Consider the following 45727-nt stretch of genomic DNA (forward strand, 5'->3'; position numbering starts at 1 on the left):
CTACGCGGCGACAGTCGGCGCAATGGTAGCGTTGTCGATCCCGACCTTCTGGTTTGGGTTGATCGCGATTTACATCTTCTCGCTCCGGCTCAAATGGCTGCCGGCCGGTAACATGTACACGATCGGCAATGGCTCGCTCGGCGACTACGCGATCCATCTCATCATGCCGAGCATCGTTCTTGCGCTGGTCAATGTCGCCGTGTGGAGCCGCTACATGCGCACCGCGACGCTCGACGTCATCAACCAGGATTTCGTCCGAACGGCCCGGGCCAAGGGGCTGAGTTCCCGACGCGTGTTGATCCGCCATATCCTCGGAAACGCCCTGCTGCCGATGATCACGCTGCTGGGACTGCAACTGCCGACAATACTGGGTGGCGCCCTGGTGACGGAAACTGTCTTTACCTGGCCCGGCATGGGGCGGCTGTTCCTCGATAGTCTCGGTTACAGCGACTACCCCGTGGTGATGGGCCTGTTGATGATGTCCGCGGTCCTCGTCCTGGTCGGCAATCTGGCCGCGGACCTCACCGTCGCGTTCGTCGATCCGCGCATTCGATTGAGCTGAGGAACGAAGCGATGACCCAGTCGGATTTCCTTGTCCCCACCCACGCCAGGCAACGCTGGTGGCATAGCCGCAGCGTGCGCCGATTTGCCCGTCATCGACTGGCCATGTTCGGCCTGGTGATGATCATCGTTCTGGTGCTGGCCTGCGTCTTCGGACCCTTGCTGCTGCCCTTTGACGATCTCTACATCGACCTGCGTGGCCGGTTCTCGCCGCCGTTCACGGGCTATCATTTCTTCGGCACCGATCCGCTTGGCCGCGACATCGCGGCGCGCCTCTTCATGGCCGGCCGCATTTCGCTCCTGGTCGGCTTCGCCGCGATGATCATCAGCACGGTCTTCGGAACCGTGCTCGGGATCGCCGCCGGCTTCTTCGGCGGCCGCATCGGCACGGTACTGATGCGTTTCGTCGACGCGATGCTGTCCTTTCCCAACATCTTCCTGCTGCTGGCGATGGCGGCCTTCATCAAGCCGAGCCCGATCATGATCACCCTGATCATCGCGGCAACGAGCTGGATGGAAATCGCGCGCATCGTGGAGGCGGAAGTGCGTTCGTTGCGCGAACGCGACTTCGTCGTCGCCGCCCGCATGCTCGGGCTCAGCAACAGCCACATCATGTTTCGCGAGCTGTTGCCCAATGCGATCGGTCCGATCATCGTCGCGGCCACGCTTACCGTTGCCCGCGCCATCCTTCTGGAAGCCTATGTCAGCTTTCTCGGCTACGGCATCCAGCCTCCGCTGCCGAGTTGGGGCAACATGCTGAACGGCGCCCAGCAATATCTCGACAGCGCGCCGTGGCTGGCAATCGTTCCTGGTGCCGCAATCACACTGGCGGTCACCAGTTTCAACTTCATCGGCGACGGATTGCGCGATGCGCTCGACGCACGAAGCGACATGCTGTGAGGCCGCCCGGAATGGCAAGGTTTTCGCCGTTTGAAGTCTCGCTCTGGTATGCGACCGCGCCGCCGGCGCCAGAGACCAGCCCTCTGCAAGGACGCAGGCGGGCGGACGTCTGCATCGTCGGCGGCGGCTACACCGGGTTGACCACCGCACTCGATCTCGCCCGTGACGGCATAGACGTCGTTCTGCTCGAAGCCCAGGAGATCGGGTTCGGCGGCTCGGGCCGCAATGCCGGCCACTGTACGCCAACCTTCACCCATTACAGCCTGCCCGAACTGCGTGCCATGCTGGGCGAGCCGTGGGCCGAACGGCTGATCGCCCGGCAGACAGGGGCAAACAAACAAGTCGCTGGGATGATCGAGCGCTATGGCATCGATTGCGAATGGCAACAGAACGGCTACGTCATGGGCGCGCTTACGCCAGGCGCTGTCGCCAACCTCGAGGCAAAGGCGCAGCAATACAATGCCGTCGGCGCCAAGACGCGGGTGCTCGACAGGCAGGCGAGCGAGGAGATGACCGGCAGCCCGCGATATTATGGCGGCTGGTTTCATTCCGAGGCCGGTCACCTCAATCCATTGGGATATGCAAGAGGCCTAGCACGTGCCGTCATGGAGGAAGGTGGCACAATCCACACTGGGTCGCCGGTCCGCGATGTCGTGCGACAGGATGGTGCCTGGGCAGTGCACGCAGGCGAAGGAACCGTCGTCGCCGACAAGGTCATCTTTGCGACCGGCGCCTACACCGTCGACGGATGGCCCGGCCTCGACCGGACCTACAGGATCCAGAGGGTGTTTGTCGCCGCCACCCAACCGCTGACCGCCAGCGAACGCCAAACCATCCTGCCGCGCGACACGACGATGCATGACGGCCGCGGCGACATCTTTGTCTACAAGTACAACGCCGAGGGACGGATCGTCGCCTCGATGTTCCCGATGGGCCGGCGCGGCCGGGACCTGGCCTTTACGCATCGCCTCATGTCCGACCGCCTGCGCTGGCTCCATCCGCAGCTCAGCAGCGACTTGAGATGGGAGTATTTCTGGTTCGGCGAGTTGGACATGCAGAAGCGCACCATCCCGAGATTCTATCAACTCGCGCCGGGCGTCGTCGCGTTGACGGGGCTATCCGGTCGCGGCGTGCCTACCGGAAGCATGCTCGGCGGCATACTCGGCGAATGGGCGAAGGGCGTTCCTGAAAAAGACCTTTCGCTGAAACTCGAACCGCTCCGGCGGGCACCCTTCTTCATGTCGTTCGCTCCGGCCGCGATGTTACGATACTATCGCGTCTCGGACTGGCTGCGGGCAAAGGCTAGCGGGTCTCAACTCCCACCCCACGCCTAGCCAGGATCGAATGGAAGATTTCGCGACGCCTTCGGACCTGAGTCTGGCACTGGCAGACAAGGGTATGCGCTCCTCGATCCGTCAAAAATTTGCGCTCTTGAATTCAAAAGGGAATTTCGGCGATTCAAAATCCGCTCGATTTCAGCGACTATCGGCATCGATCGGTCGGCTTTCGATAGCGCCGCGACGAATCGCGACCCGCTTGGCGCCGGAGAAAGACCGTCAACCAAGACCGAGCGGTCCGTTTGATTGCGACCGACATCCGCTCACCGCCGTGGCGTGCCTCACTTGCCGTACGACGCAAGGAACACGTGCACGCCGGCTGCGGCGTGTCGTCGAAGCTCCGCTGGCTTTGGAATCGCCTCGTCACCCAACAGCATGGCGCTGCTCAATGGCTCGCCCATAATCAACCAATTGAACTGGGAAGCAGCGGCAGCTGGATCATCGATCGCAATTAGGCCGCGCTCGGCCAAGCGCTCGAACAGCACTGCCATCGCCGCTATTGCGCGCCTGGGTCCGCCCTCAAAGAGCGCCCTCGCCAGTTCAGGGAAACGGCCGACCTCGCCGATCACCAGGCGACGCAGTTGCATGACGCGCGGCGTGAGCACAAGGCGGCCGGCAACGCAGCGCGCGCTCGGCTTCCCCTTGCATGCCGCCAATCCGCGTGTTAAATACTGAACCACATGGTTCAGTATTTCCGGCCCCGCCTCGATGCCTCGTTCGCCGCGCTCTCGGACGCCAACCGACGCGGCGTTCTGGAGCAACTCGGGCGTGCAGACGCTTCGATCACGGACCTTGCCGAGAAGTTCCACATGACCCTCACGGGCATGAAGAAGCATGTCAGCGTCTTGGAGCAGGCGGGGCTCGTCACCACGGAGAAGGTCGGGCGCGTGCGGACCTGCAAGCTCGGCCTGCGCGGACTGGAGGAAGAGGCGGCATGGATCGAGAGGTACCGCCAGCTCTGGGACGCACGCTTCGACGAGTTGGACAAGGTTGTCGAGGAATTGAAACGGAAGGAGAAAGTCGATGGACGAAAGAAGAGATAGTGAGCCCACCCCCATGAAGAACCGCACGACGGTGGAACGCAAGTCCGAGCGTGAGCTCGTCGTTACGCGAACCTTCAACGGCCCGGCGCGCATCGTGTTCGAGGCGTGGACCAAGCCCGAGCTGTTCAAGCAGTGGTGGGCGCCGAAGTCGATGGGCATGTTCCTGCGTTCCTGCGAGATGGATGTTCGTGTCGGGGGCAGGTACCGTTTGGTGTTCGGCCACGATGGCTCAAACCCTGACGAGTTCTTCGGTAGGTATATCGAAGTGACACCGCACTCGCGCCTCGTCTGGACCAATGACGAAGGTGGTGACGGTGGACCCGTCACCACGGTGACCTTCGAGGAAAAAGGTGGCAAGACGCTGCTGGTCATGCACGAACTCTATCCCTCGAAGGAAGCTCTCGACGCTGCCGGCACCGGGGCGGCGGATGCGATGGGCGAGACGTTCGAGCAACTGGACGAGCTTCTCGTCACGCTGGGCGCGAGCGTGGGGCGGTCATGAAGTCGTCGATCTCGCGGTCGGCCGCCTGGCTCTTCACTACGCGGAAGAGAACCCCGACGAGGTCGTCGCCGCCCTCTGCGGACCTACGAGACCATCATCAACCCCATTGGCAACACGACCAACCGAGGTTGGTCTCGTCGTGCGCGTCCGACTCGATCGTCGGCGCTATCCCATCGGCAAGAATATCTCAAAGAAGGAACTGCGAGAACTGAAGGTCGAGTGCGAAGAGTTTCACGGCGAGTGGGACTACGTCATCAGATCGCGCATGGAACGCCGGATTTGATCATGGCGCAAATTCCCTTGTTAGTACCGTTGGCGTTGGTCGTGCGCGTGATTGGAAAATTGACATTGCGCTATCGCGATGCTCGACGCCCCGTAGAGGCAACGTGTTCCCGCTTACGACGTCCTCGTCCTGAATGCGTCCATAGAGTTGATCATGACATCATCGAGTGACCTTGAGCCGATCGGCTCTTACAAACGTCGTGAGGCTGAGACCGTACGCCCCGATTCTCCGGCTGATACGGCTGACTATCCGTGTCATTCGCATGCTATCGATCACAAGACTACGCAACGCTATCCAAATCTATCCGACGCTATCCCCGTCATTCCCACTCGATTGTTTCAACCCATGATAACCCATTGATCTCGCGAAGCAATTTGTTTGCGCTCTGCGCAGCTGCCGTCAGGCATAACCGTCAAAAATTTGGTTTTTGATTGACGAATTTCGGCTGCCCGAGGGAATCCATCTATCGCCTACTATCGGCGTTTTCGGCAGACCGACGGACTCCTCCCCAGTACGGTACACTCGCAGAAAGTACCGTCCGCGCGGTATATTCAGGGACTTGTCCCGACGCCTGCGCGAGCTTTTCTGCCCGGTTTGATCGCCCGACGATCACCGCCGCGGCCCGAATGCGCTTGACAAGATAGCGCTGGCCAGCTCAATTTCGATGCATTCACCAGGGGAGTCCCGGCAAGGGGCTGAGATACTGCTGGCTTTCGCGGCGCAGTGACCCGTTGAACCTGATCCAGTTCATACTGGCGTAGGGACGGTGCAAGCGCTTTGCGGGAGTTCGTGCCCGAGGTCCTGTTTCGAGCAGGTCGACCAAAGCGTCTTTTCATCCTTCCGGCACAGAACTGGGTCTCCAATGCATGAGCAAAGGAGCCTCAAGATGAATGCCCTCACCCCCGCGGTGTCGACGGGACCGCTGCCCGCCTCTCGGAAAATCCACAAGTCCGGCGTCCTCCATCCGCAGATCAGGGTGCCGATGCGCGAAATCTCCGTCCATCCGACGGCGGGCGAACCGCCTGTCGCCGTCTACGATCCGTCCGGCCCCTATACCGACCCGACTGTCGAAACCGACATCGAAAAAGGCCTCGCCCGACTTCGCCACGAATGGATTTTGGCGCGTGGCGATGTCGAAGCCTATGACGGCCGCCATGTCCGGCCGGAAGACAATGGATTCGCCGCTGGCGAGCGCCTGACGCCGGAATTTCCCGTTCGCAACCGGCCGCTCAGGGCCAGATCAGGCAAGGTGGTGACCCAGCTTGCCTATGCGCGCGCCGGCATCATCACGCCCGAAATGGAGTTCGTCGCCATCCGTGAGAACCTCGGCCGCGAGATCGTCCGCGGCAAGCTGCAACGCGACGGCGAAGCCTTCGGCGCGGCGCTTCCCGATTTCGTGACGCCGGAATTCGTGCGTGACGAAGTGGCGCGCGGGCGGGCAATCATTCCCGCCAACATCAATCATCCCGAAAGTGAGCCGATGATCATCGGCCGCAATTTCCTGGTCAAGATCAATGCCAATATCGGCAACTCCGCTGTCACCTCCTCGATGGCCGAAGAGGTCGAAAAGATGGTCTGGGCGGTCCGCTGGGGCGCCGATACAGTGATGGACCTGTCGACCGGCCGCAACATCCACAACATCCGCGACTGGATCGTGCGCAATTCACCGGTGCCGATCGGCACGGTGCCGCTTTACCAGGCACTCGAAAAGGTCGGCGGCATCGCCGAGGACCTGACCTGGGAGGTCTACCGCGACACGCTGATCGAACAGGCCGAACAGGGCGTCGACTATTTCACCATCCATGCCGGCGTGCGGCTGCACTACATCCCGCTGACCGTTGACCGGGTCACAGGCATCGTCTCGCGCGGTGGCTCGATCATGGCCAAATGGTGCCTGCACCATCACCGGGAAAGCTTCCTTTACGAGCATTTCGCGGAGATCTGCGACATCTGCCGCGCCTATGACGTGTCCTTCTCGCTCGGCGACGGTCTTCGTCCCGGCTCGATCGCCGACGCCAATGACGCAGCACAATTCGCCGAGCTGGAAACGCTCGGCGAGCTGACGAAGATCGCCTGGGCGAAGGATTGCCAGGTGATGATCGAGGGCCCTGGCCACGTGCCGATGCACAAGATCAAGGCGAACATGGACAAGCAGCTCGCTGTCTGTGGCGAGGCGCCGTTCTACACGCTGGGGCCGCTGACGACCGACATCGCGCCGGGCTATGACCACATCACCTCAGGCATCGGCGCCGCCATGATCGGTTGGTTCGGCACCGCCATGCTCTGCTACGTCACGCCCAAGGAGCATCTCGGCCTTCCCGATCGCAACGATGTCAAGACCGGCGTGATCACCTACAAGATCGCCGCCCACGCCGCCGACCTGGCGAAGGGTCATCCGGCGGCGAAAATCAGGGATGATGCCCTTTCCCGCGCGCGCTTCGAGTTCCGCTGGGAGGACCAGTTCAACCTGTCGCTCGACCCCGAAACCGCGCGGTCCTTTCACGACCAGACCTTGCCCAAGGAGGCGCACAAGCTGGCGCATTTCTGCTCGATGTGCGGACCGAAATTCTGTTCCATGCGCATCTCCCACGACATTCGCGCCGAGGCACAGAAGGAGGGCATGGCTGCGATGGCGGCGAAATACCGCGAGGGTGGCGATCTCTACATGCCAGCTGGCGAGACCGGCGTGCCACTCATGCCAGAGGCGCCGGAACCGTCATGAGGGTGCTGGTCAAAGGGGCCGGCGTCGCCGGCCTCACCGCCGCCTTCGAACTCGCCGCCCGCGGCGCGACGGTCACGGTCGCCGAGATCCGGCATGGCCTTGGTGGCAATGCGTCGTGGTTCGCCGGCGGCATGCTGGCGCCATGGTGCGAGCGTGAAAGCGCTGAGCAGCCGGTGCTGGACCTTGGCCGCGACGCCGCCAACTGGTGGAATGCGGTACTGCCGGGTCAGGTGACGCGGGCCGGAACACTGGTCGTGGCCGCGCCGCGCGATACTGGCGAACTCGACCGGTTCGCCAGCCGCACGTCGGGGCATCGCCGTGTTGGTAAAGACGAGATTGCGATCTTGGAGCCCGACTTAGCCGGCCGCTTCCGGCGCGGATTGCTCTTCCCCGATGAGGCTCATCTCGACCCGCGCCAGGCGATGGCAGCACTTCATGACAAGCTTGCAGCCATGGGTGTCGAAGTCCACTTCGGCACCGACGCCCGGCATGTTTCCGGTTTCGATCGTCAGATCGACTGCACGGGAATGGCCGCCGTCGATAACAGGCTGCGCGGCGTTCGCGGCGAAATGCTGGTCCTGCACACGCCCGACATCTCGCTGTCGCGCCCGGTCCGGTTGCTTCATCCGCGCTTTCCGCTCTACGTGGTGCCGCGTGCCGACGCCCAGTTCATGATCGGCGCGACGATGATTGAAAGCCAATCCGGGGAGCCGGTCACGGTCCGTTCGATGATGGAGCTTCTGGGTGCTGCCTACGCCCTCCATCCGGCCTTTGGCGAGGCCGAGATCGTTGAAACCGGTGTCGGCGTCCGTCCTGCCTTTCCCGACAATCTGCCGCGTGTCGAGGCACGTGGAGGCACCGTCGCGATCAACGGGCTTTATCGCCATGGCTTTCTTCTTGCGCCCGCCATGGCGCGCCAGGCGGCCGACCTGGTTTTCCATCAAGACGGAACGAAGGAGCTTGGTTATGAAACTGATCGTCAACGGCGAAGCGCATGAGGTTGCCGCCACCACGCTGGCCGAACTGCTTGCCGCTCTCGATTATGAGGGCGATTGGCTCGCAACGGCCGTCAACAGCGACCTCGTGCACAAAGCCAACCGGGCGGAATTCCAGTTGAGCGACGGCGACCGTATTGAAATCCTCTCGCCCATGCAGGGAGGCTAACATGTTCGATCTTCTCGGGATGACGCTTCAGTCCCGCCTGCTTCTCGGCACCGCTCAATATCCTTCGCCGGCCATCCTTGCCGATGCAGTCAAGGCGTCGGGCACGTCGGTGGTGACCGTCTCGTTGCGCCGTGAGATGGCAGGCGGCAGGGCTGGCGAAAAATTCTGCTCGTTGATCCGCTCGCTCGGCGTAGGAATCCTGCCCAACACTGCCGGCTGCCACTCCGTCAAGGAGGCGGTCACGACCGCGAACATGGCGCGCGAAGTCTTCGGTACGACCTGGATCAAGCTCGAAGTGATCGGCAACCACGACACGCTGCAGCCGGACGTGTTCGGCCTGGCCGAAGCCGCCCGCATCCTGTGCGAGGACGGTTTTGCGGTATTCCCCTATACCACCGACGACCTTGTCGTTGCCGAGCGGCTGCTAGAAGCGGGCTGCAAGGTCTTGATGCCGTGGTGCGCGCCGATCGGTTCCGCCCTCGGGCCGGTCAACATCATGGCGCTGCGCTCTATGCGCGGACATTTCCCAGGTATCCCGCTGATTGTGGATGCGGGACTCGGACGACCGTCGCACGCGGCAACCGTCATGGAGCTCGGCTTTGATGCCGTGCTGCTGAACACCGCAGTCGCCAAGGCGGCCGATCCGGTCGGTATGGCGCGCGCGTTCGGCAAGGCGGTCGATGCCGGTCGTGAAGCTTTCAGCTCGGGAATGCTCGAACCGCGCGACGTCGCCGTGCCATCGACGCCGACGATCGGCAGGGCAGTTTTTTCATGAAGCTCGATCCCTTCTACCTGATCGTCGACAGCGCTGCCTGGATCGAACGGCTGTTGCCGCTCGGCGTCAAGCTGGTGCAGCTGCGCATCAAGAGCATGGATGAAGCCGGGTTGCGCGCGGAGATCCGCAAGGCCAAGGCTTTATGCGCCCAGCACCAATGCCGGTTCATCGTCAACGACCACTGGCGCCTGGCAATCGAGGAAGGCTGCGACTTCGTCCATCTCGGCCAGGAGGATTTGCTATCCGCCGACCTCGCGCGGATACGGGCAGCCGGCGTGAAGGTCGGGGTCAGCACGCATGATCATGTCGAACTGGAAACGGCCATGGCCGCCATGCCCAACTACGTCGCGCTCGGCCCCATTTATCCCACCATCCTGAAGAAGATGAAATGGGCGCCGCAAGGGCTCGAACGGATCAGCGAGTGGAAGCGCCGGGTCGCGCCGATCCCATTGGTCGCCATTGGCGGCCTCAACCCTAAGCGGCTCGACGGTGTTTTCGAGGCTGGCGCAGACAGCGCGGCAGTGGTCACCGACATCACATTGAACGCCGATCCCGAAGCGCGCACGCGAGAATGGATCGAAAAGACAAAGCGATGGCGCTGAGGCGAGAACCGCATGTGCTCGTCGTCGGTGGATCGGACTCCAGCGGCGGCGCCGGAATAGCACGCGATATCGAGACGATCGCTTCCATTGGCGTGCGCACCTGTCTTGCTGTCACCGCGCTGACGGTGCAAACGCACGAAGCCGTCATGGAAATCAGTCATTCGTCACCGAACTTGGTGGCCGATCAGATGCGCGCCTCGCTGCAGGCCAACGAAGTGGCGGCCATCAAGATCGGTATGCTCGCGACGGCCGAGATCGTCGTTGCCGTTGTCGCTGTGCTGCGCGAAAATCCGCAAGTGCCGGCAGTACTCGACCCGGTGCTGGCCTCCACCTCAGGCCGGGCGCTCCTGGAAGCCGATGCCGTCGCCGTCATGAAGCGTGATCTGATGCCGCTTTGCCGCCTCGTGACACCCAATCTCCTCGAACTGGCGCTCCTTGTTGGCGCGGAACCGGCGGCGGATGAGAGCGGCGCGGTGAGACAGGGACGGGAATTGCTGGTAGCTGGCGCGCGGGCCCTGCTGATCAAGGGTGGCCACGCTGCGGGACCCCGTTCGATAGATATTCTGTTGAGGCGCGATCAGGAACCAATCCGCTTCGACTCGCCACGCCTTCCCGCATCGATGCGCGGGACGGGCTGCATGCTGGCCAGCGCGATTGCGGCGCACCTAGCGAAGGCGAGCCCACTCGAAGACAGCGTGCGCGAAGGCAAGCTGTTTGTGTTCGAGAAGCTCCAGAAGAATGCAGCCGAATGACCGTGGCCTTATGGTCAAGTCGATCGGCCGAGGGTAACCGTTCGCCCGCCTAAGCCGATGTCCGTCTTTCGACACCTAAGTCGTTGAATGCTGTCATGGGCGCGAAGCAGGCCGCCGATTCGCACGCCATAGCACGCTGTAGCCCTCTGCGAGACTGAACGGGATTTACTTCCGAGGCAACGACATGTCAGATCGGCCAAGCGGTCAGGAAGGAGTGCAGGAAATTGGTCGCAGGCAAAAGGCGCGCACTGAAAAATGGGGATCGATAGGGCTGCCGTTTCTACACTGCGGCCGCAGTTCCCTCTACTCTCACTCCATTGTATCCTGGAAAACTAAACTATTGATTCCAAAAAGGAATTATTTTTCAAATTTTTGGATACCGTCAAAAATACCGTCACATAACTGATTGAATCCAAATCTGCGACAGAATAGGTCGCAGTATCCGAAACCCCGCCGATCGCCGCACGGTTAAGTTCTGCAACAACGCTATACGTCCTGCTCGCAACAGTCGAGGACTTCGCCGGACGACCGGCCGAAGCGCGGCTGCTGGTGGAGAGTTTGCGAAGGAAGTCTCCCGACTTCACTCTCGCCGATGTACGCGCTCCGCTATCGCGAGACGGAGAACCTCGAGCGAACGCTCTCGGCGCTGAAGGTTGCAAGGCTGCCCGGATAGGGTCGGGGCGCCTCGGAGAGCCTTGCGTCCGAAACCAACCATTCAGCCACTATCAGCCCGTGAGGCGCGCACGAAACAACGTGCAGCCGTCCGTCAGGCGCGACCTGGAGATATCCCGGAATCCAGCCTCGGTCATCCACGCGCGATACTGACCTTCAGTGTACGATTCGCCGTGGCGATAGAGGTTCAAGAAGGTGAGATTCAGAAAGACACCCTCAGGCGGGCCGAGGCGGTCGTCATCGACGACACCCCACCCCGCAATTGCGATCTCGCCTCCGGGTGTGAGGCAACGCGCCGCGTTCAGGATCGAACTGCGCGCCTGGTCCGGCGGAAGGACCTGGACGACAATCGCCAGATCGTGCCGACCGATCGATGGTGCGACAGTTATGTCCCCCTCTTCGACAACCACGTCGTCGGCACCGTACTCTGACAGGATATCTGGCGCGACCGCTGCGACTGTTGGGAGTTCCATCAGCGTCGCCGCAATCTGCGGCCGCCGCTCGCGAAGTCCGACGAGAATGGTCCCGGGGCCCCCGCCGATGTCGATCACCGAACCGATCGCCGAGAGGTCCATCTCCCGGGCCAGATGTCGGCCGAAAATCACCCCGCCCGGTGCGAGCATGCGGCTGAAGGCCGCCGCGGCCTCGGGCCCCGCTTCGGAAAAGTCGTGCAGCGCAGCCGGCCGGTTCTGTCGCAGCGACTCTGCGGTCAGCAGGTCGGCTCCCCAGAGCTCGCGCAGGAGCGCATGATCGCCGCCGCGATAGGTCGGCTTGGACGCGTCGAGGAAGGCCGACGCTTCGGCTCCGTTGCGAAATTGACCATCCTTGACTTCGAGGAGACCGATGCTGGCGAGCGCGTAGAGGAGCCGCGACAGACGATCGGGCTCGACTTTGAGCGCGGCCCCAAGGCTGTCAGCAGTCACCGCGTTGCCACCGAGCCGGGTGAAGATGCCAAGGTCCAGCCCGGCGCGAAGCGCCAAGGCGGGGGGCACCGCTGCGATCAGGTTGTCGATCCGATCAGAATCCACCATCACATCCCCTTCCGCGATCCAGGACCGACTTTGAAGCAGCCAGGTGATGGGCACGAACGGAGGTGCTGTCAATTATCTGAATATTGCCGTCGCGCGCTGCGGCAATAGTGTCCATAAGCCTGTCCCACACCCCAGCCTTTCGCCATCGCACGAAGCGGTTGCAACAGGTGGTGCGGGGGCCATATCGCTCCGGCAGGTCGCGCCATGCTGCGCCAGACCGCAGCACCCAGAAGATGCCATTCAGTATTCGGCGGTCGAGGCTCGTTTCGCCGAATTTTGCAGGTCTTTCCCCCTACTCCCACTCGATTGTTTAAACAGCATATAACTCATTGACATTACTGTAAAATATTTTTCATCACCTTGCAAAGTCCGACACCAGAACCGTCAAAAAATTACGCTTTTGATTTTAAAGGGAAAATCGCCACAAAAAGATATTTGAGGTTTCGCCAACTATCGGGGCCAATCGGCCGATTTTTTTGCACCTTGCGGCGTTCGACGCCGCGCCCAAGCCGTCTCGAAAAGTACCGTCACCGCCCCAGCTAAGGCATTAGCGAGAGGCCATAGCGATCGACAAGCAACCGGTGTTGCACACACCCTGCTGCCGGCGGTGTGTTGCGAGCGCTGGCATCCACTCGATTCCTGGCGAAATTCCGGCTAGCTTGGGCGATAGATGGCTCAGTTCTGGTCGGTGAATCATAATCAGACCGCCCGTCAAGGGATTGATGGGCAGCACCTTTGGTCCCTCAAGACCGAGAGCAATGGCGCGCGAAATGAGTTCCGCAACAACATGCGCCGTGCGACGCCCGGCGACCCTGTCGTTTCGTATGCCGATCAAGCAGTTGACTATATGGGCAGGATAGCGGAATTCGCCTTCGCCGTTCCGAAACCAATGGAGTTAGGAGAGACCGGAGCTTATTGGAATCAAGAGGGATGACTTCTGCCGATCTTTTGGACACCGCTTTCCCCTTCGATCCATCCCATCACAACAACAGGGAGTCTCGGCCCACTCCCGCCGAGGCGATATTCGGTAATCCATCTAGTTTCGGACTCAGGCAATCAGAAAGCCTACCTGACAGGCATTCCACAGAAGTAATACAAATTGAAAACCGCGGCCTCATGTTTCAAAACCAGGATTGTTTCGAAGCCGGCGGGTCGCTCACGGTCCTCAAAGCGAGAATTCTAAGAGACGTTCAACAATGACCCAGCACGCAGAAAACGCTCGAATTCTCATGTACAGCCACGACACGTTCGGGCTCGGCCACTTGCAGCGCTGCCGGACCATCGCGCATTCGCTGGTCGAGGATTTCCGCGGACTTCAGGTGCTTATCATTTCGGGTGCGACTATCGCTGGCGCCTTCGACTACCGCGCCCGTGTCGACTTCGTGAAAATCCCCAGCGTCATCAAGCTGCGCAACGGCGAATACACCTCGCTGGAAAAGGACATCGATCTGCATGAGACGTTACGGATGCGCCAGTCGATCATCCGCCATACAGCTGAGACCTTCCGGCCGGATATCTTCATCGTCGACAAGGAACCGCTCGGCCTGCGCGGTGAGATTGAGGACACGCTGTCCTACCTCAAGACGCGGGGCACCACGTTGGTGCTTGGCCTGCGCGAGGTGATGGATGCGCCGCATCTGCTCGAAGCAGAGTGGGCACGCAGGGATGTGATGCGCAAGATAGCCCTGTTCTACGACAAGGTCTGGGCCTATGGCCCGCCGGATTTCTACGATCCGTTGACCGGCTTGGACGTGCCGCCGGCTGTCAGGGCAAAGATGAGGTTCGTCGGTTTCTTGCAACGGAGCCTGCAGCGGAACGAGTTGCCCGGCCACCGGCCCGAGGGCGACTATATCCTCGTTACCACCGGTGGTGGCGGTGACGGCGCCGAACTGATCCACGACGTCATCGATGCCTATCAGCAGGATCCGCAATTGCAGCATAGGGCCCTGATCGTGCTTGGGCCTTACATGCCGGCGCGCAAGCGCAACAAGCTGCTCAAGAAGGGGTCCAAGATCCCCTACATCAAGATCATCGAGTTCGACAACCGCATGGAAGACCTGATTGCCGGCGCCAAGGCGGTAGTGGCCATGGGCGGTTACAACACCTATTGCGAGATACTATCTTTCGACAAGCCGGCGCTGATCGTGCCGCGCATCGAGCCCCGCCAGGAACAACTGATCCGCGCTCGGCGGGCAGCCGAACTCGGCCTCATCGAGATGCTTTTACCGGAGGAAGCCAAGGATTCCCAGCGGTTTGCCGATGCACTGGTGGCGCTGCCGGACCGGCCCCACCCATCACAGAGCAATCCGCATCTGACGCTGGAAGGGCTGCCTCATATTTCCGAAATCGTCGCGGAACTACTCGACCGGCGGGCCGGCCATCACCTTTCGGTCATTGAAGGAATGACCTGAGTTGCAACATCGCAAGATCGTCGTGGTTCTGAAGGGCTATCCTCGGCTGTCGGAAACCTTCATCGCGCAGGAACTGCTCGGTCTGGAGCGTGCAGGTTTCGACCTGATACTCGTCGCGCTCAGGCGGCCGACCGACGCAAAACGCCACCCCGTGCATGACGAGATCAAAGCTCCCGTCCATTATCTGCCGGAATATCTGCATGAAGAGCCGCTGCGCGTGGTTCGCTCGCTGTTTGCTTATCTGCTGCGGCCGGGCTTCTGGCGCGCGCTCGGATCGCTGGCTGCCGATATGCCCCGCGACTTTTCGCGCAATCGAGCGCGCCGCTTCGGGCAAGCGCTCGTGCTGGCGGCCGAATGGCCGGAAGGCGCGGGCTGGCTGCATGCACATTTCGCGCACACACCGGCATCGGTGACGCGCTATGCCAGCCAGCTTCGTGGCCTGCCCTGGACCTGCTCGGCCCATGCCAAGGACATCTGGACTTCGGCGGACTGGGATCTGGCCGGCAAGCTTTCCTCGGCGCGCTGGACGGTCACTTGCACGAAAACCGGCTTCGACCGCCTGAAAAAACTCGCTAACGGCAACTCGTCTGTGCATCTGAGCTATCATGGGCTCGACCTTGATCGCTTCGGCAGTTTCGGCGAGGCGCGAAAGCAGCATGACGGCTCGACGCCGGACGAACCGGTTGTCGTTCTGAGTGTCGGGCGCGCCGTTGAAAAGAAAGGTTACGATACCTTGCTGGAGGCTCTTGCCCTGTTGCCCGGTGATTTGGCGTGGCGTTTCGAGCATATCGGCGGCGGCGAGGAACTGGAACGGTTCAAGGCGCTGGCGCAAAAGCTCGGACTGGATGGTCGAGTCTCTTGGAAAGGCGCGCTTGCGCAGGAGGAGGTGCTTGAGCACTACCGCCGCGCCGACATCTTCGCCCTGGCCTGCAGGATCACCGCAAATGGCGACCGGGACGGTCTGCCGAATGTTCTGGTGGAGGCGGCTAGCCAGCGGCTTGCCTGCGTGTCGACCGATATTTCCGGCGTGCCGGAGCTTTTATCGCCGGATGAAACCGGGCTGCTGGTTCCGACGGAAAACCCAATTGCCCTGGCACAGGCGCTGGAGCGCCTGATCCGTGATCCCGTACTGCGCGCCCGCCTCGGCGACGCCGCAGAGCGGCGCGTGCGCGACGATTTCGATCATATGGCAAGCATTGGACAGCTCAAGGAACTGTTCGAGCGGGAGTGGCGGGCCGCCGAATGAAGCGGCTGCGCGCTTTCTTCTATGTCCAGCACCTGCTCGGCATCGGCCATCTCGCGCGCGCCAGCCGCATTGCGGCGGCTCTGGTCGATGACGGGTTTGACGTTACCGTCGTGACCGGCGGAGCGCCGATCGCCGGGTTTCCGGGACTGGGTGTACAATCTGTAACCCTGCCACCTGTCACCTCCGGTGATGAAGGATTTTCGGGACTTGTCGACCTGCAAGGCAACCCGATCGACGATGATTTCAAGAAATGGCGTTCAGAGATGCTGCTGCAGGCATTCCGGGATTGCAGGCCTGATATCGTCATTGTCGAGGCGTTTCCATTTGGACGCCGGCAGATGCGTTTCGAACTCTTGCCGCTGATCGAGGCCATCGACGCGACGTCGCCCAGACCGCTGCTGGCGACGTCCGTCCGTGATATCCTCCAGGAGCGCGTCAAGCTGGGCCGAAACGAGGAAACGGTCGATCTCATCAACAGGCATTTCGATCTTGTTATGGTCCACGGCGATCCGGCTTTCGCAACCATCGACAAGACATTTCCACTGGCTGGGGCGATCAGGGCCGAGGTCACCTACACGGGGCTCGTTGCCGCGCCGCCATCGCCCGCGGCCTCCGAGCGCTTCGACGTTCTGGTGTCGGTTGGCGGCGGGGCTGCCGGAAAGAGCCTTGTCAGATCCACCATCGCAGCGGCGCGGAATGCCAACAACGCTTGGAAATGGTGTTTGATCACCGGCCCAAACCTGCCGAAAGACGAGTTTGACGCGATCGCACGCGATGCCACGCCGGGCCTGTCCATCTTCCGGTTCCGCGAGGATTTCGCCAGCCTGCTGACCGGCGCCCGCCTGTCAATCTCGCAGGCGGGTTACAACACGGTCTGCGATGTCCTGCGCGCGGGTTGTCGCTCCCTGCTCGTCCCATTTGCAGCCGGCGGGGAAACCGAACAGACGGTTCGCGCCCTGATGCTCGAAGAACTCGGTCTTGCAACGGTGCTGATGGAAAAGGACCTGACGCCTGAAGGTTTGGCGCAAGCGATCGAACAAGCGCTTGGGGAACCGACGCCATCCGCGCATCGTCTCGATCTGGAAGGCGCGCGTCGCTCCGCGCAAATCCTGCGCGAGCGGCATCGAACATGGTCCCTAAAAATGGGGCCCGGTTTCGGAAAAGTTCATGATTAAACAGACGATAGATCCTAGAGCGGTTCATCGTTTCACGCAGAACCGCTCTGTCTCTTTGTTTTGACGCAATTCCGGACGGAAAGCCGTTTCCACACTTTCCTGCAAATGCTCTAACGCGCGTCGCGTCTGGTGAGATTCGTGCGACGCGCTTCAAGTCCTGTTTTTATGCGTGTCGTTGTCCCAAAACCGCTACGCGCTTTTGGGCGAAATGCATTAAACAGTTCCAATCAGCATGAAGCGCGTATAATTTTTTGTCGGCAGTTCGCCGGAGAACCGCACCTCCCGTAGCGCCGCCATTTCCTCGAAGGCTGCAAGCGAAGCCACGCAGTTGATGTGCGTCGGCTCGCTGAAATAATCGTTCGATTGCAGCAGTACATTCGTGCCCGGCGGAAGCAGAGCAAGCCAGGCGCGCAGATCGGCTATGTGTTCGCAGCTCGTATTGACCATCAGATCGGGCCGCCCGGCCGCATAGTCGAGTGCGTACATATCTGCCGTCAGCGCCCGGAACCGGTCGCCGGCTTCCCGGTTGAGGGTCCGGGCGACCGGCGCGACTTCGGGATCGATGTCGATGCTATCGACCGCCGCGATGTCGAAGCGGGCGTCGTTGAAAAGCATTGCCGGCAATACGCCGTACCATCCACCCAGAACCCATATGCGCCCGAAGCGGCCGCCGCCGCTTTCGAACAGCCTGTCGAGCGCCCACATCTTGCAGGCGACCTGCTTGTGGTTGAAGGCGTTGGCGATATCGGCCTTCGGATGCTTGGCGACGACGCGCGCCAGCCCTGCCACGAGAGGGCAGTTGACATAAGCAGCAATTCCCCGCGTGAGGTCCAAGGCTTGCTCGTACCAGTCCATGGCATTGCGTGGTTGCGTGACATCCATCATAATTCGTCTTGTATGTTGGGATTTTGGGCGACACAACGCAATCTTGCCTCCCGCAAGACTGTTTGATTCCGCGGACGTGATCATGCTGCAAGCCGCTTGGCTATTGCCCGGTGCCGGAGAGAGCCTGTTGCATCTGTCCGGATCATCGGCGTCCATCCGCCAGCACCAGCCGCGCAGCTGCGGCCTCGTGCTGCTCGGCTGTTCGCCAAAGCCCTACGAAAGCCGCGGACCGTTTGGCCAGCTGCTTTCTTCGCCGATCAACAATGCCCATGTCGTTGCCATCGACCATGCGCCGGAACTGGATCGCGCCGCCTCGCAGGTTCCTTGCATCGTTGAGCGCAGGACAATGTCCGTGCACAGCAGCTTCGAGCTTGTCGTTGGCGATGAAGAAATTGCCGATACGCCATTCGCCAGCAGGTGCTTTTACATCCTGCATCCTTCCAACTGAAGGGTCCACAGTCGCATATGGAAGCCAGCCTAGCCCGCTATATCTGGACGCACACCAAGAAGCAGCAGCTCTGGATATTGATGATCGTCGTGCTTTCGATGATCCCGTATTTCATGTCCTTCGACCTGCCGAAGCTGATCGTCAACGGACCGATCCAAGGTCGCGGCTTCGAGCAACCGGGCGCGACCCAGCCATTCATGAGGCTACACTATAACCTGCCGTTCATTGGAGAGGTCCAGTTCTTCTCCGGTTTTCAGCTCGACCGCAAGGAGACCCTGTTTGCCCTGAGCCTTGTGTTCCTCTTGCTAGTCGTCATCAACGGCCTGTTCAAATTCTACATCAACACCTACAAGGGCCGCCTCGGCGAACGCATGCTGCGGCGTATCCGCTTCGATCTGGTCGACCGTGTGCTGCGTTTTCCGCCGGTTTACTTCAAGCGGGTGAAATCCGCCGAAGTGGCGACCATGGTGAAGGACGAGGTGGAGCCGCTGGGCGGCTTCATCGGCGACGCCTTCCTGCAGCCGGTACTGCTCGGCGGCCAAGCGCTGACGGCCATGCTGTTCATCATGATCCAGAACGTCTGGCTCGGAATGATAGCGGTCGTGATCGTGGCGATCCAGATCGTGCTCATCCCGCGAATGCGGCGGCGGCTGATCGTGCTCGGGCGCCAACGGCAGTTGACGGCGCGCGCGCTTTCGGGCCGGGTTGGCGAAATCGTCGACGGCATCGGCGCGGTTCACGTCCACGATACATCAAACTACGAGCGCGCCGACATAGCTGCCCGGCTCGGGCTCATCTTCAAGATCCGCTTCGATCTTTACCAATGGAAATTCATGGTGAAGTTCCTCAACAATTTTCTCGCGCAGCTCACGCCCTTTCTGTTCTACATGATCGGCGGGTATCTGGTCCTCCAGGGGCGGCTGGACGTCGGCCAGCTCGTGGCCGTGATCGGCGCCTACAAGGACCTGCCCGGACCGATGAAGGAACTGATCGACTGGGATCAGGATCGGCAGGATGTCCAGGTCAAATATCAACAGGTCGTTGAACAGTTCACCGTCGAAGGTCTCATCGCGCCGAAAATCGGGGCATTGACGATCGACGATCCCGATCCGATGACCAAGCCGCTGTCGGCGATCAATCTGTCCATAGCAGACGATGGCGGTGCAATGCTCCTCAACCGTATCTCCCTCCAGGTCAAGCCGGGTGAGACGGTGGCACTGGTCAGTACCGCAACAGGTGGAGCGGAGGCGCTTGCAGAAGCCTTCGCGCGGCTGAACTGGCCGGACAGCGGAAGGGTCGCTTCGGGCACCGACGACCTGCTTGAACTCCCCGAAGCAGTAACCGGCCGGCGCATGTCCTATGCCTCGTCGGATGTTTTCCTGTTCCAGGCAAGCCTCCGCGACAACCTGCTCTACGGGTTGAAGCATGCGCCGCTGACATCGGTGCCTTATGACGGTGCTGCGGCAGATCAGCACCGCTGGAACATTCACGAGGCGCGCCGGTCGGGCAATCCGGATCTTGATATCCACAGCGACTGGATCAACTATGCTTCCGCTGGCGCTACCGGCCCGCACGACCTCTTTGAAGCCGTGCGCCGGGTGCTCGACGCGGTTGTTCTGTCGCGTGACATTCTGGATCTCGGCTTGCGCTCTTCGGCCGACCTCACGCGTCACACGGAGCTTGCCAGGCGGATCGTCGAACTGCGTGCGGCGCTGCGGACCCGGCTGGAACAAGAGGGGCTGAGCGGACTGGTGGTTCCTTTCGAACCGGGCGCCTACAACAAGGAAGCAACGATCGGCCAAAACCTGCTCTTCGGCGCTGCCGCCGGCCCCGAACTGGCCGACAGGGCCCTGGCGGCCAATCCCTATTTTGCTTCCGTGCTGAGGCAAGCCGGCCTCGACCGCACGCTCTACGAAATGGGCTTGGAGATCGCCAAACAGGCGATCGAGCTGTTTGCCGACCTGCCGCCCGATCACCAGTTCTTCCAGCAGCTCGCCTTCATGAGCGCGGAGGAGATACCCGCCTACGAAACCTTGCTGCAACGGCTCAAGAACCGTCCCTACGAGGCGGTTTCGGAGAACGATCGCGCCATGATCGTCACCTTGAGCTTTGCCTACATCGAGCCCCGGCACCGCTTCGGCCTGCTGAGCGACGAGCTGATGAGCAAGATCGTCGCTGCACGCAACCGGTTCTATGAAGACCTGCCGCCCGAGCTGCACAATGCGGTCGAACGGTATGATCCTGCCAAATACATTGCCGCGGCCACCGTCATGGATAATGTCCTGTTCGGGCGTGTGGGCAACAATCATCCCGACGCGCCCGACCGCATACGCTCCATCGTCTATGACATTCTTGACGAACTGGGGCTTTATGGCGAACTTCTGGATGTCGGCCTGGACTTCAACGTCGGCTCCGGCGGCAGGCGGCTGACCGGTGGACAGCGACAGAAGCTCGATGTTGCCCGGGCCTTGCTCAAGCGTCCCGATTTTCTCATTCTCAACCGGCCGCTGTCGGCGCTCGACCAGCGCATGCAAGATAAGGTGCTGCGAAATGTGCTCGAGGAAGCCAGGCGCGACGGCCATTCGCCGGCAATTGTGTGGGTCGTGACGAATCCGGCCATGGCGATGATGTTCGATCGCGTTATCGTCTTCGACTCGGGTCAATTGGCGGAAGACGGAACACACGAGACACTTTTGGCAGGGAACGGTATCTTCAAGGAACTGTTGTCATAGAGCAACGGACATTCAGATGGGATCATTCTGCCGGTGCACGACATCGGGCTCGCCACCTTTCGCGTGGTTTGTCTCGCCATCCCGGAAAGAGAATTGATTCCATCTGGGCGTCCGTTGCTCTAGTCTGGCAAACGCGAATTTTGGAAGGTTTGCGACAATGCTGCTCAAGGATGAAGTTGGAATGCTGCAACGCGTTCCCTTGTTCTCTGCCATCGAGCCGACAAAGCTCAAGCTGCTTGCGTTCACATCCGATCGTGTGAGCTACAGCGCCGGCCAGATCCTTTTCCGGCAGGGCGATGAGGGAGACGCCGCCTATGTCATCCTTTCAGGCAGGGCGGATATTCTGGTCGATTCCGACAGCGGACCGATAAAGGTTGCCGAACTAATGCCAAATTCGATCGTTGGCGAGATCGCCATATTGTGCAACAGCTCCCGCACTGCCACCGTCAGAGCGGCAAGTCCGCTGGAAGCCCTGAGAATCAGCAAGGATCATTTCCTAAGGCTTATGAGGGAGTTCCCGGAAATGACCATCGAGATATTGCGGGTTCTTGCCGATCGCCTAAGCCATACGACCGCGGATCTGATCGACGCACGAAGCGCCAAATAACGAATGACGTGCGCTCGATCCTCGCCGTAGTGACGGCACTGTCCTCTCGCTGAGAAGGTCACCCGGAGAAAGCCTGTCTCGCCTAGCAGCAGTTGTTTGGATATGATGGGCGAAGGGGTAGCATGGACGACGACGTTTTCCTGGTCAGGTTTTGGGGTGTCCGCGGCAGCATTTCGGTATCAGGCCCAGAATTCTCTCGCTATGGCGGCAACTCAATCTGCATTGAGATGCGATGCGGTAAGCATACGCTTCTGTTCGACGCAGGCTCTGGCCTACGGCCTGCCGGCGGCGCGCTTCAGGCGTTGGGCTTGACCGATTTCGACCTGCTTTTCACCCATTGCCATTACGATCACATCATCGGGCTGCCGTCTTTTGCGCCGATCTATGACCGGGGCGCCAAGGTTACGCTTTGGTCCGGGCATCTTGCAGGACACATGACGACCCGGCAGATGGTTGATGAGTTCATGCGGCCGCCGTGGTTTCCGGTGAAACTGGAGGTCTGCAAGGCAAGCCTCGACTATCGCGACTTCGTATCGGGAGACGTGCTTCGCCCGCGCGAAGGGGTGGTGGTCCGAACCGGCAGTCTTATGCATCCGGGCGGCTGCATAGGCTACCGGGTCGAATGGGGCGGCCGCGTCGTGGCGGTGATCACAGACACTGAGCACGAGCCGGACAAACTCGATCAGGCGGTGCTCGGCCTGATCGAAGATGCCGACCTCGTCATTTACGATTGCACCTACACCGAGGAGGAAATGGAACGCCGCCGCGGTTACGGGCACTCGACATGGCAACAGGGCGTCAAGCTCTGTGAGGCGGCCGGTGCGCGGAGGCTTGCGCTATTTCACCACGATCCGACACGCACCGACAAGGAACTGGACAAGATCCAGAAACTGGCCAAGGACAGGTTCACCGGCGCTTTTGCCGCGCGGGATGGCCAGACGCTCAAACTTCCAGTCTCACTGCGCAAAAAGCGCTGAGCTATTTTCCTCTACCGGCACTGCGCCCGATCAATGTCCTGATCGGAAGCCATGCGCAGGCTTCAGTCTGTGCGGTGACGGTGAACAGCCGTTCGAGGAAAAGCCAGGCCGATTCATCATGTACGAGATGGTGGGTGAGCAGTCCGACCGATTCGCCGCCGTCGATTGCATGCCGCAGTTGCGCGATGATAGCCTCAACCAATAGGCCGTGATCGCGGCAGCCGCGCGTGCTATGCCAATCCATGATGTCGACATTGCTGTTGATGACCGCCAGTGGAGCCCGCCTCGGCGGCCCATAGACCGACAATGCCGCAAATCCTATCGATCCAAGTTCGGATACCAAGCCGGCGTCGATCCTGTTCCAGGGTGGCACCAGCATTGGAACGGCACGTGCGCCGTGCAGGCCGGTTACGTGCGACAGCCCGCGAGCCAGATCATCGAGCACCGCCTCGCGTGGCCGATGCGCGCCGAGCTCCTGCTTTTTCTGGCCCTCGGGCGCATGATTTCGGTGCGCCCAGCCATGGATGGCGACCGTGGCATGCGGCGCCTCGTCAAGCCGGACGACAAGCTTCTCATCAGTCAGGGCCGGAATGACGGCCAGAGTCACCGGAACCGCGAATTTACCGGTGAGGTCGAGCAGCCGATCAAGCGCAGGCGTCGGATCCACGGCGTCATCGTCGCGCAGCCAGAACTCTGCCTTACGGTCCGCCCGTTGCCGGCTCGCCAGTTCCTCCACCAAGTGTTGCCAGATCTGATCGGATGTCATGAAACCGGGATCTTCGCAAGAAGTTCGGCCAGACGCGCCGCCGCAGCACCGAGAGAACGTTCTTCGAGGATGAAACGTCTGGCTTCCGCGGCCATGATGGTTCTTTCGTCGTTACGGGCCAGAAGCCTTTCAATGGCAGAAGCGAATGCCGCCACATCGCCCGGCGGGGTGAGAAACCCGGCCTGGCCATCCCGGACGACCTCCGGCACGCCGGCGATGTCCTGAGCCACGACCGGAAGGCCGGCGGCCTGTGCTTCAAGATAGGCAACGCCATAGGCCTCGCCGAAACCCGGCCAGACGTAAATTCCCCCACTGTAGAGGACATCCGGCACGGCGGCTGGCTCAATCGCGCCAAGCCATTCGATACGCTCGGCGGGCAAGCCGGCGAATTGCGCTTTGATCTCCTCGCGGGCAGGTCCGTCCCCGACGACCGACATGGTCCAGGGCAGGTGACCGATCGAACCGAGCGCCTGCGCCAGCATGCGATAGCTTTCGACTTTGTCGCCCGGGCGCATCATGGCGACGGTAACGAGGCGCGTCGGACAACCCCGTGCCGGCGTTTCCCGGAATAGCGATGTGTCGATGAAGGGCGAAAGCATGCCGAAAGCGGCGTCGGGTACCGCATCTGCCAGTCCCTGACGATCCCTTTGCGTGAAGCAGATGTTCAGCGCCGCCTGTTCGACGGCTCGCGCCACCAACGCTTGCGTATCGGCCCACAAACCGGTGTTGCGCCGCCTCGAATAGGAGGCTTCCGCTGTCACATAGGGGACACCAAAGGCCAACGCCAGTTCGGGCCCGATCAGGTCGGGCGCCTTGTAATAGGGATGATAGGTGAACCACAGATCGGGCTTGCCGTCACGATCCCAAAGCCTTGCCAGCCGCGCGGCTTCCTCCCGGGCCTCGATCTTGAGCGCATCGAAACTTTTCGAATCCGGTTCGCGTAGATAGAAGCGCAATTCGGATGCCAGTTCGACGCTATGCCCTCCATGCTCCAGCGCCTTGACCAGCATCCGTGCCATCTGGCGGTCGCCGGAGGCAACGGGATGATTGGGCGACTTCAGCGGCGCATAGAAGGCAATTCGCATCGCCGGACCCTATCATCGGAAAGCCTGCGCAAGTCAATTTCGAAGCATGATCGACTTCACCCTCAAGCACTGGAATGTGCTATCTGATGCTCATGGAAACAGCTGCCGCGTCCGATCCGTTTGTTGCTTCTCTGCCGGTCTTCGCCAGGTTCGAAAGCGTTGCCGATATCGATAACTATCGGCCTCTCCCCGATAGCTGGGCGCTGGCCACCGCCGACATCGTCGGCTCGACCAAGGCGATCGAGGCGGGGCGCTACAAAACCGTCAATATGGCCGGCGCCAGCGTCATTTCGGCGCTGCTCAATGCGCTGGGTAGGCAAGATCTTCCCTTTGTCTTCGGCGGCGACGGCGCGCTCGTGGCGTTTCCCGGCTCGGCGCTGGAGATCACCCGCAACGCGCTGGCGGCTGTCCAGAGATGGGTGGCGGACGAACTGGATCTGACCTTGCGTGCCGCAATCGTGCCGATAAAGGATATAAGAGCGCAAGGCCTCGACGTTCGCGTGGCGAGGTTCCAAGCCTCCGATGCGGTCTTCTATGCCATGTTCGCCGGCGGTGGCGGCAGTTGGGCGGAAGCCGAGATGAAAGCGGGGCGCTACCGCATCGATCCTGCGCCGGCCGGCGCGCGGCCGGATCTGACCGGCCTCTCGTGCCGCTGGAACCCGATCGAAGCCCGGCATGGCGAAATCGTCTCGATCATAGCCATACCGGGGGCGTCGCGCGACCTGCGCGGTTTTCAATCTCTGGTTTCCGACATCATCGCCCTTGCCGGCAGGCAGGAACGTGATGGCCACCCGGTGCCGGTGAACGGGCCGGACTACAGTTTGCTGCCCGCCGGCCTCGATATCGAGGCGCGCGCCACGGCGCCGGCAGGATGGCGGTGGCTGTCGAAGCTGTGGATAGTGTTCCTGATGACGCTTACGGCCGTCACCGACAGATATGGCTGGACGATCGGCAGATTCGATCCGAAGATATACAAACGCGAAGTGGCCAGCAATTCGGATTTCCGGAAGTTCGACGATGGCTTGAAGATGACCATCGACGTTGACACGGATGTGTTGCAACGGATCGAGAACCGGCTGAAACAGGCGGAAGAGGCGGGCATCTGCAGCTATGGCCTGCACCGCCAGAAATCGGCCTTGATGACATGCCTCGTCGCATCGCCGCTGCAGCGCGATCACGTTCATTTCATCGATGGCGCCGCCGGCGGCTATGCGATGGCTGCCGCAAGCCTGAAGGCGAAGGTGCCGGTCTGACGGCTTGCGGACATCGATTTTCCGCAATATGCCTCGGGGCTCTTGGGGCCGGTGGGCCTCACCATGGAAGCGGACGGCCTGTCCGAATTGACGGGAAGCAGATTGTTGGACGCCTCACGATCGACATATGACCGTCTTCTGAACCGGATTTCGACGCGTGCCGCGCAAGTCGGCGTGATCGGACTGGGCTATGTCGGGCTGCCGCTGGCGGTTGCGATCGCACGCGCCGGCTTCCCGGTTTCCGGCTTCGACATCGAAGCCCAGAAGGTCGAGAGCCTGAACAACGGCCAATCCTACATCGAGGCGGTGACGTCGACAGCCCTTGCCGGCCAGGTGGCGAGCGGACGGTTCCGCGCCACTGCGGATTTTGCCGAACTGGCCGTCTGCGATGTCATCATCATCTGCGTTCCGACACCGCTGACGAAACACCGCGAGCCGGATCTCTCCTTTGTCAGGAACACGGCAGGCACCATCGCGAAGCATTTACGTCTCGGCCAGCTGATCGTGCTGGAATCGACTACCTATCCTGGCACCACCGACGACGTGATCAAGCCCATACTGGAAAAAACCGGCTTGCAGTCGAAGATAGACTTCTTCCTCGGCTTCTCGCCCGAACGCGAGGATCCCGGCAACCGCAGCTTTGAAGTCGCGACGATCCCCAAGGTCGTGGCAGGTGACGGCATTGAAGCGGCGACGCTCGTGCAGGCTTTCTACCAGGGTGTGGTCAAGACCGTCGTTCCGGTTTCCACCACGGCGACCGCCGAGGCGGTCAAGCTGACGGAAAACATCTTCCGCTCGGTCAACATAGCCCTGGTCAACGAGTTGAAGGTCTTGCTCGGTGCGATGGGAATCGACATCTGGGAGGTGATCGAGGCGGCAAAGACCAAGCCCTTCGGCTACATGCCTTTCTATCCTGGCCCTGGACTTGGCGGGCACTGCGTTCCGATCGATCCCTTCTACCTGACGTGGAAGGCGCGCGAATACGAACTGCCGACCCGCTTCATCGAGCTGGCGGCAGAGATCAACACGGCGATGCCGCGTCATGTAGTCGATGAACTGGCGAAGGCGCTGGACCGGCGCTGCGGCAAGGCGCTCAGCCGCTCGCGCATTCTCATCATCGGGCTCGCCTATAAGAAGAATGTGCCCGACATCCGCGAAAGCCCCTCATTGCGGCTCATTGAACTCATCGAGGAATGGGGCGGCAAGGCGGAATTCCACGATCCGCATGTTACCGAAATCCCGGCCACACGGGAGCATATGGCGATCAAGGGGCGTCGCTCGGTCGAATTGACCGAGGTGGCCTTGAAGGATTTCGACGCTGTCGTCGTTGCAACCGACCACGACGCGATCGACTATCAGGCGATCGCGGATTACGCTCGACTGATCGTCGATACACGCAATGTTTTTGGCCGCCTCGGGCTAGCCCGAGAGACCGTGGTGAAGGCCTGACGGCGTCCGAGCCGGCGAATTTGTGGCGGATCAAGGAGATTTCGAGATAGCATGAACACAGCGCAAGCAGAAATTTCTGCCATTCTCATGGATAAGGTTGCCGATTGGCTGACCCAATCGGCGTTGGCGGGCGACGACCTGAAAACATTGGTAAGGGGCTTTTGTGAACGGCTGGCTGCTGCCGGCCTGCCGTTGAAGCGGGTGCATTTGAGCTTTTCGATGCTTCATCCGCTTTATGACGCGCTTGGCTTCACCTGGCTCCGCGGCCAGGGCCTGGAAGTGGAAGGCTTCCGCAATGAGGACGGCGTTCATTCTGACAGATTCCTGACCAGCCCATACTACCATCTGCTCAGCCACAAGCTCGACCATCTGCGGCGCCGGCTCGACCCGTCGGTGCCGTCGGAATTTCCTGTTTTCGATGACCTCAAGCTTATGGGCGTCACCGACTACATGGCTTTCGTCCATCCCTTCAGCGGCAACACCAGTCAGGGCATGATCGGGTCTTGGTCCACCGACAGTGCTGCAGGCTTCAGCGACAGCATGATTTCGGCGCTGCTGCGCATCCAGAACCATCTCGCTATCGCAACCAAGATGGCGGTGCTCACCAAGCTTGCCGACAACATGATGACCACTTATCTCGGCGGCGACGCCGGCAGGCGGGTGCTGGACGGCCAGATCAAGCGCGGCGAGGGCGACACAATCCGGGCTGCACTGGTCATGGCCGATATGCGCGGGTCGACAAGGCTTGCCGAAACCTCCGGCCGCGAAATCTATATCGATACGCTGAACCAGTTTTTCGATGCCATTGCTGCACCTTTCAATCGCAGAGGCGGGCAGATCATGAGTTTCCTGGGGGATGGCTTCATTGCCGTCTACCCTTGCGAAAGGCACCGTGCGCAGTCCGAGATCGCCTGCCGGGCTGCCCTTGCGGCAGCGCACAAGGCCACCGCGCGCATGATGGATCTCAATCTGCGCAGAAAGGAGCAGCGGTTGGGCGACATTAAATTCGGTATCGGCCTGCATGTCGGCAATGTGATGTTCGGCAATGTCGGGCTTACCGACCGGCTCACATTCTCTGCCTTCGGCTCGGCTGTAAACGAGGTCCAGCGCCTTCAGACCCTGACCAAGAAATATTCGCACAGCGTTCTCGCCAGCGAAGATTTCGCCGGCTATTGCAGCGCCAATAGCTGGCTGACGCTCGGCAAGGAGGAACTGGCGGGCATCAAGAAGAAGCTGACGGTGCTTTCACCCGATTTGTCGGGTGCTCTCGCACTCGATGAAGACGGTGCGCTGGAGCCGATTTACGACCGAATATCGGACGCCGAGCAGGTCATGCTGCTTCATCGCGATGCCGCGCGGCTGTCGGCGGGCGACCCGAGGAAGCTCCAGTAACCGCCACGATCTGATCCGAACGCGTTTGGTATGCAGTCCGGTCGCCGGTTCCGCCAGGGAACTGGCAACTGTTCGAATCCAAGTTGCTCTAGGCTGGCAATGCGGTAGTCTCGCCTTCTGGACCTGCCAGAGTGGGGGCTGGTGTGAGAATGAATTTGGGCGTTGATCTACTGCGGATCGAGGATGTTGGCATCTCTTTTGCCATTATAGGGGGACCGTTGCATGCCGTCAGGCGTGCAAATCTTCGCGTCCTGCCCGGCAAGGTTACCGCGCTTGTGGGCGAGTCCGGTTCCGGAAAATCGGTTCTCAGCCAGGCAGTGATGGGCATTTTGCCGAACACAGCCCATGTTCGCGGCCGTATCCTGTTTTCCGATCCTGAAAAGCCCGGCACGACGCAGGATATCCTGCAGATGCCGCGTGACGGACCCGAAATCCGGGCGTTGAGAGGCAGCCGCATCGGCAAAATATTTCAGGAGCCGATGACATCACTGTCGCCGCTGCATACGATCGGCAATCAGGTGAGCGAATCCCTGCAGATTCATACGCCCATGGCTCGGGTGAAGCGCAAGGCGCGGACCGAGGAAATGCTCGGCCTTGTCGGCTTTCCCAACCCCAAGCGCGCCTATGACATGTATCCCTTTGAACTTTCGGGAGGATTGCGTCAACGCGCAATGATCGCCATGGCGCTTATCTGCCGGCCCGCCCTGTTGATCGCCGACGAGCCGACGACGGCGTTGGACGTCACCATCCAGGCGCAAATCCTGCAATTGCTGCGCGAGCTTCAGACGAAGCTGAACATGGCGATGCTGCTGATCACGCACGACCTTGGCGTAGTCGCCAATGTAGCCGACGAGGTGGTGGTCATGTACCATGGCGAGATCATGGAAGCGGGACCCGTGGAGGCGATATTCCGCCGGCCAGGCCACCCTTACCTGAAGGGCCTGATGGCAGCCGTTCCGCATTTCGACCTAAAGCCTGGCGAAAGGCTACAGGCGCTCCGCGAGGTGCCGGTGAATGTCGAGAACCTGCTCGGCAAGCAGACGGCGCCGGCATCGAAGGGGCCGGACGACCTCCTGCTGTCGGTCAAGGATCTGACAAAGACCTTCACGATCCGCAAGTCCGGATGGTTCGGCGGAGATCATCAAACCTCTGTTCGCGCCGTGGACGGCGTGAGCTTTGATATCAGGCGGGGTGAGTGCCTGGGTCTTGTCGGCGAAAGCGGCTCCGGCAAAACCACCGTCAGCAAGATCCTCATGCGGGCTGTCACCCCTAGCGGCGGCTCTGTGATCTTTAACGGCCGCGATGGTCCGATCGACGTCTTGGAAGCCGAGGGAGACGCGCTGCGCCTGTTGCGCGCGAAAATCCAGATGGTCTTTCAGGATCCGGTTTCGTCGCTTTCACCTCGCATGACGGTGGAGAACATTTTGAGCGAGCCGCTGGAAATCCATCGACGTGGCAATGCCGCGTCCCGACTCGCCACAGTCAAGAGCCTGATGCAGGCAATCGGGCTCGATCCGCGCTTCATAAAGCGTTATCCCCACAGTTTCTCCGGCGGGCAGCGTCAGCGTATAGGCATCGCGCGCGCGTTGGCGCTGGGGCCTGAACTCCTGATCTGCGACGAGCCGGTTTCGGCACTCGACGTCTCTGTCCAGGCGCAGATCCTGAACCTTCTGAAGGACCTGCAGAAGGAACTGGGCCTGACCTACCTGTTCATATCCCACAACCTGGCGGTGGTGGACTACATGGCAGACCGCATCGCGGTGATGTGCGGCGGGCGTATCGTCGAGCTCGCGCCGCGCGAAATTCTGCTTAGGAAACCTATCCACCCCTACACGCGCTCACTGGTCGCCGCAGTACCTTTCCCCGATCTCGACAGGCCGATGGATTTCAAGACGCTGAAACTCAGCGGCGCTTCCGACACCAGCGCATGGGGGCCGCAATTCCGCGACGAGGGCGACGAGGATATGCTGTCGCCGCTCGATCTTGGCGGCGGCCACCTCGTGCTGGCCCGACGTTCGGCCGATGTCAGCGAGCTACGCCATTGATCAGCCGGCGCACCGTCCTTGGACTCATGGCTTCGGCATTTCTGCCGGGCACGTTGCAGGCCGGCGATTTGGAGCCGGAATTTCTTGAGCCGCAGCTGAAGGCCAGAGCGCTGCCGGCACTCGCCGAACGCCTGCCCAAGCGCCCGCGCGCGTTGAATCTCGCTGCGATGGGCCGGCAGCCCGGCCAATATGGCGGCACGCTGCGCACGATCATCGGCAGCCAGAAAGATATCCGGATGATGACGATCTACGGGTACGCTCGCCTGGTCGGCTATGACGAAAACCTTAACCTGCAAGCCGACATTCTCGAAAGTTTCGATGTAGCGGATGATCGTGTATTCACTTTCAAGATACGAGAAGGACATAAATGGTCTGACGGTAGCCTGCTGACGTCGGAGGATTTTCGCTATTGCTGGGAAGATGTCTGGCTGAACGATGAGCTTTCGCAAGGCGGGCTCGCCCCGGCCCTGCTGGCGGACGGCAAGCCGCCACGCTTCGAGATCGTCGATCCGTTGACGGTCCGCTATAGTTGGGATGCGCCCAATCCCGACTTCCTGCCCAAGCTCGCCGCTGCTTCGCCCCTATCGCTTGTTCTGCCAGCCGCCTATCTCAAGCAGTTCCACAAGAAATACCAGGATCCATTCCGGCTCGCCGGCCTAATGAAGGAGAACCGGGCCCAGAAATGGACGCTCTTGCATATCCGCATGTCGCGGCAGTATCGCCCGGAGAACCCGGAACTGCCGACGCTCGATCCCTGGCAGAACCGGACCAAGCCGCCGGCTGAGCAGTTCGTCTTCGAGCGGAACCCGTTCTTTCATCGAATAGACGAGAATGGCCGGCAACTGCCCTATGTTGACCGGATTGTCATGAATGTCAGCTCGTCGGCGATCATTTCCGCCAAGACCGGTGCGGGCGAGAGCGACCTGCAAGCCATGGGAATTGACTTCAGCGATTACTCCTTCCTGAAGGATACGGAGAAGCGCTACCCGGTGAAGATGCATCTCTGGAAACGCACACAGGGTTCGCGGCTGGCGCTGCTGCCCAATCTGAATTGTGCCGACCAGGTGTGGCGTGGCCTTTTTCGTGACGTGCGGGTGCGCCGCGCACTTTCGCTCGCTGTGGACAGGCGCGAGATCAATTTGGCTGTGTTCTACGGATTAGCGCAGGAAAGTGCCGATACGGTCCTGCCTGAGAGCCCGCTCTACCGGCCGGAATTCGCGAAAGCCTGGGTCGCCCATGATCCCGACCAGGCCAATGCCCTGCTCGACGAGGTCGGGCTTCAGGCGCGTGACGATGACGGCCTGCGGATACTTCCCGACGGACGCTCGGCGCAGCTGGTAGTGGAAACGGCCGGCGAAAGCACGTTGGAAACCGACGCGCTCGAGCTCATCACCGATCACTGGCGCAAGATCGGCATCGCCCTGTTCATCCGGACTTCGCAGCGCGACATCTTCCGCAGCCGCGCGCTTGGTGGCCAGATCATGATGTCGATGTGGTCGGGCATCGACAATGGTGTGCCGACCGCCGACATGAACCCGTACCAACTGGCCCCCACCGTCGACGACCAGCTGCAATGGCCGCTCTGGGGTGCTCACTACTTGTCCCGTGGCAAGGTCGGTGAAGCGCCCGATCTTCCGCCTGTGGTCGAGTTGATGGCTTTGCTCAAGCGCTGGAACGCATCGACCGAAGCCACGGAGCGCGCCGAAATCTGGAATTCAATGCTGTCGATCTATACCGATCAGGTGTTTTCGATCGGCACGGTGAACGGAACGCATCAGCCGATTCTGGCATCCTCGCGGCTGCGCAATCTGCCTGACAAGGCGCTCTACGGCTACGACCCGACCGCCTATTTCGGTGTCTACATGCCGGATACATTCTGGCTTGGAGAGTCCTGAGCGTGCTTCGATATTTTGTCTGGCGCATCGCCGTGATGGTTCCAACGCTGCTGGTCATATCGGCACTGGTGTTCACGATCATCGAACTTCCACCAGGCGACTATTTCGACAGCTATGTTGCCGAGCTTCGGGCTCAGGGCGAAGCGGTGGATTCCGATCGCATCGAGATGATGCGCAAGGAATATGGTTTCGACCAGCCACCGGTCATTCGCTACTTCTACTGGGTCGGCGGGATGCTGCACGGCGATTTCGGCTATTCCTTCGAATATGAGCTGCCGGTTCGCGACGTCGTCGGAGACCGAATGTGGCTGACCGTGCTGGTTTCCTTCGTCACGATCATCTTTACCTGGCTCATCGCCTTTCCGATCGGCATGTACTCCGCCACGCATCAATACAGCTGGGGCGACTACGGCCTGACTTTCTTCGGCCTTCTCGGCCTTGCCATTCCGAACTTCATGCTGGCGCTGATCCTGATGTATTTCGCCAACATCTGGTTCGGCACGTCCATCGGCCATCTCATGGACCAGCAATATCTCGGCGAGCCGATGAGCTGGGCCAAGGCGAAGTCGATCCTCGCCCATCTCTGGATCCCGGTCTTGATCATCGGCACCGGGGGCACGGCAAGCATGATCCGGCGGCTGCGCGCCAATCTGCTCGATGAGCTACATAAGCAATATGTCGTGACCGCGCGCGCCAAAGGCCTTCATCCCTTCAGGGCGCTGGTCAAATATCCGCTGCGTATGGCGCTCAATTTCTTCATTTCAGACATCGGCTCTATCCTGCCGGCCATAATCTCCGGCGCCGAAATCACGGCGATCGTGCTGTCTTTGGAAACGACCGGGCCGATGCTGATCAAGGCGCTGCAAAGCCAGGACATGTATCTGGCAGGGTCGTTCCTGATGTTCCTCGCCTTCCTGACGGTCATCGGCGTCCTGATTTCCGACCTGGCGCTGGCGCTACTTGATCCGCGAATTCGTTTGCAAGGCGGCAGCACCAAATGAACACGCAATCGCCGCTGCCCGCTCCGGGTGCCCCACTGCAACATTACGTTTCCATCGAGCCCTTTGACCTGCAGTCGGTCGAGGCGATGACGCCGGAGCAGTCGAAGGTTTTTCAAGCGTCGCAGTTGCGGCTGATGTGGTGGAAATTCCGTCGGCACCGGCTTGCCGTTGTATCCGGCATATTCCTGGCAGCGCTTTATTTCGGGATACTGATCTGCGAGTTCCTGGCGCCCTACGATCTGCACACGCGCAACATGGACTACATCTATTCGCCGCCGCAGCGGGTGCACCTGTTCCACAACGGCCAGTTCGTCGGGCCGTTCGTCTATGGCCGCCAGATGAGGCTGGATATGGACACGCTCAAGCGGAACTACATCGAGAGACAGGATGATGTTCAGCGGATCCGTTTCTTCTGCAAGGGCGACAGTTACCGGTTCTGGGGCCTGATCGAAGGTGACAGGCATTTTGTCTGCCCCGCCGAAAACGGCCAGCTCTTTCTAGCCGGCACTGACAGGCTGGGGCGCGATGTGCTCTCGCGCATCATCTATGGCGCACGCATTTCACTGACAATCGGCCTCGTCGGCATCAGTTTCAGCTTCCTGCTCGGCATTGTCATCGGCGGACTGGCCGGCTATCACGGCGGTATCTTCGACCTGATCGTTCAACGGATAATCGAAGTTCTGCAATCGATCCCCAGCATTCCGCTATGGCTGGCTCTGGCGGCGATCATGCCGATAACCTGGAGTCCGATCCTGATCTATTTCGGCATCACCGTCATCCTCGGGCTGCTCGACTGGACCGGACTGGCGCGGGCCGTGCGTTCAAAGCTTCTAGCCTTGCGCGAGGAGGATTACGTTCTGGCCGCGCAGTTGATGGGCGCCAGAAGCAGCCGCATCATCGGGCGGCATCTCATTCCCGGCTTCATGTCGCATCTGATCGCGACGGCGACGATCTCCATACCCGGCATGATCCTGGGCGAGACGGCGCTGAGCTTCCTCGGGCTCGGCCTGAGGGCGCCGATAACCAGCTGGGGCATCCTGCTCACCGAGGCGCGCAGCGTCAGCGTGATCGCGTTCTATCCATGGCTGCTTTTGCCGATGCTCCCCGTCGTTCTCGTCATCTTGGCGTTCAACTTCCTCGGCGACGGGTTGCGGGACGCCGCGGACCCGTACAAGTGACATCGCTATTCCGCCGCGCGCAGCGCCGCCGACTCTACCCGGTATGATCCTTGTCGGCAGCCTGTTTGCTTGTTGCAGTGTTCATCGTTCGCCTCTACACGCGGCAGACTCGTCGCGAAACGCTCTGGTCGGGGCAGTTGAGTCCGTGGACTGGTTCAGGACATACAATCGCACATGAGTCGCCTCGACAGTTTCATCCGGAGGATGACCGCACAGCGCGACATACTCGATCATGTCTGCGCCGAGGTGGCGAAGATGGAGGGGCCCGTGCTCGAGCTCGGCCTCGGCAATGGCCGGACGTTCCACCATCTGCGCGAGCGCCTGCCCGGACGCCGGATCGTAGCGTTCGACCGCGCACTTGCCGCACACGCCAGCTCAATTCCTGAAGCTGAAAACCTCGTGCTCGGCGAAATACGCGAGACGGCGAGCAGGTTCATTGGCATCGAGGCCGCTCTTGTTCATGCCGACATCGGCACCGGCTATGAAGATCGCGATGCGGTGACGTCTACCTGGCTTCCCGATCTGACCGCGCGCCTGCTTCGCGTCGGCGGCATCGCTGTCAGCGGCACGCCGCTCGATCACCCGCAGTTGCAACGCCTCCCGCCGCCGCCTTCGGTGCCCGCCGATCGTTATTTTATCTATAGGCGCGTGTGAGGGGCGCGGGACGCGCCCAAGTCTCCAGGGTCCAAGTCTTCAAGGGATCGTATATACTGCTATCTCCCGGTCAATGCCGCGCAGCGAGACCTCGTGGGGCACGGGCGTCAGAGCGTTCCTGTGCAAGAGATCGGCGGTGAGATTGTCGTCGACCACCGCCCGAGTGGCGAAGATCGCCTGTGCGTTGGCAAGGTTCTGGACCCGCGAAGCAATGTTGACCGTCTGGCCGAAATAGTCCTGTCGCTCGTTCATAGACACGGCGATGCAGGGGCCGGCATGGACTCCGATCTTGAGCAGCAGATCCTCGCGCCCGCTCTTGTCGTTGAGCGCACGCATGGCATCGCGCATCCTGAGGGCCGCAGCCATCGCACGATCAGGCGTCGCGAAGGTCGCCATCACCGCATCACCGATCGTCTTCACCACCGCGCCTGCCTCCGCCGCGACGATCTCGTGCAGAACTTGGAAATGCTCGCGCACGAGATCGAAGGCTGAAAGGTCGCCCACCCGCTCGTAAAGCGCGGTCGATCCGCGCAGGTCGGTGAACAGGAAGGTCAGGCTGGTGATCTTCAGGCGCTGGTTGATGTCGAGCGTATCCGTGCGATAGAGATCGCGGAACGTCTGGTTGGTGAGCAGGCGCTTGGCGGTCAGGAAGGGCCGGCGTTTGCCCAGCAAATCATGCAATGCCTGGCCGGCGATGAAGACCGTCGGCAGCACGCGGGTGTCGGTCCTGTTTTCCAGCGAAATGCGCATCGGGCCGGGTTGCATCTCCAGCGTCTGGCTCTGGACATGGTCGCGGTCGAAGACCAAAGAGAGGCTTCGGCGCTCCTTTGTTGGTTCGCCCTTCCCGTCGATGAACTGCGCTGAATGGGTGACCGGCTCGAAGACGATGATGAATTCGGACGGAAGCTGTATGGGCAGAACCGCCCTTTCACCGGGCGCAAGCTCGATATCCTCCAGCGAGAACGCTTCCATCTTTTTCGCGAAATCGTCTTCCGGCAGATCGACGCCGGACGCCCAGTAGATCTGGCGGAAATATTCAACCAACGGCAGTTCGTGTGGATTGTGGGCGGCAATCCTGCGCACGCGGGGACTGACGGTGAATGTCACCTCGACCATCTCGTCGAGGGTCGGCGAATAGCCCTCGGAGCACAGTGCGCAGGTGTATTCATCCTTCTGCAGGGTTTTCAGCGTGGCGTTGGTGTCGAGCACGCCGCCACAGCCGGGGCACAGAACATTCCAAGAAATGTCGAAGATGCCCACCCGCGCCGCGTGGAGAAAGGCGCTTATGGCGCGTTCCTCGTCGAGGCCATGCTTGCTGGCGAAGGCTGGCGCATTGATGCGGCAAAGTTCGCGGTCCTTGCCCTCCGCGATGGTTCGCTTGATCGCGTCGATTGCCTGTGGATCGACATCGGTCGATTGCCGCAGAAGCGAGAACAGATCCTGAGCTTCGTTCATCGTGCAGGCTCCGGAAAATGCATCCCCGAGGCGTGTTGACCGGACCGGTCTTTGGTCCGAGTGCTCCATCTTACTTCGAAACGGACCGTACGGCCATTCGAATAGATGGGCCTGGTGACAGTTCAATTTCCATTCGGCGGATTTTCACAGGCCGCAAGCGGCACTATGATGGTCCATGGGGCATTCATCTTTGGGACTTTCTCCCATGCCAACATCCAACAACCCGCCATTTCCCGCGGCCCTGCGCCTTTTCTCTATGGTGGTCATCATCGTCCTGATCGTAGGCGCCGGCCTGTTTTTCGCGCCTGCGCTGGTCAAGCCGGGCTGGCCTTGGGCCGTCACGCCGTTCAATGCCCGCTTCCTCGGCGGCTTCTACACCGCCGAAATGGTCGTGATGGCGGCGCTGCTGGTCTGGAATCGCTGGTCGCCCGGCAGGCTCGTGCTCGTCATGGCCTTCATCTTCACCGTCATCGTGTCGGTGGCTTCGTTCATCAATCTCGGCTATTTCAACTTCGAGCGCAAAGCGCCCTGGCTCTGGTTTTTGGTCTATCTTGCTTCGGTCGCGGTATCCGGGCTGTTCCTGTGGCGGGCCAGGGCCCGTCCTTCTGCAAAAGGCGTGACCTTAAACCCCGCATGGCGTGGCTACATGCCGGTGGAATCGGCGATCCTTGGACTCTATGGCGTCGGCCTGTTGCTGTTTCCCTTGACGTTCAGCAGCATCTGGCCATGGCCGGTCGATGCCTTCCACGCTCAGGTCTACAGCGCCATCTTCCTCGCTGGTGCGGGCGGCATATATCTCGTCTGGAGAAACGCGCCGCGCGAGGAACTGCTGGTGCTCGGCTTGGCGCAGTTTCTGATTGGCCTGCTTGCCATCCTTGGCCTCGTCATCACCGATGCTGCGGTGCACCGGATCGACTGGACGGCGACCGGGACATTGTGCTGGCTCGCCCTTTTCGGCTGGATCGGCATCAGCGGCGTCTTCAAACTCTACGCCGCCTCCTGGTATTTTAGCTCGCAATCGGCATCATAGGTTGCAGAGACGGCTGGATTTTCAGGTGACGTCCGGTGCATCGTGCCGGGCCGATTGCCTTCGCCGGGAACGCCATGACCAGCACGACCTCGCCATCCTCCGAGAAAATCCAGCCGCAGCTCCGGTCCGTCCGGCCAAGCGATGCGGAGGCGCTTTGCGCTATCTTCAACATGCCGGGCTTCCGCTGGGGCACGCTCAGGATGCCCTTCGAGATGGTGGAGCAGGTGGAGCGGCGCATCGCCAAGTCCGGCCAGGAAACCACCTGGATCGTTGCCGAGTTGGACGGCAGGGTCGTCGGCCATGGCAGCCTGGTCGTGCAGGGTTCGCCACGCCGTTCGCATATCGGCGAGATCAATATCGGCCTTGACGATGCCTTTGTCGGCAAGGGCATCGGCTCTGCCATACTTGGCGCGCTGCTTGACGTGGCCGACAACTGGCGCGCCCTGAAGCGGGTCGAATTGACCGTCTATGCCGACAACGAACCGGCCGTCCGTCTCTACACAAGCCACGGCTTCGAGGTCGAAGGTCGGCATGTGAAGGCCGGTTTTACCGACGGGCAGTACCACGACCTCCTGAGCATGGCCCGGCTGCGGTTCTGAGATACGCTGTTTGGCCTTAACTGTTTAGCCGATCTAACAATTCGTGCCGAGTCGGCGAACAGGTGATTGCTCATGGAGAACTCCGTAGGATGCGGCCAATTTCGTCTCACCATTGACGATCTATGTGTGGGCCGGCCGCATCCAGCAAATCTGGTCTCCCTTGGCGTTTGAACCGCAAGCGGCTAGACGGGACCAATGACCGCCGTCTTTGATCCAACCCCTACGCCTCCGGCGGAAATTCTGGCTGTGCTGTCGCTGCTCTGCCCGGAAGTCGCGCGTGACATCGAGCAGAACTGGAATGCACCGGTTTCCGATTACGCCCGCCATCTGTGGCGGCCGGTGGCAAGGCCTGCATCGGGCCCGGCGATCGCTGCCCGCTCGATCCTGCGCGAAGTCCTGCATCAGCGCCTTGGTGTGATCATGCAGCCTGAAGAGATCGGCAAGGCCCTCGAAGAGTTCGAGCACAGACCGGTGATTCAGTCCGGCCTGCACTGCCTGCTTCTGATGGACCGGATCACCTTCGATGCCCTCCTGCTTGCCTGGCTCGGCGCGGTCGAAAACGGGCTGTCGGCCTTCTTCGGCTTCATGGGAACGACGATGACCATGGAGACAATTGGCCGGGAGGGGCCGGGATGGCTAGATGTCGGCGACGACAAGGTCAACCTGTTTGGCATGGGGCGGCACAAACTGTGCCGCAAAAGCGCCTGCGTGGCCGGTCCCGTCGCCCTCAACAAGCGCGCGCTCGAAGCGGTGGGCGATGAAACGGATGCCAGCCGCTGGCTGGGCACACTGCTTGCCAGCCAGGACAAGGTGTTTGGAACCGCCGCCGATGCGCTGACAGCCCTCAACGAGGATCTGGTCGCCAATTGGGATCGTTCCGGCATGGCCCTGCCGGTTTTCATCGATGATCGGCTCGCCGCGGCTGCCATGGCGCGGCATCTAGAATATGACGGCAGCCTTCTTTCCAGGCTGCTCATTGAGCCCACAAGGCGCCAGCGTCTCGAACGTGCCTTGCAAGAGGCCGCATCGAGCCCATTTGGCAGATTCCTGCCCAATGCCACGGCCCATTTCTGGGGCATCCGCGAGGAGCGCGTGCGCAAGCTCGTCCTCGAGAACGGGCACCTGATCGAGCCTGACAGGCCGCATGGTCTTTCCATCCCGTTCGAGCGGCCGCATCTCAAGCAGGCGCTGCTGGACGGCGTGCTGCTGCCGAACTTGTTCCTGATGTTCCTCGTCCTTGCTATATTGCCGCGCGTGCGGGTTGTGGGCGGCCTGAGACAGATTGGCTATGTAGCGCTTTTCCACTCGATCCTGTTGGCTGTGCTGGACGAGAACGCGCCGGAAGAGCGCGATCTGGCTGCGGAGCTGCAGGTTCGGGAAAATGCCTGGGGCATGCGGGTCATCGATGAAAAGATCTCGGTTCGCGAGCAGCTTGCCGGCCTGCCGGAAGGGGCGCTCTTCCCGGACCTGCTCCGGCAATACCGATTGCGGACACTTGCCGAGACGACCGACGACCTGAAGCTGGTTCGCGAAAACGCCCGATGGCGCAAGATCGGCCAGACAGAGATCAAGGCGACCTGAGCCTCACTTCAGGCCTTATTCCAGGTTGATTTTCTAGTGCGCAACCGCAAGCGACGCGATCTATCTAACCTGACATGGCCCCACCTGTCATTGCACGACACCGGCCTTGCGGAGCCCGTCCACCACGAGTTCGAAATCGGCAGGGTTCTTGTAGGGCAAGACTTTGCGACGGTATTCCAACGAATAGTCGGGATTGACGCGAAGCACCTCCTGCCATGCCGCGCGGGCCTCGGCGAAACGGCCCAGATGGCCGTAGCTGGCGGCCAGAAGCGCGCGCGAGACGTCGGTGACAGCGTTGCGAGCCAGCCGTTGCATCAAGAGGTCAACGGCCTCTTCGTACCTTCCTAGTTGAAACGAGGCCAAAGCCTGGAAGTGCAGAAGCACATCCGGAAAGTATGGATTCAAGGTCTTCCCCCGGGCGAAACTCTCGAGGGCTTCCTCGGATCTGCCCGAATAGTACAGCGCCTCGCCGAGGATGACGTGCCCTTCGGCGAAGTTCGGATTGAGGACTATCGCGCGCTCGGCCTCGTTGATGGCCCCATCGTGCCGTCGTGTGTACAGCTTGGCCATAACCAGCGCCCAGTGCGCCCAGGGATCGCTGCCATCCAGCGTTACCGCTCGCGTTGCGGCCTCTTCCGCTTGCGCCATCGATTCCGGCGGCGACGCACTCCACCTGTTCAGGTAATCGAGTCCGTGCGTGAGGGCGAGGAAAGCGTGGGCAGAGGCAAATTTCGGGTCCAGTTCGATGGCACGTTGCAAGAGGTCGCGGGCTGCGACGTTCGTCTCCTTCATCAGCCGGTGCCACAGCTCCCGGCCCCGCAGGAAACAGTCATACGCCTCCGTGCTGCGCGGGTGCTCGGGCGCCAGCCGCTGACGGTCACCCTCAGTCAGATTGAGCGCCAGCGCACCGACGATCTGCTGCGTCACGTCGTCCTGCACGGCGAATATGTCGGTCAGGTCGCGATCGAACCGCTCCGCCCAAAGATGGCCGCCCGAGGTTGCATCGATGAGCTGCGCGGTGATGCGCGCCCTGTTCCCCGACTTGCGTACGCTGCCCTCAAGTACATGCCGCACGCCGAGCTTCGTGCCCACCTCCTGCACATGCACGTTCTGGCCCTTGAAGGTGAACGACGAATTGCGTGCGATGACGAAGAGCTGCGACAGTTTGGATAGCGCCGTGATGATGTCTTCAGAGATGCCGTCGGCGAAGTAGTCCTGTTCGGCGTCACCGCTCATGTTGGCGAACGGCAGGACGGCGATCGACAGCTTCGGCGGCGCTGCCGTCGCCGGCCGGCTCGTCGCGGTTTCCGAGCTCGCGGCCGGCTTGGTCCCGGCGCTACCGACTTGCAGCGAATAGACCCGGATCGGCTCGGCGATGTTCTTGAGCTGCGTGCTGCCGAGATCGCTGACCGAGAGGTCGAGCCTCGCCTTGACCTGGCGATAGGCATCCTCGGACAGGCAGATGGCGCCGGGCGCCGCGACGCCCTCCAAACGCGAGGCGATGTTGACGCCGTCGCCCATCAGGTCGCCGTCGCTTTCTTCGACCACATCCCCCAGATGGATGCCGATCCTGAACTCGATGCGGCGGTGTTGCGGCACGCCGGCATTGCGCTCAACCATACCATTCTGAACCTCAACGGCGCAGCGCACGGCATCCACCACACTGCGGAACTCAACCAGCGCCCCATCCCCGGTGCGCTTGATCACCCGCCCGTGGTGCACTGCGATGATCGGATCGATCAGGTCGCTGCGCAGTGCCCGCAACCTCGCCAAAGTACGATCTTCGTCCGCGCTCGCGAGCCGGCTGTATCCGACCACATCCGCAGCCAGGATTGCAGCTAGCTTACGATTCTCGCTCATCTGTCCGTCTCCTCATCTCCACGATAGCAGGAAGACGGAGGGTAAGAGGGAACTTTCGCAAACGACGGCCACGCAGCCGCTTGAATCGGCAGCGCTCTGCCACCGGACCCACACGGATCGCTCGATGCCCATTTGCGCTGCCGCTTGCCGTTCGACGGCTATCGGTGCATCCTTGTGAATAGCCTGGCCGTGAAGTGCGTGGCGAGATCACGCCGTTACGGCCTCTAGTGAGGTCTTGTTCGATGGACTGCTCGGGCTGCGGTTTCGAGGTTGAGGGCGGTTACGCCTTCTGTCCGAAGTGTGGCAGGCGCCAGCCCGTGCCATGCGCCAGTTGCGGCTACCCCTGCGCACCTGATTTCGAGTTCTGTCCGAAATGTGGGGCAAGCGTCGGTGCGCCCGCAAAAGTCGTCGAACGGCCTGCTCCGACACCAAGCCGGACCATTGTGCCGCCTTCTCGAACTCCGTCGCTGCTTCCGAACATCGAAAGTGAAGAAGGGCTGCATCCCGTCTCAGACGCCGATCGCCGGACGGTAACGGTCCTGTTCGCCGACCTTTGCGGCTTCACGACACTCAGCGAGCAGCTCGACCCCGAGGTCACGCAAGCGCTGCAGAACGAACTGTTCAAGGAATTGACGGCGGCCGTGCGAAACTTTGGTGGTTTCGTCGACAAATTCATCGGCGATGCACTGCTCGCTTTGTTCGGTGCGCCGGTCGCGCATGAGGACGATCCGGAACGTGCGCTTCGCGCCGCTCTCGACATGATCGCCCGGACGGCGCGGCTCGGCGAAAGCGCCCCCCACTCCGGCTCGCCTCTGTTACTCCACATCGGCATAAACACTGGTCCGGTCGTCACCGGCGGATTGGGCATCGGCACCGCCAAATCCTATTCGGTGACCGGCGACACAGTGAATACGGCGCAACGCCTGCAATCGCTGGCCGCACCGGGTGAGGTGCTGGTAGGCGAGCTCACTCACAGGCTGACCCGGCATGCCTTCTCTTACGAGTCGTTGGGTGATGTCGTGCTTCGCGGCAAGGCTGGCAGTGTGCTCGTCCATCGACTGGATGCACCGCTTGCGGCGCCGCGTGCAGCGCGTGGGCTCGAGGCGCTCGGCCTCAGCGCGCCGATAATAGGTCGTGGTGCGGAGCTCCATAGAATGCTGGCGAGCCTTGACCAGGCGTGCGGCGGCTCGGCCCAACTTGTCCGCCTCGTCGGAGAAGCCGGTATCGGGAAATCGCGGCTGGTGAAGGAGTTCGTCGCCCGCGTCGGCGACGAGGATCGTTTTCGCAACGTCGCCGTGCGGCAGGCCACGTGCTCACCGCTGGGCGAACAATCATTTGGCGCCTTGGGCGCAGTGGTGCGCAGCGCTGCCGGGATGATGCAAAACGACAATGGGGACGAAATGCGGGGGAAGCTCGCAGGCTTGCTTACCGATCTCGGCCTGCAGGGCGAGGAGGCGAAGCGGCTGATGCCTTTGCTCTACCATGTGCTTGGCCTTGGCGACCCCGATGCCACCTTGCAGCATGTCGAGCCCGAGCAGCTGCGGCGGCAAATTCTCTACGCAGTCCGCACAATCATCGAACGGCGGCTTGCGTTGTCGCCGCTGCTGATTGTCGTCGAAGACCTGCACTGGGCCGACGCCGTGTCGCTCGAGGCACTACGTTTCGTGATGGACAGGTTGGAACGCACGCGGTTGATGTTGCTGGTCACGCATCGTCCGGCGCCGGACAGCGACCAGCTCGACTCAAGTCGGGTCAGTCACACAGCGCTCAGGCTTTCGCCGCTCAACAGTGACGACGGACGCAGCCTGCTGGCGGCGCTTTTCGGCGAGAGCTGGGTAAACTCCGCAGGAAGGCTTCCTGACCAGATCCTCGAGCGCGCGGGCGGCAACCCCCTTTTTGTAGAGGAGATCGTTCGCGGCCTTATCGATCGCGGTGTACTGATGCGCGAGGGCCAGCGATGGCGGACTGTGGCAGGCGAAGTCGCAACCGGCATTCCCGCCACTATCCAGGCAATGTTGCTTGCTCGCGTCGACCGGCTGCCCCAAGAGGTGCGCCGGTTGGCCCAGGAAGCCGCGGTAATCGGCCCGCGCTTCGATGCCACACTTCTGAAAACCGTGACAGCCGACCCCGGCCGGCTAGAAGCCGGCTGCGAACTGCTTTGCGATGCGGAAATCATCGAGGAAGTTGCCGGATCAGGCTCGGTCTCGTCGCAAAGCTACCGCTTTACGCAAACATTGCTGCAGGACGTGATCTACCAGAATCTGCTCCTGCAACGCCGGACCGACATCCACGGGCGGGTCGGTGCTGCCTTGGAGCAACTGTGCGGCGACAAGCCGGAACGGCTCGAGGATTTGACCGTGCTCGGTCATCATTTCGCACAGAGCGCCGAGCGGGAGAAGGGCGCGTATTACCTGCAGGCGGCGGGCGATCGCGCTCGCATGATATACGCCAACGACGACGCCCTTCGTTTCTACGAGCGAGCACTGACTGCGTTGGACGCGATCGGGCAAACACCGCTCAAACTGGCAATTGCAGAGCGCATTGCCGATTTGAGCGGCCCGGTAGGCCGCCGCGAGATCGCGCACCACCACTACGAGACGGTGTTGCAGGCATACCGCGAGTCAGCCAATCGTGTCGCTTCGGCGCGGGTTTTGCGTAAGATCGGTCGGCTGCTCTGGGACGTTGGCAAGCGGGACAACGCAGAATCCCGCTATGCTGAAGCGGCAGCGCTCCTCGATGGAGCGGATGCCCCGATCGAGCAGGCGCATCTGTGGCAAGAACGTGGCCGACAGGCGTTCCGTAGCGGAGATCACGCTCTCGCGGCAAAATGGGCAGACGCGGCGCTGGATTGCGTACGCACTCTGACAACGGAGAATGTCTCCGAGGTAGGGTGTGATGCCACTCTTGTGACCGCCGAGGCACTTAATACCAAGGCTGTTGCGCTGGCTCGCCTTGGGCGAAACCGTGAAGCCGTGCGTCAGGTTGAGCGTAGCATTGAATTGGCCGAAGCCGCCGGTCTACTGGGCGCGGCCTGCCGCGGCTACACCAATCTCGGCGTGCTTTACACGACCATCGATCCGGCAAAGGCGATGGAGGTCTGTCGGCGCGGTCTTGAAGTGGCGCGCCATATTGGTGATTTGGGTTTCCAGGCGCGCCTCCTCGCCAATCTGGCGGTCGCTTGTTGTACTTTCACGGATCGCTGTCCAACGGAGGGCGTGCCTGCTGCCGAGAAGGCCATCGAGATCGACCGGGCGCTCGACCAGCGCGAGCACCTGCCGGTGCCGTTGATCGTGCTTGGGCAGATCCACCAGTGCCACGGCCGTCCGGAACTGGCGGTTGGCTTGTTCCACGAAGCACTGGACGTGGCCCGCGAAACGGGTGAACCGCAACTGCTGTTTCCGTGCTATGATGGTCTTGCAACGCTTAATCTCGACCTCGACAATCTGGCCGAGGCCGAACGCTACTTTTCCCTGGCGCAGGGTATATGCGCCCAGCACGGGCTCGACCCGGAAGCGCTTGTGGTGCTGCCTTTTCTCGACTAGCCGGGTGGGAGGTTGGAAATGTCCGCGCGTAGTGACTTGGTACCGCTTCAACTGGGCGACCGTGCGCCCAACGTGGTGCTCGACGCCATTACCCAGGAGGGCAAGATCGCGCTCGAC

39 protein-coding genes, 2 pseudogenes and 1 riboswitch are annotated in these 45727 nt (G+C 61.2%); of the genes and pseudogenes, 33 read left to right on the forward strand and 8 right to left on the reverse strand.

Going from position 1 to position 45727, the window contains the following annotated elements:
- The 3 genes from NKJ94_RS28430 to NKJ94_RS28440 all read left to right on the forward strand — a co-directional run.
- A partial coding sequence (locus tag NKJ94_RS28430; protein WP_352529861.1) for an ABC transporter permease occupies positions 1-562 on the forward strand: 562 nt, incomplete at its 5' end.
- Positions 563-573: 11 nt separating this feature from the next.
- A complete protein-coding gene (locus NKJ94_RS28435) occupies positions 574-1461 on the forward strand; it encodes an ABC transporter permease (RefSeq protein WP_352529862.1) in 888 nt (295 codons plus the stop codon).
- Positions 1462-1472: 11 nt separating this feature from the next.
- Entirely contained in the window at positions 1473-2795 is a 1323-nt protein-coding gene (locus tag NKJ94_RS28440; protein WP_352529864.1) for an NAD(P)/FAD-dependent oxidoreductase, read from the forward strand.
- Between the two features lie 284 nt (positions 2796-3079).
- Here NKJ94_RS28440 and NKJ94_RS28445 read toward each other — a convergent pair whose 3' ends face one another.
- Positions 3080-3559: a TetR/AcrR family transcriptional regulator C-terminal domain-containing protein gene (locus NKJ94_RS28445; protein WP_352529866.1), complete on the reverse strand. Its 480-nt coding sequence runs from the start codon at positions 3557-3559 to the stop codon at positions 3080-3082.
- Here NKJ94_RS28445 and NKJ94_RS28450 point away from each other — a divergent pair.
- From NKJ94_RS28450 to NKJ94_RS28490, 9 genes are all read left to right on the forward strand, one after another.
- Positions 3479-3841: an ArsR/SmtB family transcription factor gene (locus tag NKJ94_RS28450; RefSeq protein ID WP_352529868.1), complete on the forward strand. Its 363-nt coding sequence runs from the start codon at positions 3479-3481 to the stop codon at positions 3839-3841. The two genes, NKJ94_RS28445 and NKJ94_RS28450, sit on opposite strands and share 81 nt — an antisense overlap.
- Positions 3822-4343, forward strand: a complete 522-nt coding sequence (locus NKJ94_RS28455; RefSeq protein WP_352529870.1) for an SRPBCC family protein — start codon at positions 3822-3824, stop codon at positions 4341-4343. The genes NKJ94_RS28450 and NKJ94_RS28455 overlap by 20 nt, the downstream gene beginning before the upstream one ends.
- Positions 4270-4626 carry an ISAzo13-like element transposase-related protein gene (locus NKJ94_RS28460; RefSeq protein ID WP_352529872.1) on the forward strand — a complete coding sequence of 119 codons (357 nt, stop codon included), beginning with the start codon at positions 4270-4272 and terminating at the stop codon, positions 4624-4626. The genes NKJ94_RS28455 and NKJ94_RS28460 overlap by 74 nt, the downstream gene beginning before the upstream one ends.
- 665 nt (positions 4627-5291) lie before the next feature.
- Positions 5292-5408, forward strand: a riboswitch (TPP riboswitch).
- A 104-nt stretch (positions 5409-5512) separates the two neighbouring features.
- Positions 5513-7348: a phosphomethylpyrimidine synthase ThiC gene (thiC, locus tag NKJ94_RS28465; protein ID WP_352529874.1), complete on the forward strand. Its 1836-nt coding sequence runs from the start codon at positions 5513-5515 to the stop codon at positions 7346-7348.
- Positions 7345-8346, forward strand: coding sequence for a glycine oxidase ThiO (gene thiO / locus NKJ94_RS28470; protein ID WP_352529876.1), 1002 nt, complete (start codon positions 7345-7347; stop codon positions 8344-8346). Before thiC ends, thiO begins: the two co-directional genes overlap by 4 nt.
- A complete protein-coding gene (gene thiS / locus NKJ94_RS28475; RefSeq protein WP_352529878.1) occupies positions 8315-8512 on the forward strand; it encodes a sulfur carrier protein ThiS in 198 nt (65 codons plus the stop codon). Before thiO ends, thiS begins: the two co-directional genes overlap by 32 nt.
- Before the next feature lies 1 nt (position 8513).
- On the forward strand, positions 8514-9287 hold the full coding sequence (locus NKJ94_RS28480) for a thiazole synthase (RefSeq protein ID WP_352529880.1): 774 nt from the start codon (positions 8514-8516) through the stop codon (positions 9285-9287).
- Positions 9284-9889 carry a thiamine phosphate synthase gene (locus tag NKJ94_RS28485; RefSeq protein WP_352529882.1) on the forward strand — a complete coding sequence of 202 codons (606 nt, stop codon included), beginning with the start codon at positions 9284-9286 and terminating at the stop codon, positions 9887-9889. Before NKJ94_RS28480 ends, NKJ94_RS28485 begins: the two co-directional genes overlap by 4 nt.
- A complete protein-coding gene (locus NKJ94_RS28490) occupies positions 9880-10641 on the forward strand; it encodes a hydroxymethylpyrimidine/phosphomethylpyrimidine kinase (protein ID WP_352529884.1) in 762 nt (253 codons plus the stop codon). Before NKJ94_RS28485 ends, NKJ94_RS28490 begins: the two co-directional genes overlap by 10 nt.
- A gap of 725 nt (positions 10642-11366) precedes the next feature.
- Here the strand turns inward: NKJ94_RS28490 and NKJ94_RS28495 are convergent.
- Together NKJ94_RS28495 and NKJ94_RS28500 are read right to left on the reverse strand one after the other, a co-directional pair.
- Positions 11367-12344: a methyltransferase gene (locus NKJ94_RS28495; RefSeq protein ID WP_352529886.1), complete on the reverse strand. Its 978-nt coding sequence runs from the start codon at positions 12342-12344 to the stop codon at positions 11367-11369.
- A 31-nt stretch (positions 12345-12375) separates the two neighbouring features.
- Positions 12376-12603: pseudogene (locus NKJ94_RS28500) on the reverse strand (transposase); the annotation flags it as partial.
- 411 nt (positions 12604-13014) lie between these two features.
- On the opposite strand from NKJ94_RS28500, the gene NKJ94_RS28505 reads away from it, so the two are divergent.
- From NKJ94_RS28505 to NKJ94_RS28520, 4 genes are all read left to right on the forward strand, one after another.
- Positions 13015-13278: a hypothetical protein gene (locus tag NKJ94_RS28505; RefSeq protein ID WP_352529888.1), complete on the forward strand. Its 264-nt coding sequence runs from the start codon at positions 13015-13017 to the stop codon at positions 13276-13278.
- Positions 13279-13540: 262 nt separating this feature from the next.
- Entirely contained in the window at positions 13541-14755 is a 1215-nt protein-coding gene (locus tag NKJ94_RS28510; RefSeq protein WP_352529890.1) for a glycosyltransferase family protein, read from the forward strand.
- A 1-nt stretch (position 14756) separates the two neighbouring features.
- Complete coding sequence (locus NKJ94_RS28515; RefSeq protein ID WP_352529892.1) at positions 14757-16001, forward strand: glycosyltransferase; 1245 nt, start codon at positions 14757-14759, stop codon at positions 15999-16001.
- Positions 15998-17176, forward strand: a complete 1179-nt coding sequence (locus NKJ94_RS28520; RefSeq protein ID WP_352529894.1) for a glycosyltransferase family protein — start codon at positions 15998-16000, stop codon at positions 17174-17176. The genes NKJ94_RS28515 and NKJ94_RS28520 overlap by 4 nt, the downstream gene beginning before the upstream one ends.
- A 213-nt stretch (positions 17177-17389) precedes the next feature.
- Here NKJ94_RS28520 and NKJ94_RS28525 read toward each other — a convergent pair whose 3' ends face one another.
- Positions 17390-18058 (reverse strand): class I SAM-dependent methyltransferase, encoded by a 669-nt coding sequence (locus tag NKJ94_RS28525; RefSeq protein WP_352529932.1) that lies wholly within the window; start codon positions 18056-18058, stop codon positions 17390-17392.
- A 130-nt stretch (positions 18059-18188) separates the two neighbouring features.
- Here NKJ94_RS28525 and NKJ94_RS28530 point away from each other — a divergent pair, with 130 nt between their 5' ends.
- The 4 genes from NKJ94_RS28530 to NKJ94_RS28545 all read left to right on the forward strand — a co-directional run bounded on the left by NKJ94_RS28530 (position 18189) and on the right by NKJ94_RS28545 (position 22825).
- On the forward strand, positions 18189-18509 hold the full coding sequence (locus NKJ94_RS28530; protein WP_352529896.1) for a hypothetical protein: 321 nt from the start codon (positions 18189-18191) through the stop codon (positions 18507-18509).
- Between the two features lie 17 nt (positions 18510-18526).
- Positions 18527-21241, forward strand: a complete 2715-nt coding sequence (locus tag NKJ94_RS28535) for an ABC transporter transmembrane domain-containing protein (protein WP_352529898.1) — start codon at positions 18527-18529, stop codon at positions 21239-21241.
- Positions 21242-21398: 157 nt separating this feature from the next.
- Positions 21399-21848, forward strand: coding sequence for a cyclic nucleotide-binding domain-containing protein (locus tag NKJ94_RS28540; RefSeq protein WP_352529900.1), 450 nt, complete (start codon positions 21399-21401; stop codon positions 21846-21848).
- 122 nt (positions 21849-21970) lie between these two features.
- A complete protein-coding gene (locus tag NKJ94_RS28545; RefSeq protein WP_352529902.1) occupies positions 21971-22825 on the forward strand; it encodes an MBL fold metallo-hydrolase in 855 nt (284 codons plus the stop codon).
- 1 nt (position 22826) lies between these two features.
- On the opposite strand, the gene NKJ94_RS28550 is transcribed toward NKJ94_RS28545, so the two are convergent.
- Together NKJ94_RS28550 and NKJ94_RS28555 are read right to left on the reverse strand one after the other, a co-directional pair.
- On the reverse strand, positions 22827-23591 hold the full coding sequence (locus tag NKJ94_RS28550; protein WP_352529904.1) for a polysaccharide deacetylase family protein: 765 nt from the start codon (positions 23589-23591) through the stop codon (positions 22827-22829).
- On the reverse strand, positions 23588-24676 hold the full coding sequence (locus NKJ94_RS28555) for a glycosyltransferase family 4 protein (RefSeq protein ID WP_352529906.1): 1089 nt from the start codon (positions 24674-24676) through the stop codon (positions 23588-23590). Before NKJ94_RS28555 ends, NKJ94_RS28550 begins: the two co-directional genes overlap by 4 nt.
- Before the next feature lie 74 nt (positions 24677-24750).
- Here NKJ94_RS28555 and NKJ94_RS28560 point away from each other — a divergent pair, with 74 nt between their 5' ends.
- From NKJ94_RS28560 to NKJ94_RS28595, 8 genes are all read left to right on the forward strand, one after another.
- Positions 24751-25929, forward strand: coding sequence for a DUF3095 domain-containing protein (locus NKJ94_RS28560; protein WP_352529908.1), 1179 nt, complete (start codon positions 24751-24753; stop codon positions 25927-25929).
- A 105-nt stretch (positions 25930-26034) separates the two neighbouring features.
- Positions 26035-27378: a nucleotide sugar dehydrogenase gene (locus NKJ94_RS28565; RefSeq protein WP_352529910.1), complete on the forward strand. Its 1344-nt coding sequence runs from the start codon at positions 26035-26037 to the stop codon at positions 27376-27378.
- A 51-nt stretch (positions 27379-27429) separates the two neighbouring features.
- Positions 27430-28770: an adenylate/guanylate cyclase domain-containing protein gene (locus NKJ94_RS28570; protein WP_352529912.1), complete on the forward strand. Its 1341-nt coding sequence runs from the start codon at positions 27430-27432 to the stop codon at positions 28768-28770.
- 149 nt (positions 28771-28919) lie between these two features.
- A complete protein-coding gene (locus tag NKJ94_RS28575; RefSeq protein WP_352529914.1) occupies positions 28920-30815 on the forward strand; it encodes an ABC transporter ATP-binding protein in 1896 nt (631 codons plus the stop codon).
- On the forward strand, positions 30812-32710 hold the full coding sequence (locus NKJ94_RS28580; protein ID WP_352529916.1) for an ABC transporter substrate-binding protein: 1899 nt from the start codon (positions 30812-30814) through the stop codon (positions 32708-32710). Before NKJ94_RS28575 ends, NKJ94_RS28580 begins: the two co-directional genes overlap by 4 nt.
- Positions 32711-32712: 2 nt before the next feature.
- Positions 32713-33711 (forward strand): ABC transporter permease, encoded by a 999-nt coding sequence (locus NKJ94_RS28585; RefSeq protein WP_352468851.1) that lies wholly within the window; start codon positions 32713-32715, stop codon positions 33709-33711.
- Positions 33708-34889 carry an ABC transporter permease gene (locus NKJ94_RS28590; protein ID WP_352529918.1) on the forward strand — a complete coding sequence of 394 codons (1182 nt, stop codon included), beginning with the start codon at positions 33708-33710 and terminating at the stop codon, positions 34887-34889. The genes NKJ94_RS28585 and NKJ94_RS28590 overlap by 4 nt, the downstream gene beginning before the upstream one ends.
- A gap of 174 nt (positions 34890-35063) precedes the next feature.
- Positions 35064-35543, forward strand: a complete 480-nt coding sequence (locus NKJ94_RS28595) for a class I SAM-dependent methyltransferase (RefSeq protein ID WP_352529920.1) — start codon at positions 35064-35066, stop codon at positions 35541-35543.
- 39 nt (positions 35544-35582) lie between these two features.
- Here NKJ94_RS28595 and NKJ94_RS28600 read toward each other — a convergent pair whose 3' ends face one another.
- On the reverse strand, positions 35583-36998 hold the full coding sequence (locus NKJ94_RS28600; protein ID WP_352529922.1) for an adenylate/guanylate cyclase domain-containing protein: 1416 nt from the start codon (positions 36996-36998) through the stop codon (positions 35583-35585).
- Positions 36999-37203: 205 nt separating this feature from the next.
- On the opposite strand from NKJ94_RS28600, the gene NKJ94_RS28605 reads away from it, so the two are divergent.
- From NKJ94_RS28605 to NKJ94_RS28615, 3 genes are all read left to right on the forward strand, one after another.
- Entirely contained in the window at positions 37204-38028 is an 825-nt protein-coding gene (locus NKJ94_RS28605) for a hypothetical protein (protein ID WP_352529924.1), read from the forward strand.
- Positions 38029-38102: 74 nt separating this feature from the next.
- Entirely contained in the window at positions 38103-38627 is a 525-nt protein-coding gene (locus tag NKJ94_RS28610) for a GNAT family N-acetyltransferase (protein ID WP_352529926.1), read from the forward strand.
- A gap of 195 nt (positions 38628-38822) precedes the next feature.
- On the forward strand, positions 38823-40208 hold the full coding sequence (locus tag NKJ94_RS28615; RefSeq protein ID WP_352529928.1) for a hypothetical protein: 1386 nt from the start codon (positions 38823-38825) through the stop codon (positions 40206-40208).
- A gap of 87 nt (positions 40209-40295) precedes the next feature.
- On the opposite strand, the gene NKJ94_RS28620 is transcribed toward NKJ94_RS28615, so the two are convergent.
- Positions 40296-42068 carry an adenylate/guanylate cyclase domain-containing protein gene (locus tag NKJ94_RS28620; RefSeq protein WP_352529930.1) on the reverse strand — a complete coding sequence of 591 codons (1773 nt, stop codon included), beginning with the start codon at positions 42066-42068 and terminating at the stop codon, positions 40296-40298.
- 242 nt (positions 42069-42310) lie between these two features.
- Between NKJ94_RS28620 and NKJ94_RS28625 the strand changes: the two genes are divergently transcribed.
- Positions 42311-45610 carry an adenylate/guanylate cyclase domain-containing protein gene (locus NKJ94_RS28625; RefSeq protein WP_352529934.1) on the forward strand — a complete coding sequence of 1100 codons (3300 nt, stop codon included), beginning with the start codon at positions 42311-42313 and terminating at the stop codon, positions 45608-45610.
- A gap of 18 nt (positions 45611-45628) precedes the next feature.
- A pseudogene (locus tag NKJ94_RS28630) lies at positions 45629-45727 on the forward strand (AhpC/TSA family protein); the annotation flags it as partial.

The sequence above is a fragment of the Mesorhizobium sp. M0060 genome (assembly GCF_040323155.1).
Lineage (GTDB): Bacteria > Pseudomonadota > Alphaproteobacteria > Rhizobiales > Rhizobiaceae > Mesorhizobium.

Excerpts from the sequence above, each read along its gene's own strand:
- NKJ94_RS28600 (WP_352529922.1), bottom strand. The coding sequence starts at position 36,998 with ATGAACGAAGCTCAGGATCTGTTCTCGCTTCTGCGGCAATCGACCGAT.
- thiO (WP_352529876.1), top strand. The coding sequence starts at position 7,345 with ATGAGGGTGCTGGTCAAAGGGGCCGGCGTCGCCGGCCTCACCGCCGCC.
- NKJ94_RS28520 (WP_352529894.1), top strand. The coding sequence starts at position 15,998 with ATGAAGCGGCTGCGCGCTTTCTTCTATGTCCAGCACCTGCTCGGCATC.
- NKJ94_RS28525 (WP_352529932.1), bottom strand. The coding sequence starts at position 18,058 with ATGGATGTCACGCAACCACGCAATGCCATGGACTGGTACGAGCAAGCC.
- NKJ94_RS28575 (WP_352529914.1), top strand. The coding sequence starts at position 28,920 with ATGAATTTGGGCGTTGATCTACTGCGGATCGAGGATGTTGGCATCTCT.
- NKJ94_RS28615 (WP_352529928.1), top strand. The coding sequence starts at position 38,823 with ATGACCGCCGTCTTTGATCCAACCCCTACGCCTCCGGCGGAAATTCTG.
- NKJ94_RS28435 (WP_352529862.1), top strand. The coding sequence starts at position 574 with ATGACCCAGTCGGATTTCCTTGTCCCCACCCACGCCAGGCAACGCTGG.
- NKJ94_RS28625 (WP_352529934.1), top strand. The coding sequence starts at position 42,311 with ATGGACTGCTCGGGCTGCGGTTTCGAGGTTGAGGGCGGTTACGCCTTC.
- NKJ94_RS28610 (WP_352529926.1), top strand. The coding sequence starts at position 38,103 with ATGACCAGCACGACCTCGCCATCCTCCGAGAAAATCCAGCCGCAGCTC.
- NKJ94_RS28545 (WP_352529902.1), top strand. The coding sequence starts at position 21,971 with ATGGACGACGACGTTTTCCTGGTCAGGTTTTGGGGTGTCCGCGGCAGC.
- NKJ94_RS28505 (WP_352529888.1), top strand. The coding sequence starts at position 13,015 with ATGGCTCAGTTCTGGTCGGTGAATCATAATCAGACCGCCCGTCAAGGG.
- NKJ94_RS28560 (WP_352529908.1), top strand. The coding sequence starts at position 24,751 with ATGTGCTATCTGATGCTCATGGAAACAGCTGCCGCGTCCGATCCGTTT.
- NKJ94_RS28490 (WP_352529884.1), top strand. The coding sequence starts at position 9,880 with ATGGCGCTGAGGCGAGAACCGCATGTGCTCGTCGTCGGTGGATCGGAC.
- NKJ94_RS28540 (WP_352529900.1), top strand. The coding sequence starts at position 21,399 with ATGCTGCTCAAGGATGAAGTTGGAATGCTGCAACGCGTTCCCTTGTTC.
- NKJ94_RS28550 (WP_352529904.1), bottom strand. The coding sequence starts at position 23,591 with ATGACATCCGATCAGATCTGGCAACACTTGGTGGAGGAACTGGCGAGC.
- NKJ94_RS28605 (WP_352529924.1), top strand. The coding sequence starts at position 37,204 with ATGCCAACATCCAACAACCCGCCATTTCCCGCGGCCCTGCGCCTTTTC.
- NKJ94_RS28455 (WP_352529870.1), top strand. The coding sequence starts at position 3,822 with ATGGACGAAAGAAGAGATAGTGAGCCCACCCCCATGAAGAACCGCACG.
- NKJ94_RS28595 (WP_352529920.1), top strand. The coding sequence starts at position 35,064 with ATGAGTCGCCTCGACAGTTTCATCCGGAGGATGACCGCACAGCGCGAC.
- NKJ94_RS28485 (WP_352529882.1), top strand. The coding sequence starts at position 9,284 with ATGAAGCTCGATCCCTTCTACCTGATCGTCGACAGCGCTGCCTGGATC.
- NKJ94_RS28460 (WP_352529872.1), top strand. The coding sequence starts at position 4,270 with ATGCGATGGGCGAGACGTTCGAGCAACTGGACGAGCTTCTCGTCACGC.
- NKJ94_RS28480 (WP_352529880.1), top strand. The coding sequence starts at position 8,514 with ATGTTCGATCTTCTCGGGATGACGCTTCAGTCCCGCCTGCTTCTCGGC.
- thiS (WP_352529878.1), top strand. The coding sequence starts at position 8,315 with ATGAAACTGATCGTCAACGGCGAAGCGCATGAGGTTGCCGCCACCACG.
- NKJ94_RS28510 (WP_352529890.1), top strand. The coding sequence starts at position 13,541 with ATGACCCAGCACGCAGAAAACGCTCGAATTCTCATGTACAGCCACGAC.
- NKJ94_RS28450 (WP_352529868.1), top strand. The coding sequence starts at position 3,479 with ATGGTTCAGTATTTCCGGCCCCGCCTCGATGCCTCGTTCGCCGCGCTC.
- NKJ94_RS28555 (WP_352529906.1), bottom strand. The coding sequence starts at position 24,676 with ATGCGAATTGCCTTCTATGCGCCGCTGAAGTCGCCCAATCATCCCGTT.
- thiC (WP_352529874.1), top strand. The coding sequence starts at position 5,513 with ATGAATGCCCTCACCCCCGCGGTGTCGACGGGACCGCTGCCCGCCTCT.
- NKJ94_RS28570 (WP_352529912.1), top strand. The coding sequence starts at position 27,430 with ATGAACACAGCGCAAGCAGAAATTTCTGCCATTCTCATGGATAAGGTT.
- NKJ94_RS28495 (WP_352529886.1), bottom strand. The coding sequence starts at position 12,344 with ATGGTGGATTCTGATCGGATCGACAACCTGATCGCAGCGGTGCCCCCC.
- NKJ94_RS28535 (WP_352529898.1), top strand. The coding sequence starts at position 18,527 with ATGGAAGCCAGCCTAGCCCGCTATATCTGGACGCACACCAAGAAGCAG.
- NKJ94_RS28590 (WP_352529918.1), top strand. The coding sequence starts at position 33,708 with ATGAACACGCAATCGCCGCTGCCCGCTCCGGGTGCCCCACTGCAACAT.
- NKJ94_RS28620 (WP_352529930.1), bottom strand. The coding sequence starts at position 42,068 with ATGAGCGAGAATCGTAAGCTAGCTGCAATCCTGGCTGCGGATGTGGTC.
- NKJ94_RS28440 (WP_352529864.1), top strand. The coding sequence starts at position 1,473 with ATGGCAAGGTTTTCGCCGTTTGAAGTCTCGCTCTGGTATGCGACCGCG.